At 68.1% G+C, this 54,545-nt stretch carries 62 protein-coding genes and 1 pseudogene (2 of these 63 cut by a window edge); 34 read left to right on the top strand and 29 right to left on the bottom strand.

Annotated elements, in window-relative coordinates; genetic code table 11:
* The 5 genes from JWQ81_RS27960 to JWQ81_RS27980 all read left to right on the top strand — a co-directional run.
* Positions 1–771, top strand: the 3' portion of a protein-coding gene (locus JWQ81_RS27960; RefSeq protein ID WP_297546131.1) for a cytochrome P450. It extends 420 nt beyond the left edge of the window; the window shows 771 of its 1,191 coding nt (coding positions 421–1,191); its start codon lies beyond the left edge, outside the window; it ends in the stop codon at positions 769–771.
* Positions 772–778: 7 nt separating this feature from the next.
* A complete protein-coding gene (locus JWQ81_RS27965; RefSeq protein WP_297546133.1) occupies positions 779–1,102 on the top strand; it encodes a 2Fe-2S iron-sulfur cluster-binding protein in 324 nt (107 codons plus the stop codon).
* A complete protein-coding gene (locus JWQ81_RS27970; protein ID WP_297546135.1) occupies positions 1,099–2,319 on the top strand; it encodes an FAD-dependent oxidoreductase in 1,221 nt (406 codons plus the stop codon). The genes JWQ81_RS27965 and JWQ81_RS27970 overlap by 4 nt, the downstream gene beginning before the upstream one ends.
* Positions 2,320–2,340: 21 nt before the next feature.
* Positions 2,341–3,516, top strand: a complete 1,176-nt coding sequence (locus JWQ81_RS27975) for a 4-hydroxybenzoate 3-monooxygenase (protein ID WP_297546137.1) — start codon at positions 2,341–2,343, stop codon at positions 3,514–3,516.
* Positions 3,517–3,658: 142 nt separating this feature from the next.
* On the top strand, positions 3,659–4,378 hold the full coding sequence (locus tag JWQ81_RS27980) for a Clp protease N-terminal domain-containing protein (protein ID WP_297546138.1): 720 nt from the start codon (positions 3,659–3,661) through the stop codon (positions 4,376–4,378).
* Positions 4,379–4,467: 89 nt separating this feature from the next.
* Here JWQ81_RS27980 and gndA read toward each other — a convergent pair whose 3' ends face one another.
* Both gndA and JWQ81_RS27990 read right to left on the bottom strand, forming a co-directional pair.
* Positions 4,468–5,907 (bottom strand): NADP-dependent phosphogluconate dehydrogenase, encoded by a 1,440-nt coding sequence (gene gndA / locus JWQ81_RS27985; protein ID WP_297546139.1) that lies wholly within the window; start codon positions 5,905–5,907, stop codon positions 4,468–4,470.
* 37 nt (positions 5,908–5,944) lie between these two features.
* Positions 5,945–6,874 carry an MBL fold metallo-hydrolase gene (locus JWQ81_RS27990; protein WP_297546140.1) on the bottom strand — a complete coding sequence of 310 codons (930 nt, stop codon included), beginning with the start codon at positions 6,872–6,874 and terminating at the stop codon, positions 5,945–5,947.
* Positions 6,875–7,099: 225 nt separating this feature from the next.
* Between JWQ81_RS27990 and JWQ81_RS27995 the strand changes: the two genes are divergently transcribed.
* Positions 7,100–7,957: a helix-turn-helix transcriptional regulator gene (locus tag JWQ81_RS27995; protein WP_297546141.1), complete on the top strand. Its 858-nt coding sequence runs from the start codon at positions 7,100–7,102 to the stop codon at positions 7,955–7,957.
* A gap of 65 nt (positions 7,958–8,022) precedes the next feature.
* Positions 8,023–8,877 (top strand): SAM-dependent methyltransferase, encoded by an 855-nt coding sequence (locus JWQ81_RS28000; protein WP_297546143.1) that lies wholly within the window; start codon positions 8,023–8,025, stop codon positions 8,875–8,877.
* Between the two features lie 56 nt (positions 8,878–8,933).
* Here JWQ81_RS28000 and JWQ81_RS28005 read toward each other — a convergent pair whose 3' ends face one another.
* A complete protein-coding gene (locus JWQ81_RS28005; protein ID WP_297546144.1) occupies positions 8,934–9,191 on the bottom strand; it encodes a hypothetical protein in 258 nt (85 codons plus the stop codon).
* Positions 9,192–9,197: 6 nt separating this feature from the next.
* Positions 9,198–9,467 carry a hypothetical protein gene (locus JWQ81_RS28010; protein WP_297546146.1) on the bottom strand — a complete coding sequence of 90 codons (270 nt, stop codon included), beginning with the start codon at positions 9,465–9,467 and terminating at the stop codon, positions 9,198–9,200.
* A 272-nt stretch (positions 9,468–9,739) separates the two neighbouring features.
* On the opposite strand from JWQ81_RS28010, the gene JWQ81_RS28015 reads away from it, so the two are divergent.
* Positions 9,740–9,997: a DUF397 domain-containing protein gene (locus JWQ81_RS28015; protein ID WP_297546147.1), complete on the top strand. Its 258-nt coding sequence runs from the start codon at positions 9,740–9,742 to the stop codon at positions 9,995–9,997.
* An 89-nt stretch (positions 9,998–10,086) separates the two neighbouring features.
* Here JWQ81_RS28015 and JWQ81_RS28020 read toward each other — a convergent pair whose 3' ends face one another.
* The 7 genes from JWQ81_RS28020 to JWQ81_RS28050 all read right to left on the bottom strand — a co-directional run bounded on the left by JWQ81_RS28020 (position 10,087) and on the right by JWQ81_RS28050 (position 17,160).
* Positions 10,087–10,620 (bottom strand): hypothetical protein, encoded by a 534-nt coding sequence (locus JWQ81_RS28020; protein ID WP_297546149.1) that lies wholly within the window; start codon positions 10,618–10,620, stop codon positions 10,087–10,089.
* Positions 10,613–11,746, bottom strand: a complete 1,134-nt coding sequence (locus tag JWQ81_RS28025; RefSeq protein WP_297546151.1) for a hypothetical protein — start codon at positions 11,744–11,746, stop codon at positions 10,613–10,615. The genes JWQ81_RS28020 and JWQ81_RS28025 overlap by 8 nt, the downstream gene beginning before the upstream one ends.
* 13 nt (positions 11,747–11,759) lie before the next feature.
* Positions 11,760–12,074, bottom strand: a complete 315-nt coding sequence (locus JWQ81_RS28030; RefSeq protein WP_297546152.1) for a FixH family protein — start codon at positions 12,072–12,074, stop codon at positions 11,760–11,762.
* A gap of 116 nt (positions 12,075–12,190) precedes the next feature.
* Complete coding sequence (locus JWQ81_RS28035; protein WP_297546155.1) at positions 12,191–13,624, bottom strand: hypothetical protein; 1,434 nt, start codon at positions 13,622–13,624, stop codon at positions 12,191–12,193.
* 349 nt (positions 13,625–13,973) lie between these two features.
* Positions 13,974–14,825, bottom strand: coding sequence for an oxygenase MpaB family protein (locus tag JWQ81_RS28040; RefSeq protein WP_297546157.1), 852 nt, complete (start codon positions 14,823–14,825; stop codon positions 13,974–13,976).
* 422 nt (positions 14,826–15,247) lie between these two features.
* The gene (locus JWQ81_RS28045) at positions 15,248–15,802 is read right to left on the bottom strand and encodes a TetR/AcrR family transcriptional regulator (protein WP_297546158.1); all 555 of its coding nucleotides are present in this window, start codon (positions 15,800–15,802) and stop codon (positions 15,248–15,250) included.
* Positions 15,799–17,160 (bottom strand): amidase, encoded by a 1,362-nt coding sequence (locus JWQ81_RS28050; RefSeq protein ID WP_297546159.1) that lies wholly within the window; start codon positions 17,158–17,160, stop codon positions 15,799–15,801. Before JWQ81_RS28050 ends, JWQ81_RS28045 begins: the two co-directional genes overlap by 4 nt.
* Before the next feature lie 67 nt (positions 17,161–17,227).
* Here JWQ81_RS28050 and JWQ81_RS28055 point away from each other — a divergent pair, with 67 nt between their 5' ends.
* Positions 17,228–18,238, top strand: a complete 1,011-nt coding sequence (locus tag JWQ81_RS28055) for a D-cysteine desulfhydrase family protein (RefSeq protein WP_297546410.1) — start codon at positions 17,228–17,230, stop codon at positions 18,236–18,238.
* Between the two features lie 42 nt (positions 18,239–18,280).
* On the opposite strand, the pseudogene JWQ81_RS28060 reads toward JWQ81_RS28055, so the two are convergent.
* Positions 18,281–18,889: pseudogene (locus JWQ81_RS28060) on the bottom strand (DUF998 domain-containing protein); the annotation flags it as partial.
* A 95-nt stretch (positions 18,890–18,984) separates the two neighbouring features.
* Entirely contained in the window at positions 18,985–19,749 is a 765-nt protein-coding gene (locus JWQ81_RS28065; protein ID WP_297546160.1) for a hypothetical protein, read from the bottom strand.
* Between the two features lie 91 nt (positions 19,750–19,840).
* Here JWQ81_RS28065 and JWQ81_RS28070 point away from each other — a divergent pair, with 91 nt between their 5' ends.
* Complete coding sequence (locus JWQ81_RS28070) at positions 19,841–20,050, top strand: helix-turn-helix domain-containing protein (protein ID WP_297546161.1); 210 nt, start codon at positions 19,841–19,843, stop codon at positions 20,048–20,050.
* Between the two features lies 1 nt (position 20,051).
* Positions 20,052–20,591, top strand: coding sequence for a Clp protease N-terminal domain-containing protein (locus JWQ81_RS28075; protein ID WP_297546163.1), 540 nt, complete (start codon positions 20,052–20,054; stop codon positions 20,589–20,591).
* Here the strand turns inward: JWQ81_RS28075 and JWQ81_RS28080 are convergent.
* A complete protein-coding gene (locus tag JWQ81_RS28080) occupies positions 20,588–21,217 on the bottom strand; it encodes a YitT family protein (RefSeq protein ID WP_297546164.1) in 630 nt (209 codons plus the stop codon). The genes JWQ81_RS28075 and JWQ81_RS28080 overlap by 4 nt on opposite strands.
* A gap of 61 nt (positions 21,218–21,278) precedes the next feature.
* Here JWQ81_RS28080 and JWQ81_RS28085 point away from each other — a divergent pair, with 61 nt between their 5' ends.
* On the top strand, positions 21,279–22,742 hold the full coding sequence (locus JWQ81_RS28085) for a PLP-dependent aminotransferase family protein (protein ID WP_297546165.1): 1,464 nt from the start codon (positions 21,279–21,281) through the stop codon (positions 22,740–22,742).
* A 499-nt stretch (positions 22,743–23,241) separates the two neighbouring features.
* Here the strand turns inward: JWQ81_RS28085 and JWQ81_RS28090 are convergent, their stop codons facing one another.
* On the bottom strand, positions 23,242–24,495 hold the full coding sequence (locus JWQ81_RS28090) for a hypothetical protein (protein WP_297546167.1): 1,254 nt from the start codon (positions 24,493–24,495) through the stop codon (positions 23,242–23,244).
* Positions 24,496–24,872: 377 nt separating this feature from the next.
* Between JWQ81_RS28090 and JWQ81_RS28095 the strand changes: the two genes are divergently transcribed.
* Positions 24,873–25,421 carry a sigma-70 family RNA polymerase sigma factor gene (locus tag JWQ81_RS28095; RefSeq protein WP_297546168.1) on the top strand — a complete coding sequence of 183 codons (549 nt, stop codon included), beginning with the start codon at positions 24,873–24,875 and terminating at the stop codon, positions 25,419–25,421.
* 123 nt (positions 25,422–25,544) lie between these two features.
* On the opposite strand, the gene JWQ81_RS28100 is transcribed toward JWQ81_RS28095, so the two are convergent.
* On the bottom strand, positions 25,545–26,711 hold the full coding sequence (locus tag JWQ81_RS28100; protein WP_297546170.1) for a pyridoxal phosphate-dependent aminotransferase: 1,167 nt from the start codon (positions 26,709–26,711) through the stop codon (positions 25,545–25,547).
* 65 nt (positions 26,712–26,776) lie between these two features.
* Between JWQ81_RS28100 and JWQ81_RS28105 the strand changes: the two genes are divergently transcribed.
* Positions 26,777–28,072, top strand: coding sequence for a DUF445 domain-containing protein (locus JWQ81_RS28105; protein WP_297546412.1), 1,296 nt, complete (start codon positions 26,777–26,779; stop codon positions 28,070–28,072).
* 110 nt (positions 28,073–28,182) lie between these two features.
* Here JWQ81_RS28105 and JWQ81_RS28110 read toward each other — a convergent pair whose 3' ends face one another.
* Positions 28,183–28,662: a CGNR zinc finger domain-containing protein gene (locus JWQ81_RS28110; protein ID WP_297546172.1), complete on the bottom strand. Its 480-nt coding sequence runs from the start codon at positions 28,660–28,662 to the stop codon at positions 28,183–28,185.
* Between the two features lie 88 nt (positions 28,663–28,750).
* Here JWQ81_RS28110 and JWQ81_RS28115 point away from each other — a divergent pair, with 88 nt between their 5' ends.
* From JWQ81_RS28115 to JWQ81_RS28155, 9 genes are all read left to right on the top strand, one after another.
* Positions 28,751–29,137 carry a VOC family protein gene (locus tag JWQ81_RS28115; protein ID WP_297546173.1) on the top strand — a complete coding sequence of 129 codons (387 nt, stop codon included), beginning with the start codon at positions 28,751–28,753 and terminating at the stop codon, positions 29,135–29,137.
* A 10-nt stretch (positions 29,138–29,147) separates the two neighbouring features.
* Positions 29,148–29,456 (top strand): zf-TFIIB domain-containing protein, encoded by a 309-nt coding sequence (locus tag JWQ81_RS28120; protein WP_297546174.1) that lies wholly within the window; start codon positions 29,148–29,150, stop codon positions 29,454–29,456.
* A gap of 4 nt (positions 29,457–29,460) precedes the next feature.
* Positions 29,461–30,084 (top strand): AAA family ATPase, encoded by a 624-nt coding sequence (locus JWQ81_RS28125; RefSeq protein ID WP_297546176.1) that lies wholly within the window; start codon positions 29,461–29,463, stop codon positions 30,082–30,084.
* Positions 30,085–30,223: 139 nt separating this feature from the next.
* Complete coding sequence (locus tag JWQ81_RS28130) at positions 30,224–30,694, top strand: helix-turn-helix transcriptional regulator (protein ID WP_297546178.1); 471 nt, start codon at positions 30,224–30,226, stop codon at positions 30,692–30,694.
* A 5-nt stretch (positions 30,695–30,699) separates the two neighbouring features.
* Complete coding sequence (locus tag JWQ81_RS28135; protein ID WP_297546180.1) at positions 30,700–31,374, top strand: hypothetical protein; 675 nt, start codon at positions 30,700–30,702, stop codon at positions 31,372–31,374.
* A 76-nt stretch (positions 31,375–31,450) separates the two neighbouring features.
* Entirely contained in the window at positions 31,451–31,747 is a 297-nt protein-coding gene (locus JWQ81_RS28140; RefSeq protein WP_297546414.1) for a DUF2516 family protein, read from the top strand.
* Between the two features lie 20 nt (positions 31,748–31,767).
* Positions 31,768–32,322: a YbaK/EbsC family protein gene (locus JWQ81_RS28145; RefSeq protein WP_297546182.1), complete on the top strand. Its 555-nt coding sequence runs from the start codon at positions 31,768–31,770 to the stop codon at positions 32,320–32,322.
* Entirely contained in the window at positions 32,319–33,326 is a 1,008-nt protein-coding gene (locus JWQ81_RS28150; RefSeq protein ID WP_297546183.1) for an ornithine cyclodeaminase family protein, read from the top strand. Before JWQ81_RS28145 ends, JWQ81_RS28150 begins: the two co-directional genes overlap by 4 nt.
* A complete protein-coding gene (locus tag JWQ81_RS28155; RefSeq protein ID WP_297546185.1) occupies positions 33,323–34,804 on the top strand; it encodes an aromatic amino acid lyase in 1,482 nt (493 codons plus the stop codon). Before JWQ81_RS28150 ends, JWQ81_RS28155 begins: the two co-directional genes overlap by 4 nt.
* Before the next feature lie 432 nt (positions 34,805–35,236).
* Here the strand turns inward: JWQ81_RS28155 and JWQ81_RS28160 are convergent, their stop codons facing one another.
* Both JWQ81_RS28160 and JWQ81_RS28165 read right to left on the bottom strand, forming a co-directional pair.
* A complete protein-coding gene (locus tag JWQ81_RS28160; protein WP_297546187.1) occupies positions 35,237–35,440 on the bottom strand; it encodes a DUF397 domain-containing protein in 204 nt (67 codons plus the stop codon).
* Positions 35,440–36,276: a helix-turn-helix transcriptional regulator gene (locus tag JWQ81_RS28165; protein WP_297546188.1), complete on the bottom strand. Its 837-nt coding sequence runs from the start codon at positions 36,274–36,276 to the stop codon at positions 35,440–35,442. Before JWQ81_RS28165 ends, JWQ81_RS28160 begins: the two co-directional genes overlap by 1 nt.
* A gap of 81 nt (positions 36,277–36,357) precedes the next feature.
* Between JWQ81_RS28165 and JWQ81_RS28170 the strand changes: the two genes are divergently transcribed.
* Positions 36,358–37,137, top strand: coding sequence for an aminoglycoside phosphotransferase family protein (locus JWQ81_RS28170; RefSeq protein ID WP_297546190.1), 780 nt, complete (start codon positions 36,358–36,360; stop codon positions 37,135–37,137).
* A 10-nt stretch (positions 37,138–37,147) separates the two neighbouring features.
* Here JWQ81_RS28170 and JWQ81_RS28175 read toward each other — a convergent pair whose 3' ends face one another.
* From JWQ81_RS28175 to JWQ81_RS28190, 4 genes are read right to left on the bottom strand one after another with little or no spacing between them, the layout of a single operon-like run.
* On the bottom strand, positions 37,148–37,936 hold the full coding sequence (locus JWQ81_RS28175; RefSeq protein WP_297546191.1) for an ESX secretion-associated protein EspG: 789 nt from the start codon (positions 37,934–37,936) through the stop codon (positions 37,148–37,150).
* 17 nt (positions 37,937–37,953) lie between these two features.
* Positions 37,954–39,300 carry a hypothetical protein gene (locus JWQ81_RS28180; protein ID WP_297546193.1) on the bottom strand — a complete coding sequence of 449 codons (1,347 nt, stop codon included), beginning with the start codon at positions 39,298–39,300 and terminating at the stop codon, positions 37,954–37,956.
* Positions 39,301–39,338: 38 nt separating this feature from the next.
* Complete coding sequence (locus tag JWQ81_RS28185; protein ID WP_366942344.1) at positions 39,339–39,953, bottom strand: DUF3558 domain-containing protein; 615 nt, start codon at positions 39,951–39,953, stop codon at positions 39,339–39,341.
* Positions 39,950–40,366: a hypothetical protein gene (locus tag JWQ81_RS28190; protein ID WP_297546195.1), complete on the bottom strand. Its 417-nt coding sequence runs from the start codon at positions 40,364–40,366 to the stop codon at positions 39,950–39,952. The genes JWQ81_RS28185 and JWQ81_RS28190 overlap by 4 nt, the downstream gene beginning before the upstream one ends.
* A 121-nt stretch (positions 40,367–40,487) precedes the next feature.
* Between JWQ81_RS28190 and JWQ81_RS28195 the strand changes: the two genes are divergently transcribed.
* Positions 40,488–41,639 carry an ROK family protein gene (locus JWQ81_RS28195; protein WP_297546197.1) on the top strand — a complete coding sequence of 384 codons (1,152 nt, stop codon included), beginning with the start codon at positions 40,488–40,490 and terminating at the stop codon, positions 41,637–41,639.
* Between the two features lie 73 nt (positions 41,640–41,712).
* Complete coding sequence (locus JWQ81_RS28200; RefSeq protein WP_297546198.1) at positions 41,713–43,044, top strand: glycoside hydrolase family 27 protein; 1,332 nt, start codon at positions 41,713–41,715, stop codon at positions 43,042–43,044.
* A gap of 51 nt (positions 43,045–43,095) precedes the next feature.
* Here JWQ81_RS28200 and JWQ81_RS28205 read toward each other — a convergent pair whose 3' ends face one another.
* On the bottom strand, positions 43,096–43,818 hold the full coding sequence (locus JWQ81_RS28205) for an ABC transporter permease (protein WP_297546199.1): 723 nt from the start codon (positions 43,816–43,818) through the stop codon (positions 43,096–43,098).
* On the bottom strand, positions 43,815–44,516 hold the full coding sequence (locus JWQ81_RS28210; protein ID WP_297546200.1) for an ABC transporter permease: 702 nt from the start codon (positions 44,514–44,516) through the stop codon (positions 43,815–43,817). The genes JWQ81_RS28205 and JWQ81_RS28210 overlap by 4 nt, the downstream gene beginning before the upstream one ends.
* Positions 44,517–44,655: 139 nt before the next feature.
* On the opposite strand from JWQ81_RS28210, the gene JWQ81_RS28215 reads away from it, so the two are divergent.
* From JWQ81_RS28215 to JWQ81_RS28250, 8 genes are all read left to right on the top strand, one after another.
* The gene (locus tag JWQ81_RS28215) at positions 44,656–45,573 is read left to right on the top strand and encodes an ABC transporter substrate-binding protein (RefSeq protein ID WP_297546201.1); all 918 of its coding nucleotides are present in this window, start codon (positions 44,656–44,658) and stop codon (positions 45,571–45,573) included.
* Between the two features lie 79 nt (positions 45,574–45,652).
* The gene (locus JWQ81_RS28220) at positions 45,653–46,087 is read left to right on the top strand and encodes an SRPBCC family protein (protein ID WP_297546202.1); all 435 of its coding nucleotides are present in this window, start codon (positions 45,653–45,655) and stop codon (positions 46,085–46,087) included.
* A 112-nt stretch (positions 46,088–46,199) separates the two neighbouring features.
* A complete protein-coding gene (locus JWQ81_RS28225; protein ID WP_297546204.1) occupies positions 46,200–47,216 on the top strand; it encodes an NADP-dependent oxidoreductase in 1,017 nt (338 codons plus the stop codon).
* Between the two features lie 435 nt (positions 47,217–47,651).
* Positions 47,652–49,964 carry a nitrate- and nitrite sensing domain-containing protein gene (locus JWQ81_RS28230; protein ID WP_297546205.1) on the top strand — a complete coding sequence of 771 codons (2,313 nt, stop codon included), beginning with the start codon at positions 47,652–47,654 and terminating at the stop codon, positions 49,962–49,964.
* Complete coding sequence (locus tag JWQ81_RS28235) at positions 49,964–50,383, top strand: roadblock/LC7 domain-containing protein (RefSeq protein WP_297546206.1); 420 nt, start codon at positions 49,964–49,966, stop codon at positions 50,381–50,383. The genes JWQ81_RS28230 and JWQ81_RS28235 overlap by 1 nt, the downstream gene beginning before the upstream one ends.
* Positions 50,380–50,745, top strand: coding sequence for a DUF742 domain-containing protein (locus tag JWQ81_RS28240; protein WP_297546207.1), 366 nt, complete (start codon positions 50,380–50,382; stop codon positions 50,743–50,745). Before JWQ81_RS28235 ends, JWQ81_RS28240 begins: the two co-directional genes overlap by 4 nt.
* The gene (locus tag JWQ81_RS28245; protein WP_297546208.1) at positions 50,726–51,301 is read left to right on the top strand and encodes an ATP/GTP-binding protein; all 576 of its coding nucleotides are present in this window, start codon (positions 50,726–50,728) and stop codon (positions 51,299–51,301) included. Before JWQ81_RS28240 ends, JWQ81_RS28245 begins: the two co-directional genes overlap by 20 nt.
* A 58-nt stretch (positions 51,302–51,359) precedes the next feature.
* Positions 51,360–51,830 (top strand): TIGR03618 family F420-dependent PPOX class oxidoreductase, encoded by a 471-nt coding sequence (locus tag JWQ81_RS28250; protein WP_297546210.1) that lies wholly within the window; start codon positions 51,360–51,362, stop codon positions 51,828–51,830.
* Positions 51,831–51,935: 105 nt separating this feature from the next.
* On the opposite strand, the gene JWQ81_RS28255 is transcribed toward JWQ81_RS28250, so the two are convergent.
* The 4 genes from JWQ81_RS28255 to JWQ81_RS28270 all read right to left on the bottom strand — a co-directional run.
* On the bottom strand, positions 51,936–52,241 hold the full coding sequence (locus JWQ81_RS28255) for a hypothetical protein (RefSeq protein WP_297546212.1): 306 nt from the start codon (positions 52,239–52,241) through the stop codon (positions 51,936–51,938).
* 143 nt (positions 52,242–52,384) lie between these two features.
* Positions 52,385–53,260 carry a formyltetrahydrofolate deformylase gene (purU, locus tag JWQ81_RS28260; RefSeq protein ID WP_297546214.1) on the bottom strand — a complete coding sequence of 292 codons (876 nt, stop codon included), beginning with the start codon at positions 53,258–53,260 and terminating at the stop codon, positions 52,385–52,387.
* Between the two features lie 4 nt (positions 53,261–53,264).
* Complete coding sequence (locus tag JWQ81_RS28265) at positions 53,265–53,924, bottom strand: VTT domain-containing protein (protein ID WP_297546215.1); 660 nt, start codon at positions 53,922–53,924, stop codon at positions 53,265–53,267.
* A gap of 72 nt (positions 53,925–53,996) precedes the next feature.
* Positions 53,997–54,545, bottom strand: partial view of a class I SAM-dependent methyltransferase gene (locus JWQ81_RS28270; protein WP_297546216.1) — the 3' portion only. 252 nt of this gene lie beyond the right edge of the window; only the last 549 of its 801 coding nucleotides appear in the window; the start codon falls outside the window, past its right edge; its stop codon occupies positions 53,997–53,999.

The following is a 54,545-nucleotide window of genomic DNA, read 5'->3' on the forward strand; positions in this document are numbered from 1 at the left end:
GCGGAGGCGTTCCCGCTGCAGGTCTTCCCGGACGCCGTCGGGCTTCCGCCGGACGGCCGGGAGAACCTGCTGCCCTACGGGAGCATGGTGTTCAACGGGTTCGGCCCCCGCAATCACCTCTTCGAGGAGGCCATGGCCGGTGGCGTGGCCGTCCGCGACTGGATCATGGCGCACTGCGAGGCTGACGCGCTCAGCCCGGACGGCGTCGGCGCGCTGATCCACCAGGCAGCCGCGGAAGAGGGCTACGAGCCCGGCGAGCGCGCGTTGCTCGTCCGGTCGTTCCTGTCCGCGGGCGTCGACACGACCGTGCACGGGCTTGGCAACGCGGTCTTCTGCCTGGCGACGCACCAGGACCAGTGGCAGGCGCTGCGTGCGGACCCGTCGCTGGCCAGGGCCGCTTTCGAGGAGACCATCCGGTTCGAATCGCCGGTGCAGACGTTCTTCCGAACGACGACCGTCGACGTCCAGATCGCCGGCGTGACGCTGCCCGCGGGGGAGAAGGTGCTCACCTTCCTCGGCGCCGCCAACCGGGACCCACGCGAGTGGGAAAACCCGGACGAGTTCGACCTCTCGCGCCGCGCGGCCGGCCATGTCGGCTTCGGCGCGGGCACGCACGCGTGCGTCGGGCAGATGCTGGCCCGGCTCGAAGGCGAGGCACTGCTGGGAGCGCTGGCCCGGCAGGTCGAGACCCTCGAACTCGCCGGGCCGCCGGTCCGGCAGCTCAGCAATACCTTGCGCGGCTTGCAAACCCTGCCGGTCCGGGTCGGGTGAGGCGCTGATGCCCAAGCTCACTTTCATCCAGGACGACGGCGTCGAGCGGACCGTCGACGCGGCGCTGGGCGGCTCGGTGATGCAGGCCGCGGTCGACGCCGGTGTCAACGGCATCGTCGCCCAGTGCGGGGGAAACGTGATGTGCGCGACTTGCCACGTCTACGCCGATCCCGGTCGCCTCGACGACCTTGGACCGATGTGCTCAGATGAAGACGAGATGTTGGACTGCACGGCCAGCCCCCGTGAGGTTTCCAGCAGGTTGTCCTGCCAGGTGACGGTGACGGAAGACCTCGATGGGCTGGTCCTGCGCGTACCCGAGGAGCAGGAATGAGCACAGTTGTCGTCGTCGGATCGGGACAGGCCGGCTTGCAGGCCGCGGCGTCACTGCGGGACAAGGGCTTCGACGGACGAGTGGTGCTCATCGGCGACGAGCCCGGCATGCCGTACCAGCGGCCGCCGCTGTCGAAGGCGTACCTCGACGGCAGCGCGGGCGAGGACAGGCTGTTCCTGCGGCCGGACGTCTTCTTCGAGCGCAGCGAGATCGAGCTGGTGAACGGGCGGGTCGCGCGGCTGGATCGGGACAACCGGCAGGTCGAGCTGTCCGACGGCACGAAGTACCCGTACGACCACGTCATCCTCGCCACGGGCGCGCGCAACCGGCCGCTCCCGGTGCCTGGCGCCGAACTCGGCGGGGTGTACGGCCTGCGGACTCGTGCGGACGCCGACGTGTTGCGCGGCGCGTTGGAGGCGGCGAACGACGTCGTGGTGATCGGCGGCGGTTTCATCGGCCTCGAATTCGCTTCGCACGCGGGAAAACCGGTCACGGTCGTCGAGGTCCAGGACCGGCTGCTGGCCAGGGTCGCGACTCACGAGATCTCCGCCCACTTCGCCAAGGCGCATGAGAGCGCCGGCACGATTTTGCTGCTGGGCCAAGGGGTTGTCGCCATGCACGGCACCGATGGCCAGGTCGAGTCGGTCGAGCTGACCGACGGCCGCCGGATCCCGGCCGACCTCGTGCTCGTAGGTGTCGGCGTGATCCCGGAGACCGCGCTGGCGGAGGCATCCGGACTCGACGTCCAGAACGGGATCGTCGTCGACGACCTGCTGCACACCAGTGACCCGGCCGTGTCCGCAATCGGGGACTGCGCCAACTTCCCCAGCCTGCACGCGCGGTGCGCGACGCGGCTGGAGTCCGTGCAGAACGCCGTCGACCAGGGCCGGTTCGTCGCGGCGGGGATCGCCGGCGAGCCGGCGGCCTACGACAGTGTGCCGTGGTTCTGGACCGACCAGCTCGGCAACAAGCTCCAGATCGCCGGAATCGGCACCGGGTACGACACCACCGAGGTGTTCGGCGACCCGGCCGAAGGCAAGTTCTCCGTGCTGTCCTTTTTGGACGGCGTGCTGGTCGCGGTGGAGTCGGTCAACCGGCCCGTCGACCACATGTCGGCCCGGCGGCTGCTCGCCACTGGGCGTCCGACGACGCTGGAAGAGCTGCGTGCCAGCGGTTTCAATCTGAAGGAACATCTCAAGTCGCTCACCGCGGCATGAGATCTAGTGGGAGGTAAGAACTTGCGGACCCAGGTCGTCGTCATCGGAGCAGGTCCGGCCGGACTGCTGCTGTCCTATCTGCTGCGGTCCGAGGGCCTGGACGTCGTGCTGTTGGAGGCCCGCAGCCGCGAGTACGTGCGTAAGCGGATGCGGGCCGGGGTGTGCGAGCAGCCGACCGTCGAGCTGCTGCGCGAAATCGGCCTCGGCACTCGACTGGACGCCGAAGGCTTGCGGCACGAGGGTTTCTCGCTTCGCTTCGACGGCTCGGACCATCGGGTAGCGTTGACCGAGCTCACCGGCAAGGCGATCATGGTGTACGGGCAGCAGGAGATCGTCAAGGACCTGATCGACGCGCACGAGGCCAAGGGCTGGCCGATCGAGTTCGAGGTGTCCGGGGTTTCGCTGTCCGGTTTGGACACTGACCGGCCGCGGGTCGATTATCGTGACGTGACTGGGGTTTCGCAGGTTGTCGACGCCGATGTGGTCGCCGGTTGCGACGGGTTCCACGGCATCAGCAGGCCTGCGGTGCCCGCGGGTGGGCTGCGGGCGTTCGACCGGCAGTACCCGTTCGCGTGGCTGGGCGTGCTGGCGCAGACGCCGCCGTCGTCCGAGGAGCTGATCTACGCCCACCACGAGCGCGGGTTCGCGTTGCACAGCATGCGTTCGCCGGAGCTCACCCGCGCATACCTGCAGGTGGCGCCGGACGAGAAGCTGGCCGACTGGTCCGACGACCGGATCTGGTCGGAGCTGAGCCTGCGGCTGAAGACCGACGCGGACTTCTCGTTGCACGAAGGCCCGTTGCTGGACAAGAGCATCACGCCGATGCGCAGTCACGTCGTCGAGCCGATGCGGTACGGGCGGCTGTTCCTGGCCGGCGACGCGGCCCACATCGTGCCGCCGACCGGCGCGAAGGGCATGAACCTGGCCGTCGCCGACATCCGCGTCCTCTCGCGTGCGCTAGTGGAATTGCTTCAGCACAACTCGTCCGAGCTGGCGGAGTCCTATTCGGACACCTGTCTCAAGCGGGTGTGGCGGGCCGAGCACTTCTCCTGGTACATGACGTCGATGCTGCACGTCGACCCGGACGCCGACGTCTTCCAGCACCGTCTGCAGCTCTCGCAACTGCGCTACACCGCGTCCTCCCGCGCCGCCGCCACCAGCCTCGCCGAAAACTACGTCGGCCTCCCCTTCGCCTGACCCCCACCCGCAACTCGCCGTCGAGTTGCGATCCTTGTGCACGCTAAGTACCGCAACTCGCCGTCGAGTTGCGATGGGTGCGGACGAGCGGGCGTCAACTTTGGGTTGACGGAGAGGGAATCGTCAACCTATGGTTGACGGCATGGACAACCAGATTCGACTCGACGACCTCATCGATGCCATCAAGAAGGTGCACACCGACGCCCTCGACCAGCTTTCCGACGCCGTAATCGCCGCCGATCACCTCGGTGACGTGGCGGATCACCTCATCGGCCACTTCGTCGACCAGGCACGTCGCTCCGGCGCGTCTTGGACCGACATCGGCAAGAGCATGGGCGTGTCCAAGCAAGCCGTGCAGAAACGATTCGTGACCAAGCCCGGCGAGCAGTCCGACCTCGACCCCAACCAGGGCTTCAGCCGCTACACCGACCGTGCGCGGAAGGTCATCATGGCGTCCCAGGAAGCGGCCGGGGAGGCGAAGAACCCCGAGATCCAGCCCGCGCACCTGGTGCTGGGGCTCCTGACTGAACCGGACGGGCTGGCCGTGAGGGCCATTGTCGCGCTGGGGGTGGAGCTGGAAACCGTGCGGCAGAACGCCCTTGCGGCGCTGCCTCCCGGCGGCGACGAATCGCCCAGACTGATCCCGTTCGACGCGCAGGCGAAGAAGGCGCTGGAGTTGACGTTCCGCGAAGCTCTTCGGCTGGGGCACAACTTCATCGGGACCGAGCACATCCTGCTCGCCCTGCTGGAGCACGAGGACGGCACCGGCGTCCTCGCCGACAGCGGGATCACCAAGGCGGCGACCGAACCCGTCGTCATCGCCGCCCTCGCCGCCATCCTGGACGAGCGCAAGAGCCTCTAACGCAAGAACTCGTGAGTGGTTGGGCACGCCCGGGTGCGGGTGCCCCGCAGGGCACAGTAACCGGCCTAACCACTCACGAGCTCTAGACGTCAGGCGGAGGCTTCCGGGCGGCCGTCGGCAGCCCACGCGGTGTGGAACGAGCCGCCGGAGTCGACGCGGCGGTACGTGTGCGCACCGAAGAAGTCACGCTGGGCTTGGACCAGCGCGGCCGGCAGCCGCTCCGCGCGCAGGCCGTCGTAGTACGCCAGCGCGGTGGAGAAGCCCGGCGTCGGGATGCCGAGCCGCACCGCGGTGGCGATCACCGAACGCCACGCGTCCTGCGCGTCCTCGACGGCCTGGCGGAAGACCCCGGCCGTCAGCAGCGTCGGCAGGCTCGGGTTCTCCGCGTACGCCGCGGTGATGTCGTTGAGGAACTTCGCCCGGATGATGCAGCCGCCGCGCCAGATCGACGCGACCTTGCCCAGGTCGATCTCCCAGCCGTACTCGGCACCGCCGGCCTGGATCTGGTTGAAGCCCTGGGCGTACGCGACGACCTTCGACGCGTACAGCGCCTGCTCGACGTCGTCGGCGAACTTCTCCGCCTCCGCGCCGGACAGTGGCGTGACCTTCGGCCCGGTCAGTCCGCTGGCCGCCTTGCGCAGCTCCGCGGACCCGGACAGCGAACGCGCGAACACCGCCTCGGCGATCCCGCTGATCGGCACGCCGAGGTCCAGTCCGATTTGGACCGTCCAGCGGCCGGTGCCCTTCTGCTCGGCCTGGTCGACGACGATGTCGACGAACGGCTTGCCGGTCGCGCTGTCGACGTGCGAGAGGACGTCGGCGGTGATCTCGATCAGGTACGAGTCGAGCCGCCCAGTGTTCCAGGTGCGGAACACCTCGGCGATCTGGGCGGGCTCGTAGCCGCCCGCGTGGCGCAGCAGGTCGAACGCCTCCGCGATGAGCTGCATGTCGGCGTACTCGATGCCGTTGTGCACCATCTTCACGAAGTGGCCGGCACCGTCTTCACCGATGTGGGTGCAGCACGGCTGGCCGTCGACCTTGGCCGAGATGTCCTCGAACAGCGGTCCGAGCGTTTTGTACGACTCCGCCGACCCGCCGGGCATGATGCTCGGCCCGTTCAGGGCGCCTTCCTCACCACCGGAAACGCCGGTGCCGACGAAGTGCAGCCCTTGCTCGCGCAGGGCCGCTTCGCGCCGCCGGGTGTCCGCGAAATGCGCGTTCCCGGCGTCGACGATCACGTCGCCCTTTTCCAGCAGGGGCGCGAACTCGTCGATGACGGCGTCGGTCGGCGCGCCGGCCTTGACCATGATCACGATCTGGCGGGGCTTGTCGAGCGCGTCGACGAACTCCTGCGCGGTGTACGCGGGGATGAAGTCGCCCTCGTCGCCGAACTGGTCCACCAGGTCGCGGGTCCGCTGCTCGGAACGGTTGTGCAGGGCCACCGTGTGGCCGTGCCGCGCGAGGTTGCGGGCCAGATTCCGGCCCATGACCGCCAGTCCGGTGACCCCGATGCTCGCCTTCTTGCTCATGCTGAACCCTTCCCGTAAGCCTGTGAGAACACTATCGCTAGTTGAAGCACCGGACGGGCCCGCCGTTGTAGGTCACCATGTCCACCGACGCCGCGACGAGGTCGATTTCGGCGCCCCATTCCGCGCCGTCGAGCTCGGCGTAGGCGCGGTGCAGGTTCGCCGGGAGTCGTTCGAGTTCGCCCCACCCGGCGAACTCGCCGAGGTCTGCTTCCCTTGCCAGTTCCAACGGTGTGCGGCCGGATTCCTTCCCCTGCTCGGCAAGTCGCTGGACGAACGCGAGGTAGGCGTCGAGCGGATCGAGCTGTGACAGGTCGCACACCGGGCCGTGACCCGGCACGATCACGCGCGGTTCGAGCTCGCGGATGACGTCGAGCGCGGCCCGTGAACCGGCGACCGAGCCCATCAGCGCGAACGGGCTGCCGCCGTTGAACACCAGGTCGCCGGAGAACAGCACCCGCTGCTCGGGCAGCCACACGAGGACGTCGTTGGTCGTGTGGGCGGCGTGGCCGGGATGGATCAGTTCGATGGTGTGGCCGCCCGCGTACACCGTCAGCCGGTCGTCGAAGACGATCTCCGGTGGCCGCAGCTCGAGGTGTCCCCAGTCGCTGCCGGAGAACAGGCCTTCGTAGGTGTCGAGGCCGGCGTCGAGCATCGCTTCCCTGGTCTTGCGGTGCCCGATGACCACGGCGTCCGACGCCAGGTAGTTGCCGTGGGTGTGATCGCCGTGGTGGTGGGTGTTGATCACCTTCGTCACGGTCGATCCGGTGGTGCCGGTCGACGCGGCCAGCAGCGCGCGGGTGCGCGCCTCGGTCGAGCAGGTGTCGATGAGGACCGTGTGGTCGCCGCCGTCGAGGAAGCCGCAGTTGTTGATCCACCACGACCCGTCCGGCTGAACGTAGGCGAAGACGCCTTCGGTGACTTCCTGCACGCTCGCCGCGGCCGCGGAACGATCTTGGTCGGTGGACACGACGTCCACTATGCCTCCAAATGGCCTAATGCTGCTGGTTGAGGACCCGCCGAGGACAAGCCCAACGCACTGGTAACTAGCTTTCCCCGGTCTTTCCTGGAACGCTGCCCGATGTCATCATCGAACTCCGCCATCGATCAAGTACCGGGAGTGTCGACTTGTTAGCACGGGGAGCCGCGGTAGGGGTGTCGTGGCACTGATCGAGGTACCGGGAGCGCAAGTCTGATGGCCAGTACGGTCACCTCTCGACGCAAGCAGCTCGGCAACGAGCTCCGGCATGCCCGTAACGCGTCGAAGCTCACCCAGCAGCAGGTCGCCGAGGTACTCGGCTGCACCCAGGGCAAGGTCAACAAGATCGAGTCCGGCGCGGTGGGGGTCAAGCTCGGCGACGTCCGGTCGATGCTCGAGGCGTTCGGGATCAACGGAGACGAGGCCGAAGCGCTGATGGGCCTGGCGCGGGCGGCGGCGGGCCAGCGCGGCCAGTGGTCCGGGTACCGGTCAGTGGTACCGCACTGGTTCCGGACGTTCACCGACCTCGAACCGGCCGCCGCGGAGATCCTCACTTGGCACGGCGAGCGCATCCCCGGCCCGCTGCAGTCCGAGCACTACATGCTCAAGCAGTTCACCGAGGCCGGCGCCACCGACGTCACGTCGCTGGTGCGCAACCGGCTCGACCGCAAGGCCGTGTTCGACCAGCAGCAGCCGCCGTACTACCGGTTCATCATCAGCGAGGGCGCCCTGCGCCGCGCGCCCGGCGGGGTCGCGCCGGCGGTGATGCTGGACCAGGTCGAGCACCTCCTGGCGCTGGACCGGCGGCCGCGGGTGTACGTCCACGTCCTGCCGTTCGGCGCGCGGCTGGCGTCGGTGCCCAACGACTTCACCATCATGCGGTTCCCCGACCGCACCCGCGACTTCGTCTACATCGAACACTCGGCGGGCGGGCTCTACCTCGACGACGACAAGGACTTCCAGCTCTTCGTCGACTCGTGGGACAGGCTGCGCGGCGCCGCGCTGGAACGGCAGGAGACCCGGCAGTTCCTGCTGGGCCTCGCCGACACCTACCGACGGCAGATGAACGCCTAGGGTCGTGCGGGGACGGCGCGGACCTGCGTAAGGTTTGAAATATTCCCCCCGCCCTAGGAGTGTCGATGTCCACAGGAAATGACCCTGCCTTCATTCCGGAAGGGGTCGACCTCGATCGGCCCAACGCGGCGCGGATCTACGACTGGTTCCTCGGCGGCACCGCGAACTGGGCGATCGACCGCGAGTTCGGCGCCCGTGCGGTGGAGACGTTCCCGCAGATCAAGATGATCGCCAAGATCGGCCGGGAGTTCCTCGGCCGCGGCGTGACCTACCTGTCCAGGCAGGGTATCGACCAGTTCCTGGACCTCGGATCCGGCGTCCCGACCGTCGGCAACGTGCACGAGATCGCCGACTCGATCAACCCCGGCAGCCGGTGCGTCTACGTCGACAACGAGCCGGTCGCGGTGGCCCATTCCCGGGTCCTGCTCGAGCGCGACGGCGACCCGGAACGCCACGCCGTCGTTCACGGCGATCTGCGGGACCCGCACGACATCTGGCGCAAGGCGCTCGCGACCGGCGTCCTCGACACCGAGCGTCCGATCGGCCTGATCATGGCCAGCGTCCTGTACTTCGTGAGCCCGGAGGACGACCCGCACACCGTTGTCGCCCGCTACCGGGACCTGCTGCCGTCCGGCTCGTACTTCCTGACCAGCCACCTGACCGACGACGGCATCCCGCACGACGACGAAGAAGCGAGCCGGCACGAGATCCGCAAGCAGTACCTGAAGTCGAGCACGCCGTTCCACTACCGCTCGCGTGCCGAGTTCACCCGCTTCTTCGACGGCTACGAACTGGTCGAACCTGGCGTGGTGTGGGCGCCGGAGTGGCACCTCGACGCGGGCGCGTCCAAGGCGACCCGCAAGGTGGTCGACAACCCGAACTACTCCGGTGCGCTGGTCGGACTGGGCCGCAAGCCCTAGCCAGGACGCGAAAGTGCCCTCTCTCGGAAGTCGAGAGAGGGCACGGGATACGCGGGTCAGAGGCGGGGCATCGCGGGGTAACCGCGGGAGAGCAGGCTCAGCTGCAGGTGCTCCTCGATGGGCCGAGCGGACCGCGCGACGACGTACGGGCGGCGCGTGCCTCGCAGGCCGACCGAGCGCTGGCTGGGCATCTTTTCGGGCAGGTCACCGCGGCTGCCCAGCAGGCTGAACCCGAACCGGCGACGCAGCGCCCGGCCGAGGCTTTCGACCTCGGCCTCGTCGGGTTCCGGGGCGTGGGTGACGCGTACGGCCATCGGCTGTCACACCCCCACGTTGCGGCGCGGGCGGAAGCCGGCGTCGACAGTGGAGAACCCCAAACAGCGTTCGCAGGGCATGCCCGAGCCGGGCCGCAGCCACTCGACGTCGGCCAGCGGTAGTTCGGCACCGCAGCGCGCGAAGATCGTCGTCTGGTTGGCGCTGTCTTCGCCGACATCGAACAAGTGTGCCGACCTGCGGGTTTCCCCGGCCGTGCCGACCGCGAGCCGACCGACCGCCAGCACGCGTGCCGGCATTTCGTCTTGGATGATCACCTTGGTCCTCCCCCACGAGACTGGCGATGTGGTGGTCCGCGACCAGGCAAGAAGTCATCACTTGCTCAGCATCTTGGCAGAGATTCACAAACAACCTTGCCCCGGTCGCTGAGATTAATCCTACTCCTGGAATAATCTTCATGTCGAGGGTCGGCCGACTTGATCACCCGCTTGGCCCTGCGGCTGCTGACGATGTGACACTTAAAAGGCGGGAATGCGCAGGTATGCGCAGGCGCGGCCGTGATCCGAACAGATGCGCGGAGGTACCAAGGATGACGGATTATCCGTCGGCACCGGATTACGATCCGAACACGGCCGCGACACTGTTCGAGGACGCGACGTGGGAGAAGTCCTTCGCGAGCGAGCCGAACGGCGGAAACTGCGTCGAGGTCAACCTCGGCGAGGGCGGCCTGGTCGGCGTCCGCGACACCAAGCTGACCCGCAGCCCGGTGTTCGTTTTCGACGCGGGGGAGTGGCAGGCCTTCCTGATCGCGGTCAAGGCGGGCCAGTTCGATCTTCCCGGCACCTGACGTCGTGAAAGACCCCTCGGGGCCATCCTGATGGCGGCCGCCGCATTGGCGTCGAACGCCACAAGGGTGGCCCCGAGGGGTCCGTGTACCTACGCGGCAGAGGGCCGGAGACGTGGTCGGGTTCGACGCCAGACGAAGCCGAGGAAGCCGACCAGCGCGATCAGCGGGACTGAGCTGATCGACCAGCTCAGCGCCATCGGTGGGCCTGGCTGTTCGAGCACCTGCAGGTTCTTCAGCTCACCGACCCCGCTCCCCTGGGGCCCGGTGATGGCGAACCGGAACGTCCAGTCCCCGGACGTCTTGAGCGACTTGACGTCCAGCCCCCACACGTCGCGTTTGCGCGGGTGCCGGGCCAGCGGTGCCGCGCGGCTGACGCTGCCGGTGGCGCCGACCGTGGTGAGCGTTCCGGACTTGTCGTCGACTCCGCCGTCCGGGGCGAACGTGAAGTCCAGCGACTGCAGCGCCCGGATCGGCCAGGTGCTGAAGCCCACGGTCATCCCGTACGGGCCGACCTGGACGCGTTCGGTGTGGACGACGTTCACCGGCTCGTAGGCGTTCGCGGGCAGCGCGGTCACCAGTACCAGGCCGATCGCTCCCAGCAGGGCCAGAAGTGTCCTACGCATGCTGACCACCTTCTGCGTTCGGGGCGAGGAGCCGCAGGGATTCGCCGAACCGCTGTCCGAGGAACCCGGCCAGTGCGCCCAGTACCGCACCGGCGGCTGTCGTCGCGATGACCGTCGTCGAGTCCGGCATCTTGGCGGAGAACACCCAGGCGGTCTGGAGTGGCGAGCACAACGCCACCAGCAGCCCGCTCAGCGCGCCGGCGATCAGCGAAACCGCGCCGATCGGGCGGTTACGGCTTCGCGCGCTCCACAGGGCGAGTTCGAGCAGGGCCGCCACGAAGATCAGGCACATCGGCATGAGCGACGGCATCTGCGGGACCGTGCTCGCGTAATCCCGCATGGGCAGGCCGACCATGTCCGCGTAGGCGCGGGTGGCCCATGGCGAGAACCACCAGAACACCCCCTGGATCACCGCGAGGGTCACCGCCACGCCCAACGCGCCGCCCGGACGGCCACGCAGCCCGGCACCGATCATCACCAGCAGCACCGACAGGAACGCCGAGCCGACGATGATCGGGTCGAGCACGCCGCCGTCGAGGTTCTGCAGGCCGATCACGGTCACCATGCTGAACGCGAGCAGCACGCCCAGGCCGGCCAGTGCGCCGATCAGGCCCCAGCGTTCGTGGCGGGCCGCGGCGAACACCATCACTGTGCCGATCATCGTCACCGACACGGAAAGCAGCAGGCCGATGTGCGGCGGAGAGTTGATCACCGCGTCGAACCCGTACAGCCCGTGCCACCACTGGTCCCACAGGCCGTACAGCAGGAACGCGGCCGCGCCGATGCCCGAAACGAGGTAGCCGGCGGGCGCGTTGAACGTCTTGAAGACACCGACGGCGCGGCCTCCGACGCGCGTGTCGACGTCACGTCCCCGCCTGGTCGCCGCGGTCGTCGCCAGCACCACGATGAGGCTCGTCAGGCCCGAGACCGCGCTGCCTGAGTACAGGAACAGGTGCGGCAGCGTGAAAAACGTGTCCGGCCCGACGTCGGTGTGCCACTGCACGTCCCACGTGAGCCCGACCAGCGAGAGCAACGTCCCCCCGAGAACGATGGTTGCCGCGGGAAGCCCCCGCGTCGAACCTCGTGCCGTCGTGACCACAGAGGCCCCCGACGCGGCGATCGTCATAGCTGATCCTTTCCTAGTTGGTGACGAGTAACGGAAAAACAGCCTGAGCGGCTCCGGCGGGACCGGTCAGGGAGACGGTGAACTCCCACTGCCCCGACATCGGCAGCACGATCGCCGACGCCTGGTAGTGCCCGGGTCCGGCGGCGGTGGCGGTGATCGGCGCGAGGGCATGTCCCATCAGCGGCATCACCGGCTCGACCGCGACGGTCTTGAGCGCCGCAGGCGCTCCGGTGGCGTCGGAGACGTCGACGGTCACGGAATTGGTGCCCAGCCTCGGATTGTCGACCGAAAGCCGGACGTTGTAGGGGCCGGCGCCGGAGTTCAGCACGGTCGTTCCCGCCGAGCCGCTCGGCTAGACGAGCCAGGCGATCAACCCCGCGACCACGAGCGCCACCGCGGTGATCATGGTGACGGGCAGTCTTGTTTTCGGCGCGGGCTCGGTTGTCATGGAGTGCCTCCAACAGCGGGGATGTCGACGATCGCCGGAATCGTCAGTACGGAGTAGCCGCGCTCGGCCTGCAGCCAGACGCGGTAGCGGCCGGGCAGGGGGAACGTGTAGGTGAACGGGACGTCCGGGCCATACGCGGCGACGCTCTCGTCCGGCCGGTCCGGCATGCCCGGGGTCGCCGGAGCCATCGCGTGCACGTGTGTCCAGATCGGTGCCGTCGCGAACTGGTCTGTGCCGGGTTCTCGGACTGGCCCTACGACGAGCATGTGTCCCAGCATTCCCAGCCATGGCTGCAGATCCGCGGTGGGAAACTGCGCGGTGATGGTGCTCGGACTTCCCGCGTCGGCCGTGGTCATCGTGACGTCCACCGGCTTGCCGTCGACGTCACGTTCGCCGAGGCCGGCCGGTGTCGGCGCCGGGACGTCGCTGGTTCCCTTTGCGACGACCAGGTTCGATCGGACCAGCTGTACCCCGCCGCCACGCCGCGACAGTTCGGCCGACAGTGTGTACGTGCCCGATTCCGGCGGAGTCAGCCGGACGCGGTAGTCCCCGGCCCCGGCGCGGATGGGGTGCAGGTGCCAGAGCCGGCCGGACGGCGAGACGACGACGAGGTGGATCAACGCGTTGTCGTGCACCAGAAGGTCGTCGACCGGGCGTCCTGTCGAGCCGTCCGTCAGGGTGAGCCGGACGTCGGCGGGCTGTCCGGAACGGGCGCCGGGCGCGCTGACAGTGAGGTTCACCGGTGGCCGTGAGAAGTCCACTGTGGACAACTGGAGGTTCGAATACGCGTCCGTGACGTTGTCCAGCGTCGGATCGAGCTGGCTGCCGGGCGCCGGTGGTGCCGGCGTGTTCGCCGACAGCAGTGCCGCTGTGACGGCCACCGCGACCGCAGCGACGACCCCCGCCGCGGGGATGAGCGCCACCCAGTTCCGCCGCGATCGGACGGCGACGAGCAGTGCGACCAGCAACAACAACCCCGCGGCGACGAACCCGCCGTATGTCGCCCGTTCCCAGGGTGAGACGACTCGCGCCGCCAGTACGAAAGGAATCCGGGCGACCTGCTGCCCGTCGTCGATCGCGAGTTCCCACGGCCCCGGCTGGTCGGCACGCAGCGTCGCGCCGAAGAACCCAGGTGTGACGCCGAGTGTCACCGAGGCTTCGCTGAAGCTCGACCCCGCGGTCAACCGCAGTTTGAGCACACCTGGCGCGCTGCCGGTGTGTGTCACGATGTCAACGCGCACGGGCCCCGGAATCGGGTCGACACGGCGGATGATCACGGTCAGCTCGCGGTCTCCGAGCGTCTGCGCTACCTGGATATCGCCGCCGACCGGCGCGCCGTCCGCGAGCGCCGGGGTGGCACCGCTCAGCGCCAGCACGATCGCGCAGAACGCGACGGCCGGCGCTGAGCGCCACCCCCTTTTTCTCCCCATGGACAGGAAAGTTAGCGAGGATACGAGCGGACCACATCAGGGTTACGGCTGATCTTCCGTCCCCTGCTCGGGGGATACCGCCCGGGGTTGCGCGTCGAACCGCGTACGCACTTTTCCACTTTTGTGCCCTGCTTGAGTCCCACTTCGGTCGTATGTATGGGGTCACGAGCGTGGAACTCAGCACTTTGAGTGTGGAACTCGCGGTGCGCGCGCCACCGTCCGCGATCGGTGTACGGGAGTCGGCCGTGCCGCGCAGGATGTCCGTTTCGCAACTCGACGGCGAGTTGCGGTGGCAACGACCCCCATACGACCGAAGACCACGAAGGTGCCCGCTTGCGCGTGTGTGAGGTTAGGGGAGGAAGCGGTAGGCGCGGGGGTGGGCGCGGAGCCAGACGTTGAGGCGTCCGATCGTGCGGACGAGGGTCGAGCGGGCCCAGACCGGCGTCAGCGTGCCGACAGCCCGGACGAAGGCGCTGAACCGGTCGAAGCGCCGCTGCTGCCTGTCCGTCCACTGTAGACCAACGCGGGCGCGGAATTCCGGTGGCAGGGTTGCGCACATGACGAAGAGCTGGGCCGTGTGTTGCCAGCGCCGCAACGGCTTCCACGCCCATTCGGGCAGCCAGCGGCTCGGGTTCTTGACCGTGCGGATGGTTTCGAGCAAGCCGGTGATCGTCTCGTTGGTCCCGAAACCGGCGATCGCTTCTGCGTAGTACCGCTCGAACGACGGCCAGTCCGGCGGGAGGTCCTTGTCGCGGACACCGAGGAGTCTGCCGACGTCGCACATCTGCGCGTAGTACTCACCCAGCTCGGCATCGGACAGCGGGTGGCCGAAAAACCGTTGTGTGTCAACGGGAACCATCACCAGCGTTGCGTGCACCCAGGCGTACGCCGCCGGGTTCAACGCGCTGTAACGATGTCCGTCGGCGTCGACCCCGGTGAACGACCGGTGCAGCTCGCGCAGCCTGTTCGCCTCGAAACGTGCACCGGCCGGGCCGCCGTAGATGTAGATGGACAGCGACGCCGCCGTCTGCATCAGCCGGGTCCAGGGGTCTTCGACGTAGTTCGAATGATCGCGTACGCCCGCCGCGACCACGGGATGGGCGACCTGCAGCATCAGCACTTGCCAGACGAGCAGCCCCGCGCGGAAGTCGCCAAAGTACCGCCACACGGCGGTCCCCTTGACGATCGGCGGCGCGCTCATCGCTCTAGGATAAGCGGCCCTTCAACTGCCACAACTCGCCGTCGAGTTGCGGTAGTTGAGCTTTCAAGGAGGGCGCTTTTGTACAAAAGTGGCTCTTCGGTCGTATGTGTGGGTGCTGGTTGCTGTGGACTGGCTGCGTTTTACCGCAGCAAGGGCCTGGTCGTCGTGTCGGTGTCCGGAGCTGGGTGTGGGACTCGCCGGTCTGACTGTGGAACTCGCCCTCGCTGAACGTGGGACTCGCACAGCACATCGGCGAGTCCCACACTCCGGCCCGGCGAGTCCCACGTTCAACCCGACGAGTCCCACAGTCACCACCAGCCGACCACACCCGCTGACCTCAAGAACATCACCCGGCACCCACTGAGGCGTCGCGGACCCACACATACGACACAAGAGCCACAAAAGTGCCCGCTCTCGGCCGCTCAGTCGACAGTGGCTCCGCGTATGAGCATCATGAGCGACTCGGCCACGTGCGTGCCTGGTGCGCCGGTGGCCAGGCGTCGCAGTTGCAACCCGGCGACCAGCGCGACGACCGGGCCGGCCAGGCGTTCCGGGTCGGGGACGTGGAGTGCGCGCAGGATCGTGATCGCCAGTTCGTCGTACGCGGCGAAGCAGCTTTGTGAGGCCTCCCGCAGCGCTGGATCGCGGCCCGCCTGCAGGTACAGCTCGTGCGGCGCGATTTCGTCGGTCCCGAACGGCAGTTGCTCGATCACGTGCTGCACCAGCGCCGCGGCCTGTTCGAGGCTCAGGTTCTCGGCGTGGTGCGCTTCGACCAACGTGCCCAGCCGGGCCGTTTCCTCCTGGGCGAAGAGCACCATCGCCTGGCGCAGCAGCTCGGTCTGGCTGGGGAAGTGATACGTCAGCGTGCCGAGCGAAACCCCCGCGTCGGCCACGATGCGGCGGTTGGTCAGCCCGGCGACGCCCTGTTCGCCGATCACCTTGAGCGCGGCGCGCAGGATTGTCTCGCGAGTGTTCATACCGGGTGTCGCTCGTCCCATCGTTCACGTGATTCCAGTTGCGCGGCCAGCGAAACCAGCCGCTCCTCGGAGTGTGACGGACCCAGCAGCTGCGCGCCGAGGGGGAGCCCGCCGGCGCTGAGCCCGGCCGGCACGTTCACCCCAGGCCAGCCGATGACGTTCCACGGCCACGCGTACGGGCAGGCCGCGATCATCGCCTGGTCGGTCTGCCAGTTGGTCAGGTGGTCGAACGCGCCGACCTTCGGCGGCGGGGTGGCCGTCGTCGGCGTCAACAGCACGTCGACGACGCCGAAGATCGACCCGATCTGCCGACGCAGCAACGGTTCCGCGGCGCGGGCCAGTCGTAGTGCCGGGCCGCTGAGCAACCGGCCGTGCCGCGCATTGGACGTCGTGCGCGGGTCGAGCAGCTCCGGTGACGGGCTCCGGCGACCCCAGTCGCGCACACCCGCGAGCGAGCGCGGCAGGAACGTCAGCCCGATCAGGCCGTAGTCGGGTTCGACTTCGACGATCTCATGCCCGAGCGCCGACAGGCTCGAGGCCAGGCGTTCGACAGCGGCGCGGACATCCGGATCCAACCGAGTCTTCGTCGCGGTGAACGGAATGCGCGTCGACAACCCGATGCGGAGCTTGCCCGGCTCGCGTCGCGCGGCCGATCGGTACGTTGTGCCGGCGCCGGACACGACGTCGAGCAGCAGCGCGGCGTCCTCGACCGTCCTGGCCAGCGGGCCGAGCACGGTCAGCCCGTGGAACATCTCGCCTTCGGTCGGGACGCGGCCGCGCTGCGGTTTGATGCCGACCAGGTTGTTCCACGCGGCCGGGATGCGGACCGAGCCCGCGCCGTCCGAACCGAGCGCGGCGGCGACCAGCCCCGCGGCCACCGCGGCCGCCGAGCCGCCGGACGAGCCGCCCGGGGTGAACTCGGGATTCCACGGGTTGCGGGTCGCCCCGAAAGCCGGGCCCTCGGTGAACGGCCACTGGCCGATCTCGGGGGTGTTGGTCTTGCCGACGATCACCGCGCCGGCCTCCCGGAGCAGCCGGACCGCGGGCGAATCCGCGGTCGCGAACGGAAAGTCCCCGGCGCACCCGAACGCTGTCGGCAGCCCGGCGATGTCGATGTCGTCCTTGATCGCGAGCGGCACCCCGAGCAGCGGGGCGCGCTCACCGGCGGCGAGCCTGCGGTCGGCGTCGGCCGCCTCACGCTGGGCTTCCTCGATGCGCAGCACCCGGAACGCGTTGAGCTCGCTGGCTTTGATGCGCTCGAACGCCGACGCCGTCAGCTCGGCCGACGTCGTCGATCCGTCGGCCAGGAGGCGTGCTTGCCGGGTGAGCCCGGTGAAAGCGAGTCCGGTGTCGGTCATGGTCACTCCGTCTCGTTCGTTCGAACGAACAATACCACCGGACGCTATAGTCCGGCCTGTGACGAACATGAGCGACCAGGACCGTTTCCCGCGTTCGACCCTGGGCCGGTGGCCGACTCCGCTGGAGGAGGCGCCGCGGCTGGGTGCCGCCCTCGGCGGGCTGAAACTGCTGGTCAAGCGCGACGACGTCAACACGCTCGGCGTCGGCGGGAACAAGCTGCGGAAGCTGGAATTCCTGCTCGGCGCGGCGCTGGCGGACGGCGCGGACACGATCATCACCTTCGGCGCGCTGCAGACGAACCACGGTCGGCAGACAGCGGCGGCCTGCGCGAAGCTCGGGTTGCGCTGCGAGCTCATCCTGACCGCCAAGGTGCCGCAACACGGCGAGGCCTACGAGCAGTCGGGGAACCTGATCCTGGACCGGCTTTTCGGGGCGAACATGCACCTCTGTGTCGACGCCGAGGAGTCCGGTACGACGTACGACAGGCTTGTCGCGGAAGCCGAGGCCGAGGGCCGGAAGGTTGCGACGATCCCGGTCGGCGGTTCGAGCCCGGTCGGGGCGCTCGGGTATGTCGCCGCGGCCGTGGAACTGCACGAACAGCTCGCCGAGCTGGGGATCGAGCGGGCGAGGGTGGTCACTCCGCACGCCAGCGGCGGGACGACGGCCGGGCTGGCGGTCGGCTTCGCGCTGCTCGGCGGTGTCCACCGGCTCGACATCGCGTGCGTCAGCCACCCCGCCGCCGAGTCGCTCGCCGACCTGACCGAGCTCGCCGGCGCCACGGCCGCATTACTCGACATCGACCCGCCCGCGTTCGAGGACGTTCACATCTCCGACAGCACGTTGGGTGGCGGCTACGGTGTGCCGACCGATGAGATGTGGGCGGCGCTGCGGCTGTTCGGGCACACCGAGGGGATCGCGCTGGACCCGGTCTACAACGGCAAGGCCGCGGCCGCGCTGGTCGAATGGGCCGGCGCCGGCGAGTTCGAAAGCGGGGACCACGTCGTATTCCTGCACACGGGCGGCCTGCCGGGGCTCTACGGCTACGGCCCGGAAGCCGCCGCCGCGCTGGCCGACTGAAACCCTGGCTGGGACCTTTCGGGACACCTGCACCATGACGCCCAGCAGCAGCACGAGGTCTGCGATGAGCGCCAGCCGCTGGGTGACCCCGATCGGGACCACCGCGGAGAACGGCGCCAACGCGGCGAAGTCCGAGAGCAGGTAGCTGACGCCGAACAAGGCGACGGCCGCGGTGCTCCACGCTGTCAGCTTCCGCACCATCGCTCGGCCCTCACCGGACAGCTTCTCCGCGACGGAAAAGCCGATGCTCGGCATGCTGAGGAACGCGACCAGGCACGAGTACTGGTGGATCACACCGCTGACCGGGTGCGGGTTGTCGGCGTAGCTCGCCGGGAACATCGCCGCCGTGGTCAGCCCGGACGCCCAGGTCCAGAACAGCACCCGCGTGGTGCGGCTGACGGCGATCCCGGCCGTGCGCAGCGCGGCGAGCAGCGCGAGCGAACCGGCGGCCATCGAGACCATCGCCGCTTGCAGCATGCCGCTGCCGCGGTCGGTGTAAGCGTAGCTGGAAAGTGTGTCGCGCCAAGGGTTGTGAGAGCTGATCAGGTGCAGCACGAGCAGCGTGACGAAGGCCCAGGCGATGCCCGTGGCCGAGACGATCAGCCACTGCCTCGTGCGGAGCATCGCGGTGTCGTCTCTTGTGTTCCCCATGGCGTAAAGCCTCGCGTGGAACAGGGCCCACGGGTATCCAGGGAACTCCCGGATCTTTACTAGGGGTAACCCCCGGTCCGACCCGGGGGCGGACGTCAGCGGGTGAAGTCGACGAGGGCGAGAGCCTGGTCGTCGTGGCGTTTCGCGCGGGGCCAGCGGTCGCCGTGCGGATCGGTTTTCTCGGCCGCGCGGACGGCGTCCAGCACGGATTCCGTACCTTCGGCGCGCGCCAGCTTCAGCACCGCCGGCCAGTCGAAGAGGTGGTACTCGTCGACGCCGATCGCGACCCCGTCGCTGGCCAGCAGCAGCGCGTCGACGGTGTTCCGCGACCACGTGCGGCGGACGGCTTGTGCGGCCGCATACGGTTCGGCCTCGGCCACCCAGAAGCCGCCTTCGGCGTTGCGCTGGTCGCGGACGTCCGCGCCGGTGCGGAGCTTTCCGCTGTCCCGCAAGGAGAACAGCCGGTCGTCGGCGACGACGTCGGGTCCGCGGTGGCTGAACGCGACGATCGGGCTGTCGGCGAGCACGAGCCCGTCGACGACGTCGTCGCCCCAGCGCACCATCGCCACGGTGCTCGACGGGGAGTTGCCGGGCCGCAGGTCGTGGTCGCGGGCCACCGCCGAGATGGCCGCGGCGAGCAGCTTGGCGAGGTCGATATCCGGCTCGACGCGGAGCCCTGCCTCGAGCCGCTCGATGAGCAGCCCGGCATACCACCCGCCGGACGGCAGGTCGGGCCGCGGCGAGGTCGCGCCATCGAGCAGCAGGACCGCGTTGTCGAGGACGGCGACGTAGTCCTCGGTCGGCCGCGGCTCCCCGTCGGCTCCCACGCCCGCCCGCTCGGCAACTTCGATCTCCGGCACCCCGTGACCCTAACCGCCCTCGGCAGCGCCTGCGCGCACAACGGTGTCAACGCAGGTTGACACCAGGTCGATGTCAACCTAGATTGACACCATGACAGAAGCAACGGACCTGGCCGCGCGGGCCGGTGACCACGATCCCCGGGTGGGGCTTCGCGCGGTCACCGCCCTGCGCCGGCTGCTCGAACAACTGGAAGCCGTCCAGGTGCGCAGTGCGCGGATGCACGGCTGGTCGTGGCAGGAGATCGCTGCCGAGCTGGGGGTCAGCAGGCAAGCGGTGCACAAGAAGTACGGGAGGAACTGACATGTTCGAGAAATTCACCCTGGACGCGCGCACGGTCGTGATCGACGCGCAGTCCTACGCCAGGGAAACCCGCTCGCCGAAGATCGTGCCGATGCACTTGCTCGTCGGACTCGCCACCACGCCAGGCGGCGTGGCGGCCGAGCTGCTCGCCGAATTCGGGCTGGGACCCCAGGAGCTGGCCGACGAGATCCGACGGGTGAATCGGCGCGGCGGCATCAGCGACTCCGAAGCCGAAGCGCTGGGCGAGTTCGGCATCGACATCGAACGGATCGTGGAGCAGGTCGAGCAGGTACACGGGAAAGGCGCACTTTCCGGTCGAGGGGAGCCGCGCCGCGGGCACATCCCGTTCAGCCGTGAGGCGAAGAAGACCTTGGAATTGGCCCTGCGACAGGCCCTCGGGATGAACGACCGGCACATCGGCGAGGAGCATCTCTTGCTCGGGCTGGTCGTCCAACGCAGCCCTGCGAGCGAGTTGCTGGCCTCGCGCGACATCGACTACGCGGCTGTCCGGCGCGCGGTGGAGCAGCGTAAAGCCAGCTAGCTCGCCACGCGGGGCTTCCACGTGACGAACGGAAGCAGCAACTGTGTGAGCGGCCCGATGCTCAGCGCGTAGAGCACGGTGCCGACGCCGACTGATCCGCCGAGGAAGAAGCCGGTCACCAGCACGACGACCTCGATCCCGGTGCGGGTCAGGCGGACGGACCACCCGGTCCGCGCGGTGAGCCCGGTCATCAGGCCGTCGCGCGGGCCGGGGCCGAGCCGGGCGCCGACGTAGACCGCGGTGGCCACGGCGTTGAGCACGACCCCGCCGACGAGCAACAGGATCTGCCAGATCAGGGTGCTCTGTGCGGGCAGGACGGCCCGGACCAGGTCGACCATCACCGAGATGACGAAGATGTTCGCCACGGTGCCGATGCCCGGCCGCTGGCGTAGGGGAATCCACAGCAGCAGCACAACGATCGAGATCGCCGCGGTCATCGTGCCGAAGCTCAGACCGGTCATCTTGGACACGCCGTCGTTGAGCACGTCCCACGGGTCCAGGCCGAGCCTTGCCCTGGTCATCATGGCCATGCTCGTGCCGTACAGCGCCAGGCCGAACACCAGCTGGACAACACGTCGGGCCGGGTCGCTGGTGATGGGGACCGGGCGGAGATCTACTTGAGCCACTCGCTCACTATGGGAGGTAAGTGGTAGCGATGACCATAGCCAATCCGCAATAATTGGTCCTATGAACCCCGTAATCCCGCCAGGTGGACACATCTCTGGTGCAAGATTGGCCATTTTGCTGGGGTCGTGGCGGCAGGGTGGTTCCCGGCAAGGGGCTACGGACCTCGCCGCAGCCATCGAGCTGCAGGTTTTGGACGGCCAGCTGCCGCTCGGCACACGGTTGCCGGCCGAACGCGAGCTTGCCGAAGTCCTCGGCATCAGCCGCACGCTCATCGGGGGAGCGCTGGACCGGCTGCGGGAGGACGGCCTGGTCGCGAGCCGCCGGGGTTCGGGTTCGTGGATCGCATCGCCGGGCCGGGGCGGGGTTTCGGCGGCCCTGCCCGAGGACAGCGACCTGATCGACTTCGCCAGGGCGGCGCCGGCCGCGGCCGCGGGCCTGGTCCAGGCGGTCGACGTCGCCCGCCGCCAGCTCGTCGACCACCTCGGGGGACATGGTTACGGCGAATACGGCCTGCTTGAGCTGCGGGAACGTATCGCGCTCCGCTACACCGCGCGCGGTCTGCCGACGACGCCGTCGCAGGTCATGATCACCAACGGCGCCCATCACGCCTTCATGCTCGCGCTCCGGATGTTCACCGGGCCAGGCGACCGCGTGCTCGTCGAGCAGCCTGGCTACCCCAACGCGCTGGAGGCGATCCGGGCCGCGCACGGCATCGCGGTGCCGATCGCGCTCGACCCGCTCGGCGGCCAGGGCTGGGACATCACCGGTATCGAGGCCGCGCTGCGGCAGTCCGCGCCCAGGCTCTCCTACTCCGTGGTCGACTTCCAGAACCCGACCGGGCTCCGGCTCGACGTCGAAGGTCGCGAACACCTCGGTGCGGTCCTGACCAGGACGAGGACGCCCGTGGTCATCGACGAGACGCTCGTCGAGCTGGATCTCGAAGGCGATCCGGTCGATGGTCCGCCCCCGCTCGCCGCCTTCGCCGGGGAGCTGACCGTCACCATCGGGTCGGCGTCGAAATCGCACTGGGGAGGCCTGCGGATCGGCTGGATGCGGGCGTCGGAAGACATCCTCGGGCGGATGATTTCGGCGCGGTACGCCATCGACCTCGGGTCGCCGGTGTTCGAGCAGCTCGTCATGGCCGAGCTGCTCGACGACCCGGGCCCTTCACTCGCACGTCGTCGCGAAGAGCTCCGCGTGCAGCGGGATGCCCTGGTCGGAGCCGTGAAATGGTACTGCCCGGACTGGACATTCGCCGAACCGGCCGGGGGGCTGTCGCTGTGGTGCCGCCTGCCGGAGCCGATGAGCACCAAGCTGGCTGTCGCCGCGGCCAACCACGGCGTCCAGATCGCGCCCGGCTCGCGTTTCGGGGTGCACGGCGGCTTCGAAAGGTGGCTGCGGCTGCCGTACGGGCTGCCCGCGGACAGGCTGTTCGAAGCGGTCCGGCGGCTCAGCGTCGCGGCGGCGTCGGTCCGGGGCGTCGATCCCGCCACGCCGTCCGGCTTCCCCGTGCCAGTGACCTAGTTGCCGGGACCTAGTTGCCGGGACCTAGTTGCCGGGACCTAGCGGCCGGTGGCAGAGAACAGCCGATGCGCTGGATGAAGGTCCGTCGCTCCAGGGAGGAGGTCCAACGGTGATGTTCATCCAGCGCACCGGCTGTGTGCCCGTCCTGGTCGCTACCGGGAACGGGCGCCGCGGCGATTTCCTGGCACAGCCCCTCGACATGCCGGGAAACGCGCGGCTCAGGCGCGCAACGGGGTGATATTCCTGCTCGGCGCGGTGAGTAGGAAGGTCCGCTGCGTGCCAGGTGTTGGTCGCGGCGCCACGGGGGCAACGCGGCGTCGCGACCAGGCCCCGACCGGACCAGGCGCGGTTGGCCGATCGGGAAGCTCAGTAGCAAGGCGCATGGAAAACCCCTGGGAGGTAGGCGTTTGACGTGGTTGTCAGCGCGTACGTGAACCAGCGGGGAACCGCGAAGTGGATCTTGTTTTGGACGCAGTTCTCCCCGGACGACCGGTCTCGGTCAGTCGGGGGAGGTGGTCGGCAGGGCTGCTTCCCTGCCCGCACCGTCGGCCGTGTGGTCGCGACTGGTGCCGATCAGCTTGAGCTGAGTCGTGGTGGCGCTGGAGCTGAACACGGCCAGCGGGTGGCGGGCGCCACCGTTGCCGTCGTGTCCGGCGCTCGCGCTGGCGGGGGCGACCGGGGTGCTCGGCGCCGCCGGAAGTCCGCCGCCGCCACCCGAACCGCCACCGCCGGAGCCGGCGTACTTGCCGGAACTGCCCTGGTTGCCGAGCGGGAGTTCGCTGTGTGCGACGACGTGATGCGCGCTGGTGCTGTTGGTGAAGAGCCTGAGCACGGGCGACGCGCTGGTGGGAGGCTCCGCGGGAGTCGAGGTGGGCGCTGACGGCGTCACGGGGGAGACCCACACGGTGACGACGGGAATCGTGACGGTCATCGAGCCGCCGCCGGACCAGCCACCACCGGAGCCGCCGCCGCTGAGGCCGTCCAGGAGGCCACCGATCACCGGCAAGGTGATCGAGCCGTTGCCGGGATCGCCAGTGCCGCCGCCGGGGGTGAGCACCGAACCGCCGACGTCGGCGACCGTGCCGACCAGGCCGGTGACGGTGCTGGTCAGGCTGCTGACCGTGTTACCGAGCGTGGTGACCAGGCCGCCGAGCAGTCCATCCAGTAGCCCGCCACCGGTGTTCGTGGCCTCGGGGTGGGCCGCGACGCTGTGGGCAGTGTGGGCACTCGCGGTCTTGGGTGCGGGCGCGACCTTCGACACCGGGGTCGATGCCGGGTCGCTCGGAGCGGTGTCCGGGGTGGCGGCCACGGGCCGGTCGGTAGCCGAGGTGTCGTTGGTGCTGGATGCGCTGCCGGAGGCCGACACGCCTGTTGAGGTCGGGCTGGCAGTGGTGCCAGTGCTGTTGTCGGACGCCGTCGAGGGGTTCGACTCGGCGGGGTTCGACGCGGCGGGGTCCGCGGGCGGCGTGGAGACCGGCGGCGTCGTTGATTCGGGCACTGACGACACGGGCGGCGCGGTCGAAACGGGCTGCGCGGTCGAAACCGGCGGCACGGGATCGGCGGTGACCGGGTCAGCGGGCGCCGGCTGGACGACGGCGGAATCCGCGGTGCTCGGGCTGGTCGGGTTCTCGGCGGCAGACGCGGTGGTGGCGCTCAGCGCGACGCCCAGCAGCCAACCGGCCAGCGTCAGTCCGCCGGCGAGCAGCAGGGAAGGCAGGATGCGGCGACGTGGCAGGGGACCAATGCTGTTCACCGCCATCACCACCGTTCGGGCCTACAAGCTCATGCGATCTTCGCTCGAGTCTGGTTTTGCTGGTACTTCTCGCCAGGTCGCAGTCCCCCGAAGCTGCACTCTTTCTAGCATTCCTCGGGAGTGTTTCACCTCAACCGCGTTCGATCCACCCCGTACGGCGGAACGGACATACCGGCTCCGGTGCCGCGGAGGCCGAAGTTGATCACTCTGGGTTGGCGACTTCGGGCACCGAAGGGGCCATCCGTGCCCGAGGTTAACCGCACCGGCCGCCGAATGCGCCGGCTTTTTATGGATCCTCTACACGCTTCGTGGCGTCCCAGTCACGTCAAGTCGCTACGCAAGCGGCTTTCCCCAGGCGTGACGAGAGGCGGAGCTCGATGCCGGAAGGTGACTTCCCCGAACTGGTTTCCGTTGCGGCCACTGGTGATCAGCAGGCGTGGACGCTGCTGGTCGGACGGCTTTGGCCGGTCGCGCTGAAGGTCGCGCACGCGTATCGGCTCGGCGACGCCGACACCGGGGACGTCTGCCAGGCGACTTGTCTGGCGCTTGCGCAGCAGCTGAATTCGCTCCGAGACGCGACGCGCTTACCGGGCTGGGTGGCGACAACGGCCCGGCGTCAGGCTGTCAAGATGTTGGCGGCTCGCGCTCGAGAAGCCACGCTGACCTGCGAAAACCTCGTCGTTCGTCCGTCTCCGGAGTCGCTCGTGCTGGCTGCCGAACGCGATCGCGAGCTCTGGGCCGCGGCCCGAGCGCTCCCGGAACTCCACCGGCGGCTGCTGTGGCTGTTGGCCCATCGACCGGAGCTGACACAGACGGAAATAGCCGCTGAGCTGGGTATCCGCCCTGGAAGCGTCGGCCCGCTACGCCGCCGCTGCCTCGACCGCCTCCGCCGCCACCTGACCTCCACCGGCTTCACTTACCCCTGACCTGTGCCTGGCTGCGGCTGTCGTTGTGGGGACCGCTCGGGGCCACCCTTGTGGCGTTCAAAGCCATAAGGGTGACCCCGAGGGAACTTGAGGCACCCAGCGGAAGTTCACTCGCCTGGGTGATCAAGCCAGTTTCCCCAAACGGGTGACGGCTTCATCGAGGACGGCATCCTGCTTGCAGAACGCGAACCGGAGGAGATGCTTCCACTCGTCGGGGTGATCGGTGAACACCTTGACGGGGACGGCCGCGACGCCGACGCGTTCAGGCAGCTGCCAGGCGAGCTCCGCGGCGTCGGTGAACCCGAGCGGCCGGACGTCGGCGCACACGAAGTACGTCCCCTTCGTCGGCCGCACCGCGAAGCCCGCTGCGGCGAGCCCGGCGGACAGCCGGTCGCGCTTGGCCATCAGGCTGCCGCGCAGGATCTCGACCCAGTCCAGCTCGTTGTCGAGCGCGTACGCCACCGCGGGTTGCAGCGGTCCGCCCGAGACGAACGTGATGAACTGCTTCGCCGCCTTCACCGCCGCGACCAGCTCCGGAGTCGAGCAGACCCAGCCGATCTTCCAGCCGGTGCAGTTGAACGTCTTGCCCGCGCTGGAGATCGACACCGTCCGCTCACGCATCCCCGGCAGCGTGGCCAGCGGGACGTGTTCGAGCTCGTCGAACACCAGGTGCTCGTAGACCTCGTCGGTGATCGCGACCAGGTCGTGCTCGACACACACCTCGGCCAGCGCGGTCAGCTCCGCGCGGGTGAACACCGTGCCGGTCGGGTTGTGCGGCGAGTTGACGAGGATCGCGCGGGTGGCCGGGGTGACGGCGGCGCGGAGGGCGTCGATGTCGAGGGCGAACCGGCCGTCGACGTCTTCGACCAGGGAAATCACCCGGCGCTGAGCCCCTGCCATCGCCACCGCGGCGGCGTAGGAGTCGTAGTACGGCTCGATGACGATCACCTCGTCACCGGCTTCGGTCAGCGCGATCAGCGTCGCCGTGATGGCCTCGGTCGCGCCCGCGGTGACCAGGATCTCGGTGTCCGGGTCGTACTCGGTGCCGTAGCGCAGGCGGTGCCGCGCGATGGCCGCGCGCAGCTCAGGGCGCCCGAGCCCCGGCGGGTACTGGTTCGCGCCGCCGAAGAGGGCCTTGTTCGCGGCGTCGAGCATGCCGGCGGGGCCGTCCGTGTCAGGGAACCCCTGGCCGAGGTTGACCGCGTCGGTCCGGATCGCGAGCGCGGTCATCTCGGCGAAGATGGTCGAGGTGAACGGTCGGAGACGAGGAACTAAGGCTGGTTTACGCACGATTGCCGATCCTCACGGACAATGGGCCTGTGGAGCAACTAGCACCCGATGAGTCCGCCGGCGAAATCGTGGCCGCGCCGGCCAGGACAGTCCCCGCCGACCCGCCCGGTGGCGCGGCGGCGGACGAAGAGAAGCGCCGTGGCCTGCGCAAGATGAAGACGGTCGCGCTGTCGTTCCTGGTCGGCGCGACGGTGGTCTTCCTGGTCACGAGCTGGGGACAGGCGCACGGCTGGGCGGGCTGGGCCGGGTACGTCCGCGCCGCGGCCGAGGCGGGTATGGTCGGCGCGCTCGCGGACTGGTTCGCGGTGACGGCGTTGTTCCGCCATCCGCTCGGGCTGAAGATCCCGCATACGGCGATCATCCCGAACAAGAAGGACGCGCTGGGCAACAGCCTCGGCGACTTCGTCGGCGCCAACTTCCTCTCCGAGGCCGTGGTGCGCGACAAGCTGCGCCGCGTCGAGATCGCCCGGCGGCTCGGCGGCTGGCTTGCCGAGGAGAAGAACGCCGAGCGCATCACGTCCGAGCTCGCGACGGTCGTGCGCGGGGCCATGACGGTGCTGCGCGATGAGGACGTGCAGGCCGTGATGGAGCAGGCAGTGGTTCGGCGGATCGTCGACCAGCCGTGGGGCCCGCCGCTGGGCAAGCTGCTCGCCGAGGTGTTCGCCGACGGCGCGCACCACAAGCTCGTCGACCTCATGTGCGACCGCGGGTACGAGTGGGTCCGCGACAACCACACCGCGATGCTGCGGGTGGTGTCCGACCGCGCGCCGTCGTGGTCGCCGAAGTTCGTCGACGAGATGCTCGCCGACAAGGTCTACGGCGAGGTCCTCTCGTTCACGTGGGCGGTGAAGACCGACGTCAACCACCCGATGCGGCTCGCGCTGGACAAGTTCCTCGGCGAGTTCGCCCAGGATCTGCAGACCGACCCCGACACGATGCAGCGCGCCGAGCAGGTCAAAACGCAGATCCTCGAGCACGGCGAAGTCAAGAAGCTGATCGGCTCGGCGTGGGCCACCGCGAAGGGCATGCTGCTGACCGCGGCCGAGGACCCATCCAGTGAGCTGCGGAAACGGGTTCGCGAGGGGCTGATGTCGCTCGGCGGCAGGCTGGTCACCGAGGAGTCGCTGCGGTCCAAAGTGGACGGTTGGGTGGAGGGGGCGGCGGCCTACCTGGTCACCAACTACGCCAAGGAGATCACCACGATCATCACGGACACCGTGGAGCGGTGGGACGCCGAGGAGACCTCACGCAAGATCGAGCTCCAGGTCGGTCGTGACCTCCAGTTCATCCGGATCAACGGCACCGTGGTCGGTTCGCTGGCCGGGCTGGTCATCTATACGTTGGCGCAACTGCTTTTCTGAGGTGGGTGCGTCCAGGCGTAGAGGTGAGCAATACCACAAGGTTCGGGCGCCGCGGGAAGTTGTCCACAGGAAGTTGAGTTATCAACGGGGTTGTCCACAGACCTGAACCCTTATGGCCTATCAGGATTGTGGTTGGCGGCGGCGCGTTCGCGCCAGGCGCGGGCCTTCTCCCGGTTGCCGCAGACGCGCATCGAGCACCAGCTGCGCGAGCGGTTGCGGGACTGGTCGTAGAAGGCCCACAGGCAGGTGTCGGCCGGGCAGATCTTCAGCCGTTGCCAGTCGCCGCGCACGGCGATCCTGGTCGCCGCCGCCATCGCCGCTTCGACGACGTCGCCCGCGATCAGCGCGGGGCCGTCGGCCGTCATCACGATCGACGCCGTGACCAGCGTTTTCCGCGGGGTCAGCCGCGGGTCGCCGACGACCGCGCGCAGCGAGTCACGGACCTCCCTGGCGTCTTCCAGGCCGCTCGGCCTCAGCAGCCGCTCGTCGGCCCACTGCTGCCACATGACGGCGTCCGACAGCACGTCCGTGCCTTCGTCGACGTCCACGGTGTTGAGGAAGTCGACGAGGAGGTCGACGTCGGCGTCCATGTCACCAGTGTAAGCCGGACACCGGTTGTGCTCGCGTGGGCTAACTTGCATACTCGCTTCGGAGGTTACCGAGCGAAGGAGATGTCCGATGACCGTGCCGACCTTGGGTGGATTCGTGTACGACTGTCCGGATCCGGCCGCGCTGGCCGAGTTCTATCGAGCTGTACTCGACTGGGGGCCCGCCGAGGCCCACGCCGTCGCGGGCGACAACTGGGTCGTGCTGACGAACCCGCAGGGTGGGCCGCGGTTCGAGTTCCAGCGTGTCGAGGACTATCAAGCGCCCGAGTGGCCGTCCGCCGGCAAGCCGCAGCAGGCGCACCTTGACCTCGATGTCCCCGACATCGACGCCGCACATGGTCGAGTGCTGGCGCTCGGTGCGAAGCTGCTGGACGACTCGCCCGAGTCGTTCCGGGTTTACGCTGATCCGGTCGGTCACCCGTTCTGTCTCTGCGCATGCGGACCCGCCACCGCGTAGTCTCGAATACGTGATTTGTCCTAAATGTCAGAACGCGCTGATGACCGTCGACAAGGGCGGCGTCCACATCGACCAGTGCCAGGGATGTCGCGGCATCTGGCTGGACCGCGGCGAGCTGGAGCGGATTGTCGGCGCCGAGAGCTCGTACTACGGCCAAGCGGCTCCGCAGGCATACCGGCCGGACTCGCCGAAACCGCACCGCGGCGGTTACGCGGACTCACCCAAGCCGTATCGGGGCGGTGGCTACGCGGACTCGCCGCGGCCGTATGGACGGCAGCAGCACCGCAAGCGCGGGTTCCTCGAGAACCTGTTCGATTAGTGCGGTGCTCGATCTGAAGATCTGCCCGGACTGTGGTGACCGGGCGGAACACCCGATCGTCGAGGGGGAGTGCCTGGTCTGCGCGCGGTGCGGACACCGGTGGGCGTTCCGGCGGTTGCCGCTGCTGGCGCTCACCGGTCCGAGCGGCGCCGGGAAGTCGACCGTCGGCCCGCTGCTGCCGCGGCGCCTCGCCGGCCGCGCCGTCGTGCTGGAGCAGGACGTCCTGTGGACGGCGGGCCTGCGCGACTCCCGCGACGGCGCCCCGGCGTTCCGCTCGGCGTGGCTGCGGATGGCCGCGATGATCGGGCAGAACGGCCGTCCTGTTGTCCTCTGCGGGACTGTCGTTCCTGAAGAACTGGAGACACGGCCGGAGCGCGTCTTCTTTTCGAACGTCCACTACCTCGCGCTGGTCGCGGACCCCGTCGCGCTCGAACGCCGGCTGCGCGCGCGTCCGGCCTGGCGCGAGTGGGACGAGCCGCGGATCGCCGAGACCCTCGAGTTCAACACCTGGCTGCGCGCGTCGGCCACCACCATGTGCCCGCCCGTCGACGTCCTCGACACCACGTCCGGCCCGGTCGACATCGTCGCCGACCGCGTCGCCGCCTGGGTCCGCGCCCGGTTGACCTGACGTCCACTGTGGACGTCTGGGGCCGCCTGTGAGCAGCGGCGGGACAGTGGTGCGCAACACACCCGAATGTTGCAAGCAGGGTGCTTGCAACTGCTAGCACTCTCGCGTAACGTCAATGGTGTCGCGAGGAGGTGACCACATGACAGAGACCGGAAATGCCCACGAATCCACGGGCAGGCCCATCGACAAGGTCGCCGATATCGCCTCCGACATCGGGGAGTACATCCGGACGCAGCGCAGCAACGCGAAGATTTCGTTGCGGCAGCTGTCGAAGCTTGCCGGAGTGTCCAACCCGTACCTGAGTCAGATCGAGCGCGGCGTACGCAAGCCCAGCGCGGAGATCCTGCAGCAGATTGCCAAGGGGCTGCGGATCTCGGCCGAAGCGCTCTACGTGCAAGCAGGGATTCTCGACCTGCCGAGAGGAGGCCCGGTCGGCGATTCCATTCGCGCCGACACCGAGCTTTCCGAACGCCAGAAGCAGGTTCTGCTCGACGTATACGAGTCGTTCCGCCGGGAGAACCAGGCGGCCCGATCCACCAAGACCACCGCCGCCCCGGCACCCGAAGAGCGGCCCGTGAGCGCCGCCACAGAAACTGAAACCAAGGAGTGAGCACCATGACCACACCGAAGCCCGAAGACGTTCGCAAGGCCGTCGCCACCGCCATCGACCAGGTCCGCACCCCGCTGCTGGCCGCGCTCGGCGCCGGCAACCTGGCCAGCCAGGCCGTCGTCGACGCCGTCAGCAAGGCCAAGGAGCGCGTGACCGAGGGCGGCGAGGCCGCTCGCAAGAACCTCGGCGAACTCCCCACCGACGTCGAGGGCCTTCGCGAGAAGCTCGACCCCGCCGAGCTGCGCAAGGTCATCGACGAGTACACCGACGCCGCGCTGAAGCTGTACAACAAGCTGGCCGAGTCCGGTGAGCAGGCTTGGGACAAGATCGTCGCGCAGCCGCAGGTCAAGAAGGCCATCGAGCAGCTCGAGGACGCCCTTCAGCAGGCTCAGGGCCGCGTCGAAGAGGTCACCAGCGAAGCCCGTGGCCGCGTCGAGGACGTGCTCGGCAAGGTCACCAAGAAGACCCGCTCGTCCGGTGAGAAGGCCGCCCGCAAGGTCAAGGCCGTCGCCGAGGAGACCGCGGACCGCGTCGAGGAGCTGGGTGACGAGGTCGCCCACGAGACCCGCTCCGTGACCCGCAAGGTCGCCAACAAGACGGCCCCGCGTTCGGCCAGCACCACGCGTCGCACCACGACGCCGGCCGCGAAGAAGCCGGCCGCCCCGAAGGCCGAGAACTAAGCAACGCTCTGCACAGCAGGCCCCGGCACTCAGGTGCCGGGGCCTGCTGTCGTTATCCGGATTGCCGTATCCTGATCTGGTGTACATCGCCGGACTGGTCGAGCTGATCATCCAATATGCAGGGGCGCTGACCGGCCTCTTCGCCTTCGTGCACTCCGCGCTGCAAAAGCGGGACGCGTATTCGGCCGCCGACCGCAAGACCAAGCCCATCTGGGTGGCCATCACCGGCGGCAGCACGCTGGCGATGGGCCTCTTCCCGTTCTACAGCGCCGGCTACCTGTTCTGGATGGCCGGCCTGGTCGCGTCGCTGGTCTACATCGTGGACGTACGGCCGAAGCTCAACGAGGTCCAGCGCGGCGGCCGCAACTGGTAGCGGGTAGCTAGTCTGGCTTGGTGACCACTTGGACCATCGCCGGAACCCTGACCGTCCTGCCCGCCAGTGAGCGGACGGATCTGCTCGCCGAACCCGTCGCCAAGGCGCTCGCCGCGCTCGCGGATCCCGGTGCCGTGGGCGTCGCGGAGATCGACGCCGAGCTGGCTGACACCGCCGCGTTCTGCGAGGCTTATTCGTCGCCGATGTCCGCTTCAGCCAACTGCGTCGTCGTCGCCGGCAAGCGCGCGGGCGAGGTCCGTTTCGCCGCCGCGCTGGTGCTCGCCACGACTCGCGCGGACGTCAACGGCGTGATCAAAAGGCGTCTCGACGTACGCAAGGCCTCCTTCGCGCCGATGGACGACGCCGTCGAGCTGACGGGCATGGCGTACGGCGGGATCACGCCCATCGGCCTGCCCGCGGACTGGCCGATTCTCATCGACAGGGCCGTCGCGGAAGCTCCCGAGCTGGTCATCGGTAGCGGGATCCGCGGCAGCAAGGTGTTCATCCCGGGTTCGGTGCTCGCGTCGCTGCCCGGCGCCGAAGTCATCGACGGCCTCGCGAAAGTTGTCGAATGACCTCCGTTTGGATGCGGTACCTCTCCGGTGCGGATATCGCTTCGCTCGGGGTGACGAACGCCGACATCGTCGACGCCGTCGAGGACGTGCTCGTCGATCATGGCAACGGGCGGGTCGTGTTCGAACCACGTACGCACCTCGTGCCGGACAACGGCGGCAAGGGGCATTTCAACGTCCTGCGTGGTCACCTGTCGGAGAAGAACGTCAGCGGGGTCAAGGTCGTCGGCGACTTCGTGTCGAACTTCGAGCGCGGGCTGCCCAGCGAGATGGCACTCATCCTGCTGCTCGACCCGGAAACCGGGATGCCGCGCGCGATCGTCGACGGCACGATGATCACCGACGCGCGGACGGGCGCGATGACCGCTGTCGGCGCGAAGTACTTGGCACGTAAGGATTCGCGTGTCCTCGGACACATCGGCGCGCGCGGGACTGCGTGGTGGAACGTGGTGCTGCTGGACTCGATCTTCGACTTCGCCGAGATCAGGGTGACCAGCAAGCGTCCGGAGTCGCGTGAGGACTTCGGCGCGCGGCTTTCGGCGCACCTCGGTAAGCCGGTGCGGGTGTGTTCTTCGGCTGAGGAAACGCTCGATGGTGCCGACATCATGGTCGAAGCGTCGCGACTAAACGAGCCGGAAGCGTTGGTCCGCAAGGAGTATATCCGGCCGGGCAGCTTCCTGGTGCCCTACGGCACGATCAGCGCGCTGGAGTTGGATCTGCTCGACGTCGTCGACAAGGTCGTCGTCGACAACTGGCGCGAGTCGCAGTCCGGGAACCCGCGGTTCGGCGCGCTGCGGCCGCAGCTGAACGCGGGCCTGCTGACGGCCGATCGTGTGCATGCCGAGATCGGCGACATCGTCGCCGGGCACAAGCCCGGTCGTGTCAACGACAGCGAGCGGATCCTGTTCTGGCACCGCGGACTATCCACAACGGACTTGGCTGTCGCGCACATGATCCTCGCGCGGGCCGAGGCTGCCGAAGTCGGCACGATGCTGCCGTACCGATGATCATTACCGGTTCGGATTTCAGCCTCGGCAGCGTCGAAGACGGCGAACCCCTGCAACTCGCCGACGAGTTGCTGAAGGCCCTCGCGGAAAATCGTGAGCGGATGCTCGCCGCGCTGTCGACGCGCGAGGCGCCGGTGTACGGAGTCAACACGGGCATGGGCCGGCTGTCGGGTGTCGTGCTGGATGCGCGGCAGCAAGCCGAACACCAGCGGAACCTGGTGATCGGACGCGCTGTCGGCGGTCCGCCGTGGTTGTCCGCCGACGAGGTGCGACTGCTGCTTTTGGTGCGGCTGCGCGATCTTCTGCGGCCGGACGTCGCTGCCGGCCCGGAACTCGTGTCGTTCCTGGTTGACCGGTTGAACGACGGCTTCACTCCGGCTGTGCCGCGTAGCGGGCTCGGCAGCGCGGGGGAGATCATCCCGCTTTCCCATGCGTTCCAGACGTTTCTGGGCATCGGCACGGTTCTGGAGGACGGCGTCGAGACGCCCGCGGCGGACGCTCTCGCGCGGCGGGGCGTGGAGCCGTATGTGCTGGGGCCGAAGGAAGGCGTGAGCCTGATCCAGGGTTCGCCGCTCGCGATGATGCACGCGGCCCAGGGCTGGCGGTTCGCGCAGCAGCTCATCGACTTCCAGACCCAGGCGGTCGCGATCGCCGTGGATGTCCTTGGTGCACCGAAGGGTGTCTACTCGCCCCAGCTTGCGGGTGGCGACCGACTGCTGGCGAACCTGCTTTCCGAGCTCGGCAGCCTGATCGGCAACGGTCCGGCGCGGCCTGGGCTGGTGCAGGCGCCGGTGTCGGTTCGGGTGGGGCCGCGGGCGATCGCGCACGCCGACCGGGTCAACGGCGACCTGATGGCCACGATGACGCGCTGGGACTCCGAGCCGACGGACTCGCCCGCGTTCGTCGACGGCGATTTCGTGTCGACCACCGGGTTCCACGCCGCCGAGCTGGGCCTGCGAATGGACGCTCTGACCGCGGCGCTCGTGCACGTCGGCGAGGTCAGCGTTCAGCGGATGCACCGGCTGCTGGACCCGCAGTTCAGCAACCTGCCGCCGCAGCTCGCCGTCGACCCGGGCCCGCAAGCGGGGCTGTCGCCGCTGCACAAACGAGCCGTCGGCGAGTTGCACGCGCTGCGTCGGCTGGCCATGCCGGCGACCCTGGGGTCGATCGACACTTCCGCAGGTCAGGAGGACGTGCAAGCGTTTGCGTGGGCGGCCGGTGAACAGCTGCGAACCGCCTCCGGGCACCTGTTCGCGATCACCGCGTGCGAGTTCATCATCGGCGCCCAGGCCCGCCACCTCGCCCCCGGCGACGGCTCCCGTGGCCTCCGCGCGATCTACACCTGGATCGCCGAAACCGTCCCGCCCGTCCTCGTCGACCGCCCTCTCGGCCCCGAGGTCACCACCCTCACCACCCGCCTCCGCGCCCTCCACCCTCAACGACTTCCTAACCCTGGAGTAGGTGGTCAGGTCTCGTGAGTGTTCCGGCCGGTTCTAGGCCAACCGGAACACTCACCAGTCGTTGAGGGTTCAAGGCGGGCATTTTGTGCAAAAGTCGGTCTTCGGTCGTCTGTGTGGGTGCTGGTTGCTGTGGACTGGCTGCGTTTTACCGCAGCAAGGGCCGGGTCGTGTCCGGTGTACGGCGAATGCCGGCGTCCGGAGCTGGGTGTGGGACTCGCCCTCGCTGAATGTGGCACTCGCACAGCACATCGGCGAGTCCCACACTCCGGCCCGGCGAGTCCCACGTTCAGGCCGACGAGTCCCACATTCACTGACAGTCGACCACACCCGCTGACCCCCACACCACCCGTCCCTGCCGCGGTAAAACGGAGCCAGCACCCAGCACCCACTGAGGCGTCGCGGACCCACACATACGACACAAGAGCCACAAAAGTGCCCGCCTTGGCGGGGCTAGCGGGAGATGGTGAGGAAGGCAGTCCAGGCCGGGGCGGGGACGACGAGGGCGCCGGAGGTGGGGGACTTGGAGTCGCGGATGGCTACTGCCTGGGATGCGAGGGCAACTTCGACGCAGTCGCCGTTTTGGCCTTCGCCGGTGCTGTAGCTGCTTTTGTGCCACTGGGCGTTGGTCAGGTCCACGGCTCGCCTCTTCCACATCAGGTCTCGGATGTCACCTGCTTGATCAGGGCGATCGAGTCCTGCTCGTCGAACGCGAGATCGGCGAGATGACGGAATGCCAGCGTAGCAAGCTTGACCTCGTCGACCTTCTCCACTTGAACTGAGCCGAAGCCGTGCTCGACGTACGCGATATCCGGTTCGCCGAGGCCCTGGTAACTGAGAATCGTGAAGCTGCCAGCACGACCGGCGTGCACGCCGATATCGACCGGGATGACCTGCAGAGTCACGTTCGATCGCTCGCCGAGTTCGACGAGATAAGTCAGTTGCTCCCGCTGCTGATCAGGAGGGAGATCTGGCCGACGCAGGACGGTTTCGTCGATGATCGCGTGGACCATCAGCGGAGGTTCTTCGACAAGTCGCAGCTGCCGTCGCAGGCGAACCTTCACTTGGTTTTCGAGCTTTTCGCCAGTCATAGGGTCTCGTGCACCGGCGAAGGTGGCGCGTATGCCGTCTTCGGTTTGAAACAGGCCTGGAATGTAGCCGAGCTGGTACGTCCGAAGCGCCTCGGCGTCTGCTTGCAAGCCGATGTAGCCGCGATCATTGATGCCGTAGGCGTGCCACCAGCCTTTTTCCTTGGCTCGGTCGTACTGGAGGAGCCAGGTTTCGTAGTCCGAGACGATGATGCCGTAGAGGTCCAGCATCGCCAGGAACGAGTGGTAGCCCGGCAGCACCCCCTGCTCGACGCGGCTCATCTTCGCCTTGCTGAAGCGCAGCGGCTCCCCAGCCTGCTCCTGCGTCATGCCCATCTGTTCCCGCAGCCGGCGCAGCCGTCTGCCCAGAAGCCGCATGCGCGCGTTCGGTTTGTACGTGTCCACTGCCGATCACCCCTCGAAACCGTTTGGCTACGGATCGTAGAGCGTGACCCCGACAATTGAGATTCTCAGTAGTTTGGACTGATGATCCTCGACCGGCTTCTGGAGGCGTGGTCCTGCCGGGTTTCCGGGCCCGAGCTGCGGGGCGCTGTCGCGGTCGTCTATCCAGTTCGGCGGGAGGACGGGACTGACGCGATGCTCAAGATTTCCCTTCCACACCCCGGAAACCGGGCCGAGCCCTATGCGCTCGTGGCGTGGAACGGTGTTGGCGCGGTTCGGCTGCTGGAGCGTGACGATGACTCGTTCGCGATGCTGCTTGAACGACTCCATCCGGAATCGTTGGCAACGCTGGGAAATCCCATCGAGGCCGTGACTATCGCAGGTCGGCTCGCGCGCCGGCTGGCGGTGCCTGCGTCGCCGGACGTCCCGCGGCTGGCGGATCTCGTGGCGACCTGGGCGACCGAGATTCCGGACGAAAACCCGCTACCGCAACGTGTTGTCGACGCGGCCGCCGCGACCAGCAAGGAGTTCGCCGACGACCAGCCGGACACGCTCGTGCACGGCGACCTACACTTCGCCAACGTCCTACGCGCCGAGCGTGAGCCGTGGCTGGCTATAGATCCGAAAGGCTGGGCGGGCGACCCGGCTTACGACGGCCTGACGCTCCTACGCAACCGCTGGGACCCTGCTGACCTTCGACGTCGTATCGACGCCTTCGCCGAAGCAGCCGAAGTCGACCGTGAGCGCGTCACACGCTGGGCGCAGGCCCGTGCCGTCGTCGAAGGCCAGTGGGGCCGCCGCAACGGCGACCCCGAGTTCGTCAGCGCCATCTGTGACCACATCGCCATCGCACTTTGCTTGTGATCGGGGGTTGTCAGATCGCAGGGAGCAGGCTCTGCGCGTTCCTCAGTCTGTCGCCCAGCAACTGCGGCGTGGCCGGAGTGAACACCACAAGGGGCTCGCCGCGGCCTGGTGCTTCTTCCATCAACCAGCGGCCTTCAACGGTGTCGATGAAGTTCAATGGCCTCTGGCAGCGTTTACGGGCACCGGCTTGATTGCGAGCCGCTACGTAGAGCGTTCCGGCCCCGGTGCGCTCCGCCGCCATGATCCGCTTCATCTCCGCACCCGGGGCGGGCGCCTTCTGGCGGGTGTCGGACTGCATGACGGAGAACTCGCCGCTGCTTGGTGCTCGGCCGGTGGTGAACTCCTGCTTGCCCACCACGAGCTGGGTGCCGTTGCCGGGCCTGGCTTGGGGGATCTGATTGATGAACCCGCGCAACAGTTCGTCCGGACGCTCGGGTGCGACGATGACGACCTCTTCGCCGATCGTGCGGACGAGGACGAACGCGCCACCCTTGCCGCTGCCGGCGAACACGGTGAAGTTCGACGGCGCGTCGGCGAACGTTCCATCGAACCAGCCGTAGTACTCCAACTGCGGGTGGGCGATCGACTCCAGCAGCAGCACAAGGTCGCGATCCATGCCCCGCGCGCCGAGCAGCCCGTGCTCGCTGAGCGCCGCGTTGACCTGTTGATCGATTGTCCGCTGCGCCTGATCGTCGTACCAGGTAGGCGTGCCCCCGAGCGTGAGGTGCGGTTCACCGCCCCGGCGCTTGATGAGGCTGAGCAGGGTCGGGGTGGTGAACTTGAGCGGTTTTGCCAGCACGGAACGGTTCCCTGTGATCATTCGCCGATGACGGGCGGTGCGGTCAACGCGTCGTTGCCGAAGAGTTCGTTGGGGTCTTCGGAGATGAGGTACTTGTTCTGGTGCTCTTCGTCCTCGGAACCCTTGCCCCCGCCGCCGCGCCCCATGCCTGACGCGCCCGACGTGCCGGCCTTCCCCGCCGCGGCTCCTGCCCCAGCCCCGGCACCGCCACGTCCCGCCGCGCCACTGCCGACACCGGACCCGGCGCCGCTGCTCGCGCCCGCACCGAGCGAACCGGAGCCTCCCGGCCCGAAGCCCCCGACGGCGCCGCCGCCGAACGCACCCGAACCGGAACCCGAGCCAGAGCCGGAACCACCAGGGCCGAAGCCGCCGGAACTGCCCGGGCCGAACCCGCTGGAGTAGTTCGACGACGGGTTCGTCAAGGGCGGAGGCGTGTAACTCGACGCCGTCGTGCCGCTGTTCAACCCCGAGCCCGGAGGGTTGCCCGTGTTGTAGTTCGGTGGCGGGGCGACGGGGTGGTGTGCCACGGAAATAGGTTGTGGGGGAGCCGGAGTGTTGACGCCGTAGCTGCCCGGTCCGCCGTAGCTCCCCGATCCGCCCGAGCCGCCGTACCCGCCCGTGCCGCCGCCGACGTGTCCGCCATTGCCGCCGACGGGCGGGTTCTGCTGGCCATTCCCGCCATCGGACAGCGGATTCCCTTGCCACGCACTGAATTGCGGCATACCGGCGGCGTTCTGCGCACTAGCCTGGTAATAGGCGTTGAACGCGTTGACGTTCGTCTGGCCCTGCTGGTTGTACTTGTTGATCTCGTTGTCTTTGTCGCTGAACGGATTTATGCGGTCGCCGAAGTTTTCCTCCGGCGGTTTCGCGGCGATTTCTTGAATCGTGTTCTTCGCGGTGTCGAAAGACGAGCTTTGCGCGCTGAGGAAGGTGTGGCTCTTGGTGAGGTTGCTCGCCGAGTCCTTGAGCCAGGTCCCGAGGGGGTGGCCGCCGGCCTGGGCGGCCTGCGAGGCGTCACCTTGCCAGGCGGCGTCCATCTGCTGGTTCAGCGCGTCGATCTGGCTGGCCCTCGTGCTGTGGGCCTGTTCAAGGGTTTGTGCGGCGCTCGCGCCATCGCCGAGGGACTGGGAGGTGCCGGGGCTGATCTGTTCCCATACCTGGCGTGCGTCGATCGTCCGGCCACCGATGTTCGCGGACTGCTGCTGAGCCTCCGGGCCACCGCTGAACAAGCTGACGAGGCCACCGATGGCCGCGCCGGCCACAGCCCCGACGGCCGTGCCGATCACGGGTACCGCGGTGCCGATAGCGGCGCCAGCCGCGGCGCCTGCCACGACGTCCTTCGCTGTCAATGACCCATTCGCCACCGCGGCTCACCTCTCCCAGTTTGTGATTCTGTTGGTGTTCACGCCGCACCCTTGAGATGCTCGATCATCGCCGCGCCGACCTTGGCCGCGATCGGACACGGGTTGGTCTTATTGACTCCGTCCCCGATCTGTGGTTCGACCATGACGGTGAGTTGATCGGTCACTGCAACCCACAGTGTGCAGAGACCCGTTGATCGAAGGTTCTTAAGTTCGGCGTACGCAGCTGGATATCCGTCGATCGTCGTGGGTTCGAAGAGTTCGTACTTGTGAGCGTCATTGTTGGTGTAGAGATCGCCCAGGCCATTCTTGTTCTCCGGCAGAGGTGAAACGTCGACCGAGTTCACTGAGGATGTTTGTGACGTCCACCTGCAACCCGGGGCACCAGCGAGGTTGAGGGGCTTCGACACAGTCAGTAGCCCGATCGTGTCGGCTTGGGTGGCAGAGAGCGCTTGGCACGGATCGCTAAGGATCGCAGCAGTTGGGAGGGCCGCGGGGACCTTGGGAGCTGATGCTGATGGAGAATTGGTCGCAGAAGAGGTGCCTGGAGGCGTGGTCGACGGTGTCCCAGTCGTGGTGTGGCTTGAGCAGGCGGTAAGGATGCTCGCGGCGGCCAACACGCCGACGCCGACTCGGACCGTTCGAGACGTGCTCACACAACGCCCTTTCCCTGTTTTGCGACTGCCTGGTGGGCATCGTCCTCGGCCTGCTGAGTCTGGCCGCTGGCCTTCTGTAGCGCGGCGATATAGTTCTCTACGTACTGCACCATACGATTGTGTTGATCGAGCAGAGTACTTCCAGAAGGCCCGGCGGCGTTGATGAAATCGCCGCTCGCGAACTCCTTACCTGGCGCGGTCACGCTTGCGACTCTGCCGGCGATCGTTACATCGCCCTTGAGGTCGTCCAGCAGGTTTTGCCACTGCGTGATGACGGCCCCGACTTCGTCGGCGGAGAACTTGTACCCGCCGGACTGGCCGTTGCTGCCGACTTGGATGGCGGCGGGTGGCGGCACGCTGGTCAAGGTGTCCACGGGCGCGTTGGCGTTCGGTCGCTGTCCTGGCTGCGTCATCCCCGGGATCCCCTTCGGCCTTCCTGGTGCCCGCATCGGCGAGATCGAGTTTCGATGCTAGCGCACGCACCCCGGTTCGTTCTCGCAAACAGCTACATCGCGTGACTGTTAGGGTTCGGCCATGCGGCGCCGCCCCCCGGCACAGCCGGTACCGATCACCAGCCCGGCCGTGGCGACCGTGTTCACCATGGTCCTCACCCAGGGCCCGATCTCCCGCGTCGACGTCGCCCGCTCGACTGGCCTGTCGTCGGCGGCGGTGACCAAGGCCGCGCGGCCGCTCATCGAAGCCGGGTACCTCGAAGAACTTCCCGGCGTCGAGCGCAAGGTCGCGGGCGCCGGACGGCTCGCGAGCCCCCTCGCGGTCCGCGCCGAGCGCGAGTCGTTCATCGGGATCAAGGTCACCGGCGACGAGGTCATCGGCGTGCTGACCGACCTGCGGGCCGACGCGCGCGCGATCCGACGGCTGCGGCCGGCCGGCGGCGAGGTCGGGTCCGTGGTCGCCGCGATCGCCGACGTCGTCGCGGACCTGGACGCCGACGGGCGCTGCGGACGGATCGGTATCGCGATCTCCGGCGACGTCGACCGCGCGGGCGGAAAGGTGCGCTACAGCCCGTTTCTCGGCTGGCGAGACGTGCCGCTTGCCGAGCTCGTCGAGGACGCCACCGGGCTGATAGCGACCGTCGAGAACGACGTCAAGGCGCTCGCGATGGCCTCGCACTGGTTTGGCGACGGCGTCGGCGCGGACACGTTTGCACTGGTCACGGTCGGTTCGGGGATCGGCTGCGCGCTGGTGATCGACGGCCGTCTCGTCGCCGGCGCACGCGGGGTGGCGGGCGAAATCGGGCACATCCCGGTCGGCGGGGGCGAGCCGCCGTGCGCGTGCGGCGGTCGCGGGTGCGTCGAGGCCATCGCGTCCGAGCACGCCATCGTGACGAAGGCGCGAGCCGTCACCGGACGTCTTCGCCTCGAGATGAGCGACGCGATCGACCTCGCTCACGGCGGCGACGAAGGCGTGCGCACTGTGTTCGCCGAAGCGGGACACGCGATCGGCCTCGGCTTGGCTGCCATGGTGAACCTCGTCGGACCCGAACGCGTTGTGGTGTCCGGTGAAGGTCTCGCGGCGTACGACCTGTTCGAGGAGCACCTTCGGACGGCGTTCGAGTCGCAGGCGTTCGGTTCGGCGGCGTGCCCGCTGATCGTGCGGCCGCTGCCGTTCGAGGAGTGGGCCCGCGGCGCGGCCGCGGTGAGCATCCAGGAGCACCTGAGCCTCTGAGTCGATTTGTTTCTTGACGAAGTTAATCAATCGGACGTACGGTTCGCGATACCCGATCCGTGGAGGAACAACGATGTTCTCCCGTCGTTTTTTGAGGTATGCCCTGGTCGTGCCCCTGCTGGCGGCCTCCGTGCTCGCGACCGTCACCACTCCCGCCTCCGCGCGGACCGGCTTTTCGGCCCCTTTCATGGGCTGGAGCAGCTGGAGCAACGAGTCCTCGACCCGCGCCGGCTACGGCACCGCGTGGCTCACCGAGGACAACATCAAGAACGCGACTGACGCCGTCGCGACGAAACTCAAAGGGGCCGGCTACAGCTACGTCAACATCGACGCCGGCTGGAACGCGACCCTCGCCTGGAGTTTTCACAGTGACGCCAACGGAATCCCCGACCCTGATCCCACCCGGTTCCCCGACGGCATCAGCGGCGTCGCGAACTACATCCACGGCAAGGGTCTCAAGGCGGGGGTTTACCTGGCCGCGGGCCTGGAACAAGAGGCGTACAACAAGAACGCCGCGATCGCCGGGACCAGCTGCCACGTGCAGGACATCGTCGTCCTCCCGCTGACCGCCACCAACAAATGGGGCGGTAACTGGAAAATCGACTACAGCAAGCCCTGCGCGCAGTCCTACCTCAACTCTATCGTGAACAAGTTCGCGTCGTGGGGCGTCGACTTCCTCAAGGTCGACGGCGTGACCTTGGACAACGTCCCGGACATCAAGGCGTACTCGCAGGCGATCGACCAGTCCGGCCGGTCGATCTGGCTCACCGCGAGCGCCTGGCCCGTCGACCTGTCAGCGGCGGACGGCCTGAGCCCGTACGCGAACGGCGTCCGCGTCGACACCGACGTCGAGTGCTACTGCGGCACCACGTCCAGCTGGGGCAGCTCGGTCAGCGCGCGCTGGAACGACCTGCCGAACTGGTTGAGCCACATGAATTCCAACTATCTTCCGGACCTGGATTCCATGCCCATCAACAACAACACCGGCAGCGCGTTGCAGGATGGGCTCAACGACACCGAACGCCAGTCGGTCATGACGTTCTGGTCCATGGCCTCCTCGCCGCTGTACGTCGGCGGTGACATCTACTTCATGGACAACTCGGCGATCTCGATCCTGAGCAACCCCGAGGTGATCGCCGTCGACCAGTCGGCCGTGGTGCCGACGCGGATCACGTCGGGCAACTCGCAGGTGTGGAAGAAGGTCATCGGCGGTAGCACTTACGCGGCCGTCTACAACCTGGGCTCGTCGTCGGCGAACATCGCGGTCAACTGGAGTGCGTTGGGGCTCAGCGGAAGCAAGAGCGTCCGCGACCTCGTCTCGCGCAGCGACCTCGGGGCCTTCAACGGCAGCTGGACCGCGTCCAACGTCCCTGCCCACGGCTCCCGCCTGATCAAGATCAGCTAACGACTCGTGAGTGTTCCGGCCGATGAGAACCGGCCGGAACACTCACGAGTCCTAGACCTCGGCGTTCGCTCGGGAACCTTGTTGCAGGGCAAGGCCTTTCGGGGTGGCGAGGCGGGTGATGAGGCTGAACGCGCCTTCGCAGAGCAGGGCCAGCACGATGACGGCGATCGCGCCGCCGATGATCTCGCCGTTGCCGCTCGCGCCCAGCGCGAAGCCGTCGACGATGTAGCGCCCGAGCCCGCCGCCGTCGTTCACGATCGCTCCGATCGCGACGGTCGCCACCAGTTGCAGGAACGCGACGCGCGCGCCGGCGAGGATCACGGGCAGGGCCAGCGGGAGTTCGATGCGCGTCATCAACTGCCACTCCGTGTACCCCGTGCCGCGCGCGGCGTCGACGACGTCTTGGTCGAGCGAGACGACACCGGCGTACGTGTTCGTAAACAGCGGCGGCATTCCCAGCGCGACGAGCGCCAGCAGCAGCGGCCAGAAGTCGGTGTTCGCGCCCCAGTGGCTGGCCAGGAACCAGAACAGGATGATCAGCCCGAAACTCGGGATCGCGCGGCCGATGTTGACCGCGCTGGTCGCCAGGAACTCGGCTTTGCGGTAGTGCGCGAGCAACAGCGCGAGCGGCACGGTCAGCAGCGCCGCGACGGCGAGCGAAAGCAGTGAGAACTCGAGGTGCTGCACGGTCCTGAACGGGATGCCGTTTGGGTCGGTCCAGCTCCAGCGGTTCGGCTCGCCGAACCAGTCGATTGCCTGGTTGAGGACGCTCATCGCGCACGCACCTTCCGGGCCCACGGCGCCAGCGCGCGTTCGCTCAGCCACAGGAGCAGGTCGACGGCGACAGCCAGCAGTACCGACAGGACGATCCCGACGATGATCGACGTCGAGTTGGGAGTGCTGGTCTGGATGCCGATCAGGATGAAGTACCCGAGCCCGCCCTTGCCGAGCATCGACGTCACGGTCACCAGTCCGATCGTGGTCACCGCCGCGACCCGGAGCCCGGCGATGACCACCGGCAGCGCCAGCGGGAGCTCGATCTGCCACAGCAGCCGCCGCCGGGTGAAGCCCATCCCGACCGCGGCTTCCCGGACGTCGGTGGGCACCTGGTCGACGCCGGTGATGATATTGCGGACCAGGATCAACAGCGTGTAGCTCGCCAGCGGGATGACCGCAGTGGTGAAGGTGAACCCGAAGAACGGCACCAGCAGCGCGAACGCCCCGAGGCTCGGGATCACGTACAGCGCGCCGGTCGCGCCGATCGCGATCGGGTAGAACCACCGCCAGCGCAGGATGATCAGGGCCAGCCCGATCGACAGCGCCAGCCCGATGCCGAGCGCGGCCCCGGTGAGCGTGATGTGCTCGACGAGCTTCTGGACGATCTCGTCCGAGTTGCGGTCGACCCAGCGCCATTCGAAGATCGGCCGGCCGCCACCCTCGGCGACGAACTGAGACGTGAAAGGCGCTGGCACCTGCTGACCTTACCCCGTTTGGGCACCCGGAATTCCGACAGTTGGGATTTGTGCGTGTTTTCTCCCAGCATGTGGATTCTGTCGTTACCCACAGATAGGGTCCTGAAGCCTTAGCCGAGTTTTGGGAGTGTGTATTTTCATGCGCTGGACACGAAGTCTTCGAGTGGCCGCGGTGCTCGCCGTAGGTGCCCTCGGTTTGACAGCTTGTGGGGGCAGCGACGCTCCGGCCGCGGCACCGAGCAAGGGCGGCTCGCCGATCGTGGTGGCGTCGTTCAACTTCACCGACAGCCAGATCCTCGCCGAGCTCTACGCGCAGGCGCTGGAGGCCAAGGGCTACCCGATCACGCGGAAGCTCAACCTCGGCACCCGCGAGCTGATCTACCCGGAGCTGAAGAAGGGCGACCTGCAGTTCCTGCCCGAGTACCAGGGCGCGGCCATCCAGACCGGGTTCAGCGGTACGCCACAGAAGGACGCCGCGGGTGAGCACACGCAGCTCAGCGGCCTGTTCGCGCCGTTCAACGTCGGGTTGCTGAACTTCGCGCCCGCAGAGAACAAGAACACCTTCATCGTCAAGTCCGACCTGGCGAAGCAGAAGGGGCTCACCAAGCTGAGCGACCTGAAGAAGCTGGACAAGTTCGTCCTCGGTGGCGGCCCCGAGTGCGCGACGCGCATTCCGTGCTTCAAGGGCCTGACCGACGTCTACAAGCTGACCAACGCGTCGTTCAAGGCCATCCAGACCGAGGGCCCGCGGCTCGAGCAGCTCAAGTCCGGGGTGCTCACCGGCATGGTCGTCGACTCGGTGGACCCGCTCGCCGGTGACCCGGCCTACACCGTCCTCACCGACGACCTGGGCATCGTCCCGACCGAGAACATCGTCCCGGCCGTCAGCAAGACGGTGCTCGACGCGCGCGGCGCCGATTTCGCCGCCGCCGTCAACGCCGTCAGCGCGAAGCTGACCACGGACGAGCTTCGCGGCCTCGACAAGAGCGTCGACTCGGACGGCCAGAACCCGGCCGACGTCGCCAAGGACTGGCTGTCCAAGCAGGGCCTCGTCTAGGGACCGGGCCACCGAAAGCGCGCCCGGTGTCGTCGTGGGATCGTAACTACGACGGCCCACGACGACACCGGGAGTGAGAATGGCAAAGGTCACGGCCACCGCGGAGCGCACGATCGACGCCCCGCTGGAGAAGGTGCGCGCGCTCGTGGCGGACTACAGCGACACCCGCCCCAAGATCCTCACCGAGCAGTACCTGGACTACGAGGTCGCCGAGGGCGGCAGTGGCGCCGGTACAAAGGCCAGCTGGAAGCTGCAGGCGACATCGAAGCGCGTCCGCTCCATCGCCGCGACGGTCACCGAGCCGCAGCCCGGCACCTTCGTCGAGACCGACGCGAACTCCAGCATGATCACCACCTGGACGTTGCGCGAGGCCGGCACCGGCACCCTCGTCCGCATCGAGACCAGCTGGGACGGCGCCGGCGGCATCGGCGGCTTCTTCGAGAAGACCTTCGCGCCCGGCGGGCTCAAGCGGATCTACGACGGCGTCCTGGTCAAGCTCGACAAGATCGCCTGACTCCTGTGGGTCTCCTCACAAACGGAATCATCGCCCCGGTTAGCTGGTTGTCGACCTTGGAAGCGCGGGCACCCCGCGCGATCATCTCACGAGACGTACTTGGAGTTCACCGGTGAACGCACCCGCACAGGCCACAGAGATCCACCTCGCCGCGCGCCCCCAGGGCACGCCGACGCCGGCTGACTTCTCCATTGTGGACATCGAAATCCCGAAGCCGGCCGACGGGCAGATCCTCGTCCGCAACCTGGTCCTCAGTGTCGACCCGTACATGCGGGGCCGGATGAGCGACGCGAAGTCCTACGCGGCGCCGTACGAGATCGGCCAGGTGATGACCGGCGGCGCGCTCGGCGAGGTCATCGAATCCACTGTGGACGCCTTCAAGCCCGGTGACACCGTGCTGCACCAGGCCGGCTGGCGGACCCACGCCGCCATCGACGCCAAGCACGCGGTCAAGGTCGACCCGGCCGCCGCGCCGCTGACGACGTACCTCGGTGTGCTCGGCATGACCGGGCTCACCGCGTATGCCGGCCTGTTCGAGACCGCCGAGTTCAAGGCGGGTGACACGGTGTTCGTCTCCGGCGCGGCCGGCGCCGTCGGCTCCATCGTCGGGCAGCTCGCGAAGCTCAAGGGCGCCAAGCGCGTCATCGGCAGCGCGGGTTCGGCGGAGAAGGTGCGCCACCTGATCGACGACCTCGGCTTCGACGCCGCCTTCAACTACAAGGACAGCCCGGTCGCCGAGCAGCTCCGCGAGGCCGCGCCCGAGGGCATCGACGTCTACTTCGACAACGTCGGCGGCGAGCACCTCGAAGCGGCCATCAGCTCGATGAACCTGCACGGCCACATGGCCATCTGCGGGATGATTTCGCAGTACAACGCCACCGAGCCGGCGTCGGCGCCGCGCAACCTGAGCCAGATCATCGCGAAGCGCTTCACCATGCGCGGCGTGCTGGTCGGCGACCACTTCGGCCTCCAGCCGAAGTTCGTCGCCGAGGTCGCCCCGCTGGTCGCCGGTGGTGAGCTGAAGTACGCCGAGACCGTCGTCGAGGGCATCCGCACCATGCCGCAGGCGTTCATCGACATGCTCGCCGGTGCCAATACCGGCAAAATGCTCATCCGCGTTGCCGGCTGACCCCGCTCAGTAATCTTTTCCGAGGCTGTTACGAGTACGTATCCTGTACTCGTAACAGCCTCGGGTGCGTTTAGTGGAAATAGATCACAGACGTGATTCCCGTGGGTTTCGGATACGACAGTGGGACGAACGTCACCGCTGCCGGTTACCTTGTTGCGCAGCAAATCCGCACGTGGTGGGATCTACACCACGATTATTGGGCTATTCGGCGTAGCGGAGTTGACTGCCTCCCTGCCGCTGCTTACCGTGCATCGCGGGCGAAGCCGACCACGTTGTTTGATCACGAACTCCAACCGCAGTGTGTTGATCCGGCTTGAGCAACCCGGGGTAATGAAATCCCGGCGGACCCCGATATGAAGACTGCCGGAAGGAAAACGGACTGCGGTGAAGCGGATCTCCCTGCGACGAAGCCGAGGCTCGTCAATCAGATCGCGAGTGCTCGCGATCGCCCTGATTCCGAGTATCACCCTGCTCGTGGCCGGGGTCGTGCTGGCGAGCTACCTGATCATCGGCGCGGTCGGGACGCGGTCCTTCGCCACCAAGATCCGGGACTCCGAGCAGCCGTCGATCCCGTTCTTCGTTGCCACACAGGAAGAACGCCGCGTGGCGTTGGGCGCCATCGCCGGCAACCAGACGGACCGTGCCGCGCTGGCGACGCAGCGCAGCCAGACCGACGCCGCCGCCGCGGCCGTGCTGGCCAACCTCCAGGGCTTCGTCGGCGACGTGCCGCCCAGCGTGCAGCAGAACATCGCCACCGAAGGCGCGTTGCTGGCCAAGCTGCCGCAGATGCGCCAGCAGGCCGACGCCGGCCAGCTCTCGCTCACCGCGGCGTACGACTATTACAACCAGATCATCGACCAGTTCGTACTGGGGCTGGCCGGTCTCGCCCAGGACGCGCCGGACGCGCAGAACGCCTACCTGCGCCTCATCGCCGTGCCGCTGTTCACCAGCGCCGACGAAATGGAGCGCAGCGACGCCCTGTCCGCTGCCGGAGTCGCGGCCGGCGGGCTCTCGGACGACGATTTCCGCACTTACACCGCGCAAGTCGGCGCATACCACGCCCAGCTGCTGTCCGCGGTCCCGAACATGATCCCCGAGGTCAAGGCCGGCTACGACCAGCTCGTGTCCGGCGACGCGTGGCACACCCTCACCACAGTCGAGAACTCGTTCCTCCGCAGCAGCCACCTCAGCCTCCAGGTGGCCGAGGCCGAATGGCACGGTGCGTCCCGCGACGTCGGAAACAGCCTGATGGGCCTGTTCGTCCAGCAGAGCCGCTTCGCCACGGGCTCGGCGATCGACCAGGCCGACCGCACGTTGGTGGGTTCGCTGATCGCCGCCGCGATCGCGCTGCTGCTCGCGATCGGTGTGTTCTTCGTCGCGCTGAGGCTGTCGAGCCGGCTCATCAGCAGGCTCACCAAGCTCCGCGCGGACACCCTCGACATCGCCGACGTCCGGATGCCCCAGCTCGTCATGCGCGTCCGGGCCGGTGAGGAAGTCGACCTCGACGCCGAGGTCGCGCTGCTCGACCACGGTGACGACGAGATCGGCCAGGTCGCCGAGGCGTTCAACAAGGCCCAGCAGACCGCGATCGCGGCGGCGCTGGACGAGGCGAAAATGCGGGAGGGCACCAAGGCCGTCTTCTTGAACATCGCGCACCGCAGCCAGGTCATCGTGCACCGCCAGCTCAAGGTGCTCGACCAGGCCGAGCGCAAGCAGGAGGACCCGGACCAGCTGGACACGCTGTTCCAGCTCGACCACCTCTCCACCCGCGCGCGGCGCAACGCGGAGAACCTGATCATCCTCGGTGGCGGTCAGCCGGGAAGGCAGTGGCGGAACCCGGTCGGGCTCGCCGAAGTCGTCCGCGGCGCGTCGGCCGAGACCGAGGACTTCGCCCGCGTGAAGATGTCCAAGCTGCCGTCGATCGCGGTCAACGGACTCGTCGTCGGCGACCTCGTGCACCTGCTCGCCGAGCTGATCGACAACGCGACGGCGTTCTCGCCGCCGACGTCGAAGGTGGAGATCCGCGGGAACGTGGTCGGCCGGGGCGTGGTGATCGAGGTCGAGGATCAGGGGCTCGGCATCGAGTCCGAGGCCGCTGACGAGTTCAACGAGCTGCTCCGGAACCCGCCTGACTTCGGCATCATGGCGCTGTCGACCGAGCCGCGCCTTGGCCTCTTCGTCGTCGCGCGGCTCGCTGCCCGGCACGGCATCGCGGTGACGCTGCGCGAATCGGCGTACGGCGGCACTCGGGCGATCGTGCTCGTGAAGTCGGAGTTACTCGGCTCGCTGCCGGAACCGGAAGAAGCTCCGCCGGTCGAGGACGCAGCTCCGGCCCGGCGTCCGCGGCATCGCACCGAGGTCCCGGTCGAACCGGCGGCCGCTCCCGCGCCCGCTCCGGTGGCCGTGGCCGACCTCCCGGTGCGGCCGCGCGTCGACATGTTCCGGCCGCAGCCGCCGGCCTGGCCCGCCCAGGAACCCCGGCCCGTTCCGCAGCAGAGCCGCCCGCCGCAGTCGCACGGACCGGAGGCGCCCGGCAGGCCCCCGCTCCCGCAACGTCGTCGGCAGCAGAACCTCGTTCCGCAGCTCATGACCGAACGAACCGAGCGGCCCGTCGAGCGTGAGTCGGCGGGCGCGGGAACACCGGAGCAGGCCAGGAGCCGGCTCTCGGCGTTCCAGCAGGGCACCCGGCGTGCCCGTGACCAGGAGCCGGACCTCACCCAAGTCACCACTAATGGAGAGCAGAACTGATGGTCAATCCGGGAGTCAGTGAGCTCGACTGGTTGCTCGACGACCTGGTCAAACGGGTCGCGGGCGCCGACAGAGCCGTGGTGCTTTCGGCCGACGGCCTGCTGATCGGCCGCTCCGGCAATCTGTCCGAAGAGGACGCTGAACATCTATCGGCGGTCGCTTCGGCGTTCCAGAGCCTCGCCAGGGGCACGGGACGGCATTTCGGCGGCGGCAACGTGCGGCAGACCATGGTCGAGATGGACCACGCGTTCCTCTTCGTCACCGCGGCCGGCCGCGGGGCGTGCCTGGCGCTGCTCGCCAGTGAGAACGCGGACATCGGCATGGTCGCCTATGAGATGAACCTGATGGTCAAGCGTGTCGGGGCGGTGCTCACGTCCGCTCCTCGGGTGCCCAGTGTGCTCGACTCCGGCTCGCCATGAGACCGCGCGGAGAAGAGTGGTTCGACGAGGCGGCCGGCCCTTTGGTCCGGCCGTACGCGGTGACGGGCGGGCGCACCCGCTCGGATACGCTCGGGCTCGACCTGATCACTCTCGTCGTCGCGCTGCGGCCGCCGTCGGCGGGCATGGACGCGGAGTACGCGCGGATTCTTCGCCTGTGCCAGCATCCGCAGTCGGTGGCGGAGGTGGCCGCGCGGATCGACCTGCCGCTGCCGGTGGTCAAGGTCATGCTCAGCGATCTCATCGAACAGAAACACGTCCTGTTCCGGACCGCCGCGCCGGTGACGGACGCCCCCAACAAGCACGTACTCCAGGCGGTTCTTGATGGCATTCGTAAGCTCTGAACCACGGCGATCGCTGACCGCGAGTGCGGTGAAGATCGTTATCGCCGGCGGGTTCGGGGTCGGCAAGACCACCATGGTCGGCTCGGTGAGCGAGATCGCGCCGTTGCGGACCGAGGAGCTGATCACCGAGGCGTCCGCGGGCGTCGACGATCTTTCCGGCGTCGAGAACAAGAAGACGACGACCGTCGCGCTCGACTTCGGCCGGATCACCATCAACCCCGAGCTGATCCTGTACCTGTTCGGTACGCCGGGGCAGGATCGGTTTTGGTTCCTGTGGGACGAACTCGCCGACGGCGCCCTGGGCGCAGTCGTCCTGGCCGACACTCGCCGGCTCGACAGCTGCTTTGCCGCGGTGGACTTCTTCGAGCGTCGCGGGCTTCCGTTCGTCGTCGGCGTCAACTGCTTCGACGGCGCGTACCGCTATGGCACCGAGGAGGTCCGTGGCGCTCTCGACCTTGGCCCCGACGTGCCGATGCTGCTGTGCGACGCGCGGGACAAGGAGTCGACGAAGCAGGTCCTCGTGCGGCTGCTCGAACACCTCATGGTGACGACGTAGGGCGTTACAAAGATGTGCCCTCTTCCGCGACGCGCTCAGAGCGTCGATGATGGTGTCCATGGGAGACAGCGCATACGGACCAGGTGACGGGCCACCGCCGAGGGTTCCGGACGAAGGAGAGCTTGCCCGGGTACTCGGCGAGTACAGCATGGGTGCCTTGGCGGCGGTCCGGAAGGACGGCCATCCGCATCTGTCCACAGTGGCCTATGCGTGGGACGCCGGGCAGCGGATCGCGCGGATCTCGACGACCGCGGACCGGGCGAAGGTCGGCATGCTGCGGCGAGATCCCCGGAGCGCGCTTTATGTGTCCACTCCGGACTTCATGCTGTTCGCCGTCGGCGAGGGAGACGTCGAGATCTCGCCGGTCAGCACGGTTCCCGGCGACGCGACGGGCCTCGAACTGCTTGCCATGACCCCCGGCTACGCCGACCCCGAAGACGAGGCGGCGTACCTCAAGCAGATGGTCGCCGACCGACGCCTGGTCCTCCGCCTCCACGTCACTCGCCTCTACGGCACCTCCCTGCGCTAGCTCGTTGCACACGCATGTAACCCGCGTGCGCAAGGACCGCAACTCGACGGCGAGTTGCGGTAGTCAGGGTCGGTAAGGATCGCAACTCGACGGCGAGTTGCGTGGTCAGCCGGTGAGGACGAGGTAGGGGCCGTGGCGGGAGACGGGGTGGAAACCCAGGTGCCCCAACAGGAGCAGGCCGCGGGAGTTGCCGCGGCGGACGGTCGCGCGGAAGCGGTCGCTGCCGGTCAGCTGCCGGGCGTGGGTCAGTACGGCCGTGCCGAACGCCTCGGTGTCGCCACGGGCACGCAGGTCCGGGCGCATCGCGACGCCGACGTCCGCGACTCCGGATTGCTCATCCAGGCCGGCCACGCGGGCTTCGTCGCCGACGCAGAAGTAGCCGATCAGCTCGCCGGAAACGCCGCTGAGCACGGCAAAATAGCCGCCATCCGCGTTGGCGGGCCCCGCTTCGGCGGCCGAATCGAAGATGTCCCACGGGCCTTCTCGACGCCAGAGCGCGATCAGTTCCGCGTCGGAAGTCTCAAGTGGACTGACGCGTAACGGCGTCAGCGAGTTCAGAACACGACCGTTTTGTTGCCGTGCACGAGAACTCTGCTTTCGAGATGCCAGCGCAGTCCGCGCGCGAGCGTCACCTTCTCCACGTCCCGGCCCTTGCGAACCATGTCGGCCACCGAATCGCCGTGGTTGACGCGCATGACGTCCTGCTCGACGATCGGCCCGGCGTCGAGGTCCGCGCTGACGTAGTGGCAGGTCGCGCCGACCAGCTTGACGCCGCGGGTATACGCCTGGTGGTACGGCTTCGCGCCGACGAACGACGGCAGGAAGCTGTGGTGGATGTTCAGCGCCCGCCCCTGCCACGCCTCGCACAGCTCCGCGGGTAGCACCTGCATGAACCGCGCGAGCACGATCGCGTGCGGGTCGTGTTTGTCGACCAGCTGACGCACCCGCGCGAACGCCGCCGCCTTGCCCTCTGGGTCGCCCGCCGGGAACGGGACGTGGAAGAACGGGATGCCGTGGCCCCTGGTCACCGGGCCGAGTGTGGCGTGGTTACCGATCACCGCGCACACCCTCGCGTCCAGCTCGCCGGCGGTGACGCGGCCGAGCAGGTCGTACAGGCAGTGCCCCTCCTTCGACACGAGCAGCACCACGCGCCGCTGCTCGCCGGTGTCGTCGACCTTCCAGCCCGACTCGGCGGACAGCGCCGTCGCGACCGTGCCGAACCGCGTGCGCAGCTCTTCGACGCCGAACGGGAGCGAGTCCGCGCGGACTACCTGCCTGGTGAAGAACCAGCCCGTGTCCGGGTCGGTGTGGTAGGACGCCTCGACGATCCAACCACCCGCGTCGGCGAGGAAACCGGCGATCCCGGCGACGATCCCCATGCGGTCCGGGCAGCCGAAGGTGATGATGTAGCGACGCTCATCAGTAGGCACGGAGTCATCTTTCCCCGTGTCCGTCCGCGCCCTGTCGGCGGCTCCGGCTCAGCCCGGCGGAAATCCTCTGGAGCCGCAGGCGCCTGCCGAACTCGATCGCCCCGACGAGCGCCAGCCCGAGGCCGAACGACAGCAAGAGGCCCTTCGCCGGTTCGTCGGCGAAGCCCGCTCCGCCTGCGAAGCCGATGAGCACGGCGTAGATCGCCCACAACGCCGCGCCGGCAGCGTCGAGCGGGATGAACCGGCGCAGCGGGTAGTGCAGGCTGCCGGTGGCGAGCCCGCTGGCGACGCGGCCGCCGGGCAGGTACCGGCCGGCCACGATCAGCAGCGTCGCGTGCTCGCCGACCTTCGTCCGTGCCCATTCGTAACGTCTGCGCCCGCTCGGCCCGCGCTGCAGCCGCGCGATGACGTGCGGACCCGCGCTCCGGCCGATCGCGTAGCCGAGGCAGTCGCCGGCGAACGCGCCCGCCGCGGCGAGGACCGCGAGCAGCACCAGCTTTGCCGGATCGGGGCCGAGGAGGACGGCGACGGTCAGCACGGTGGTTTCGCTCGGCATGAACGGCAGCAGGGCGTCCAGCCCGGACGTGGCGACGACGAGCACCCACAACCAGGGCGATCCCACCAGTCCCTTGAGTCCCTCGGTGACCTGTTCGACCAGTTCCACCCGCTTATCGTGGTCACCGCAGGTCGCTGTCGAGGACACGCTGGGTGACGCATCGGGGTTCGCCGGGTGAATTCACGGCGCCACGCTGCTCCAGGGCACCGTCAGCTCGCCGAGACGCCAGCGGTCGCGCCTGCCGAGCAGCGGCCAGCCGCGGTCGGCGAGCGAACGCACGGTTTCCACCCAACGCGCCTTCGCCCCGAAATTCCGCTGCGGCGCGGCGGCCGCCCAGCAGGAGTCGAGCGTCGCCATCAGCTCGTGGATCCGCTCACCCGGCACGTTGCGGTGGATCAGTGCCTTCGGCAGCCGTTCGGCCACAGTGGACGGTTGGTCGAGCGCGGAAACCTTGCAGGACAACGTGAGTGAGCGTGGGCCGTCGACGTCAACCACGAGCCACGTGCACAGTCTGCCGATCTCGTCGCAGGTCCCTTCGACGAGCAGGCCGCCGGGGGAGAGCCGGTCGGTCATGGTCTGCCAGGCGGCGGCGACGTCGGCTTCGTCGTACTGGCGCAGGACGTTGAAGGCGCGGATCAGTGCCGGCCGCGTTCCGGCGAGCTCGAACCCTCCGCGCTTGAAGTCCAGCCACGGCGGCTCGGCGGCGCTCTGGGCCACCGCGACGCGCTC

It is taken from the genome of Amycolatopsis sp. (assembly GCF_025464955.1).
GTDB lineage: Bacteria > Actinomycetota > Actinomycetes > Mycobacteriales > Pseudonocardiaceae > Amycolatopsis.

What these genes read in the sequence shown, in the direction of transcription:
- JWQ81_RS28190 (WP_297546195.1), bottom strand. Translation starts at nt 40,366, where the DNA reads ATGACGCAGCCAGGACAGCGACCGAACGCCAACGCGCCCGTGGACACC.
- JWQ81_RS27970 (WP_297546135.1), top strand. Translation starts at nt 1,099, where the DNA reads ATGAGCACAGTTGTCGTCGTCGGATCGGGACAGGCCGGCTTGCAGGCC.
- JWQ81_RS28240 (WP_297546207.1), top strand. Translation starts at nt 50,380, where the DNA reads ATGAGACCGCGCGGAGAAGAGTGGTTCGACGAGGCGGCCGGCCCTTTG.
- JWQ81_RS28015 (WP_297546147.1), top strand. Translation starts at nt 9,740, where the DNA reads ATGACGGATTATCCGTCGGCACCGGATTACGATCCGAACACGGCCGCG.
- JWQ81_RS28160 (WP_297546187.1), bottom strand. Translation starts at nt 35,440, where the DNA reads ATGTGGAAGAGGCGAGCCGTGGACCTGACCAACGCCCAGTGGCACAAA.
- JWQ81_RS28195 (WP_297546197.1), top strand. Translation starts at nt 40,488, where the DNA reads ATGCGGCGCCGCCCCCCGGCACAGCCGGTACCGATCACCAGCCCGGCC.
- JWQ81_RS28235 (WP_297546206.1), top strand. Translation starts at nt 49,964, where the DNA reads ATGGTCAATCCGGGAGTCAGTGAGCTCGACTGGTTGCTCGACGACCTG.
- JWQ81_RS28150 (WP_297546183.1), top strand. Translation starts at nt 32,319, where the DNA reads ATGACCTCCGTTTGGATGCGGTACCTCTCCGGTGCGGATATCGCTTCG.
- JWQ81_RS28110 (WP_297546172.1), bottom strand. Translation starts at nt 28,662, where the DNA reads ATGGACGCCGACGTCGACCTCCTCGTCGACTTCCTCAACACCGTGGAC.
- gndA (WP_297546139.1), bottom strand. Translation starts at nt 5,907, where the DNA reads ATGAGCAAGAAGGCGAGCATCGGGGTCACCGGACTGGCGGTCATGGGC.
- JWQ81_RS28200 (WP_297546198.1), top strand. Translation starts at nt 41,713, where the DNA reads ATGTTCTCCCGTCGTTTTTTGAGGTATGCCCTGGTCGTGCCCCTGCTG.
- JWQ81_RS28170 (WP_297546190.1), top strand. Translation starts at nt 36,358, where the DNA reads ATGATCCTCGACCGGCTTCTGGAGGCGTGGTCCTGCCGGGTTTCCGGG.
- JWQ81_RS28095 (WP_297546168.1), top strand. Translation starts at nt 24,873, where the DNA reads ATGCCGGAAGGTGACTTCCCCGAACTGGTTTCCGTTGCGGCCACTGGT.
- JWQ81_RS28135 (WP_297546180.1), top strand. Translation starts at nt 30,700, where the DNA reads ATGACCACACCGAAGCCCGAAGACGTTCGCAAGGCCGTCGCCACCGCC.
- JWQ81_RS28050 (WP_297546159.1), bottom strand. Translation starts at nt 17,160, where the DNA reads ATGACCGACACCGGACTCGCTTTCACCGGGCTCACCCGGCAAGCACGC.
- JWQ81_RS28045 (WP_297546158.1), bottom strand. Translation starts at nt 15,802, where the DNA reads ATGAACACTCGCGAGACAATCCTGCGCGCCGCGCTCAAGGTGATCGGC.
- JWQ81_RS28205 (WP_297546199.1), bottom strand. Translation starts at nt 43,818, where the DNA reads ATGAGCGTCCTCAACCAGGCAATCGACTGGTTCGGCGAGCCGAACCGC.
- JWQ81_RS27980 (WP_297546138.1), top strand. Translation starts at nt 3,659, where the DNA reads ATGGACAACCAGATTCGACTCGACGACCTCATCGATGCCATCAAGAAG.
- JWQ81_RS28040 (WP_297546157.1), bottom strand. Translation starts at nt 14,825, where the DNA reads ATGAGCGCGCCGCCGATCGTCAAGGGGACCGCCGTGTGGCGGTACTTT.
- JWQ81_RS28070 (WP_297546161.1), top strand. Translation starts at nt 19,841, where the DNA reads ATGACAGAAGCAACGGACCTGGCCGCGCGGGCCGGTGACCACGATCCC.
- JWQ81_RS28115 (WP_297546173.1), top strand. Translation starts at nt 28,751, where the DNA reads ATGACCGTGCCGACCTTGGGTGGATTCGTGTACGACTGTCCGGATCCG.
- JWQ81_RS28055 (WP_297546410.1), top strand. Translation starts at nt 17,228, where the DNA reads ATGAGCGACCAGGACCGTTTCCCGCGTTCGACCCTGGGCCGGTGGCCG.
- JWQ81_RS28220 (WP_297546202.1), top strand. Translation starts at nt 45,653, where the DNA reads ATGGCAAAGGTCACGGCCACCGCGGAGCGCACGATCGACGCCCCGCTG.
- JWQ81_RS28035 (WP_297546155.1), bottom strand. Translation starts at nt 13,624, where the DNA reads ATGGGGAGAAAAAGGGGGTGGCGCTCAGCGCCGGCCGTCGCGTTCTGC.
- JWQ81_RS27965 (WP_297546133.1), top strand. Translation starts at nt 779, where the DNA reads ATGCCCAAGCTCACTTTCATCCAGGACGACGGCGTCGAGCGGACCGTC.
- JWQ81_RS28215 (WP_297546201.1), top strand. Translation starts at nt 44,656, where the DNA reads ATGCGCTGGACACGAAGTCTTCGAGTGGCCGCGGTGCTCGCCGTAGGT.
- JWQ81_RS28085 (WP_297546165.1), top strand. Translation starts at nt 21,279, where the DNA reads ATGAACCCCGTAATCCCGCCAGGTGGACACATCTCTGGTGCAAGATTG.
- JWQ81_RS28250 (WP_297546210.1), top strand. Translation starts at nt 51,360, where the DNA reads ATGGGAGACAGCGCATACGGACCAGGTGACGGGCCACCGCCGAGGGTT.
- JWQ81_RS28005 (WP_297546144.1), bottom strand. Translation starts at nt 9,191, where the DNA reads ATGGCCGTACGCGTCACCCACGCCCCGGAACCCGACGAGGCCGAGGTC.
- JWQ81_RS28075 (WP_297546163.1), top strand. Translation starts at nt 20,052, where the DNA reads ATGTTCGAGAAATTCACCCTGGACGCGCGCACGGTCGTGATCGACGCG.
- JWQ81_RS27995 (WP_297546141.1), top strand. Translation starts at nt 7,100, where the DNA reads ATGGCCAGTACGGTCACCTCTCGACGCAAGCAGCTCGGCAACGAGCTC.
- JWQ81_RS28025 (WP_297546151.1), bottom strand. Translation starts at nt 11,746, where the DNA reads ATGACGATCGCCGCGTCGGGGGCCTCTGTGGTCACGACGGCACGAGGT.
- JWQ81_RS28245 (WP_297546208.1), top strand. Translation starts at nt 50,726, where the DNA reads ATGGCATTCGTAAGCTCTGAACCACGGCGATCGCTGACCGCGAGTGCG.
- JWQ81_RS28020 (WP_297546149.1), bottom strand. Translation starts at nt 10,620, where the DNA reads ATGCGTAGGACACTTCTGGCCCTGCTGGGAGCGATCGGCCTGGTACTG.
- JWQ81_RS28000 (WP_297546143.1), top strand. Translation starts at nt 8,023, where the DNA reads ATGTCCACAGGAAATGACCCTGCCTTCATTCCGGAAGGGGTCGACCTC.
- JWQ81_RS28155 (WP_297546185.1), top strand. Translation starts at nt 33,323, where the DNA reads ATGATCATTACCGGTTCGGATTTCAGCCTCGGCAGCGTCGAAGACGGC.
- JWQ81_RS28130 (WP_297546178.1), top strand. Translation starts at nt 30,224, where the DNA reads ATGACAGAGACCGGAAATGCCCACGAATCCACGGGCAGGCCCATCGAC.